The 57,671-nt window shown below is 31.2% G+C and carries 50 protein-coding genes and 1 pseudogene (2 of these 51 running past the window's edge); 8 read left to right on the top strand and 43 right to left on the bottom strand.

Annotation, left to right across the window (positions count from 1 at the left end; translation table 11 throughout):
- On the bottom strand, positions 1–1,044 hold the 5' portion of the coding sequence (gene purD / locus AC2D6V_RS03680; protein ID WP_484646696.1) for a phosphoribosylamine--glycine ligase. It extends 228 nt beyond the left edge of the window; only the first 1,044 of its 1,272 coding nucleotides appear in the window; it begins with the start codon at positions 1,042–1,044; the stop codon falls past the left edge of the window.
- 156 nt (positions 1,045–1,200) lie between these two features.
- Between purD and AC2D6V_RS03685 the strand changes: the two genes are divergently transcribed.
- From AC2D6V_RS03685 to AC2D6V_RS03695, 3 genes are read left to right on the top strand one after another with little or no spacing between them, the layout of a single operon-like run.
- Positions 1,201–2,520: a phenylacetate--CoA ligase family protein gene (locus tag AC2D6V_RS03685; RefSeq protein ID WP_484646697.1), complete on the top strand. Its 1,320-nt coding sequence runs from the start codon at positions 1,201–1,203 to the stop codon at positions 2,518–2,520.
- Positions 2,517–3,611 carry a non-hydrolyzing UDP-N-acetylglucosamine 2-epimerase gene (gene wecB / locus AC2D6V_RS03690; protein ID WP_484646698.1) on the top strand — a complete coding sequence of 365 codons (1,095 nt, stop codon included), beginning with the start codon at positions 2,517–2,519 and terminating at the stop codon, positions 3,609–3,611. Before AC2D6V_RS03685 ends, wecB begins: the two co-directional genes overlap by 4 nt.
- Positions 3,611–4,774: a glycosyltransferase family 4 protein gene (locus tag AC2D6V_RS03695; RefSeq protein WP_484646699.1), complete on the top strand. Its 1,164-nt coding sequence runs from the start codon at positions 3,611–3,613 to the stop codon at positions 4,772–4,774. The genes wecB and AC2D6V_RS03695 overlap by 1 nt, the downstream gene beginning before the upstream one ends.
- On the opposite strand, the gene AC2D6V_RS03700 is transcribed toward AC2D6V_RS03695, so the two are convergent.
- The 25 genes from AC2D6V_RS03700 to AC2D6V_RS03820 form a co-directional block, all read right to left on the bottom strand.
- The gene (locus tag AC2D6V_RS03700) at positions 4,771–6,180 is read right to left on the bottom strand and encodes an exopolysaccharide biosynthesis polyprenyl glycosylphosphotransferase (RefSeq protein WP_484646700.1); all 1,410 of its coding nucleotides are present in this window, start codon (positions 6,178–6,180) and stop codon (positions 4,771–4,773) included. The two genes, AC2D6V_RS03695 and AC2D6V_RS03700, sit on opposite strands and share 4 nt — an antisense overlap.
- A 5-nt stretch (positions 6,181–6,185) precedes the next feature.
- Positions 6,186–7,169, bottom strand: a complete 984-nt coding sequence (locus AC2D6V_RS03705) for a UDP-glucuronic acid decarboxylase family protein (protein ID WP_484646701.1) — start codon at positions 7,167–7,169, stop codon at positions 6,186–6,188.
- A 16-nt stretch (positions 7,170–7,185) separates the two neighbouring features.
- On the bottom strand, positions 7,186–8,487 hold the full coding sequence (locus AC2D6V_RS03710) for a UDP-glucose dehydrogenase family protein (protein ID WP_484646702.1): 1,302 nt from the start codon (positions 8,485–8,487) through the stop codon (positions 7,186–7,188).
- 48 nt (positions 8,488–8,535) lie between these two features.
- The gene (locus tag AC2D6V_RS03715) at positions 8,536–10,488 is read right to left on the bottom strand and encodes a polysaccharide biosynthesis protein (RefSeq protein ID WP_484646703.1); all 1,953 of its coding nucleotides are present in this window, start codon (positions 10,486–10,488) and stop codon (positions 8,536–8,538) included.
- Between the two features lie 45 nt (positions 10,489–10,533).
- Positions 10,534–11,673 (bottom strand): DegT/DnrJ/EryC1/StrS family aminotransferase, encoded by a 1,140-nt coding sequence (locus AC2D6V_RS03720; RefSeq protein ID WP_484646704.1) that lies wholly within the window; start codon positions 11,671–11,673, stop codon positions 10,534–10,536.
- A 6-nt stretch (positions 11,674–11,679) separates the two neighbouring features.
- Complete coding sequence (locus AC2D6V_RS03725) at positions 11,680–12,660, bottom strand: MraY family glycosyltransferase (protein WP_484646705.1); 981 nt, start codon at positions 12,658–12,660, stop codon at positions 11,680–11,682.
- A 3-nt stretch (positions 12,661–12,663) separates the two neighbouring features.
- Positions 12,664–13,602 (bottom strand): NAD-dependent epimerase/dehydratase family protein, encoded by a 939-nt coding sequence (locus AC2D6V_RS03730; RefSeq protein ID WP_484646707.1) that lies wholly within the window; start codon positions 13,600–13,602, stop codon positions 12,664–12,666.
- Positions 13,583–14,719: a glycosyltransferase family 4 protein gene (locus tag AC2D6V_RS03735; RefSeq protein WP_484646708.1), complete on the bottom strand. Its 1,137-nt coding sequence runs from the start codon at positions 14,717–14,719 to the stop codon at positions 13,583–13,585. The genes AC2D6V_RS03730 and AC2D6V_RS03735 overlap by 20 nt, the downstream gene beginning before the upstream one ends.
- A 13-nt stretch (positions 14,720–14,732) precedes the next feature.
- Complete coding sequence (locus AC2D6V_RS03740) at positions 14,733–15,179, bottom strand: hypothetical protein (protein ID WP_484646709.1); 447 nt, start codon at positions 15,177–15,179, stop codon at positions 14,733–14,735.
- Positions 15,180–15,858: 679 nt separating this feature from the next.
- Positions 15,859–16,620, bottom strand: a complete 762-nt coding sequence (locus AC2D6V_RS03745; RefSeq protein WP_484646710.1) for a formyl transferase — start codon at positions 16,618–16,620, stop codon at positions 15,859–15,861.
- A 5-nt stretch (positions 16,621–16,625) separates the two neighbouring features.
- Positions 16,626–17,588 carry a polysaccharide deacetylase family protein gene (locus AC2D6V_RS03750; protein WP_484646711.1) on the bottom strand — a complete coding sequence of 321 codons (963 nt, stop codon included), beginning with the start codon at positions 17,586–17,588 and terminating at the stop codon, positions 16,626–16,628.
- On the bottom strand, positions 17,585–18,643 hold the full coding sequence (locus tag AC2D6V_RS03755) for a glycosyltransferase family 4 protein (protein WP_484646712.1): 1,059 nt from the start codon (positions 18,641–18,643) through the stop codon (positions 17,585–17,587). Before AC2D6V_RS03755 ends, AC2D6V_RS03750 begins: the two co-directional genes overlap by 4 nt.
- Positions 18,640–19,836, bottom strand: coding sequence for a hypothetical protein (locus AC2D6V_RS03760; RefSeq protein ID WP_484646713.1), 1,197 nt, complete (start codon positions 19,834–19,836; stop codon positions 18,640–18,642). The genes AC2D6V_RS03755 and AC2D6V_RS03760 overlap by 4 nt, the downstream gene beginning before the upstream one ends.
- Positions 19,829–21,094 carry an O-antigen ligase family protein gene (locus tag AC2D6V_RS03765; protein WP_484646714.1) on the bottom strand — a complete coding sequence of 422 codons (1,266 nt, stop codon included), beginning with the start codon at positions 21,092–21,094 and terminating at the stop codon, positions 19,829–19,831. Before AC2D6V_RS03765 ends, AC2D6V_RS03760 begins: the two co-directional genes overlap by 8 nt.
- Positions 21,095–21,100: 6 nt before the next feature.
- Positions 21,101–22,405 (bottom strand): oligosaccharide flippase family protein, encoded by a 1,305-nt coding sequence (locus tag AC2D6V_RS03770; RefSeq protein WP_484646715.1) that lies wholly within the window; start codon positions 22,403–22,405, stop codon positions 21,101–21,103.
- A 69-nt stretch (positions 22,406–22,474) separates the two neighbouring features.
- Positions 22,475–23,476: an SDR family oxidoreductase gene (locus AC2D6V_RS03775; protein WP_484646716.1), complete on the bottom strand. Its 1,002-nt coding sequence runs from the start codon at positions 23,474–23,476 to the stop codon at positions 22,475–22,477.
- A 117-nt stretch (positions 23,477–23,593) separates the two neighbouring features.
- Positions 23,594–24,847, bottom strand: coding sequence for a nucleotide sugar dehydrogenase (locus AC2D6V_RS03780; RefSeq protein ID WP_484646717.1), 1,254 nt, complete (start codon positions 24,845–24,847; stop codon positions 23,594–23,596).
- 74 nt (positions 24,848–24,921) lie between these two features.
- Positions 24,922–25,782 carry a dTDP-4-dehydrorhamnose reductase gene (gene rfbD / locus AC2D6V_RS03785; RefSeq protein WP_484646718.1) on the bottom strand — a complete coding sequence of 287 codons (861 nt, stop codon included), beginning with the start codon at positions 25,780–25,782 and terminating at the stop codon, positions 24,922–24,924.
- Entirely contained in the window at positions 25,779–26,324 is a 546-nt protein-coding gene (gene rfbC, locus AC2D6V_RS03790) for a dTDP-4-dehydrorhamnose 3,5-epimerase (RefSeq protein WP_484646719.1), read from the bottom strand. Before rfbC ends, rfbD begins: the two co-directional genes overlap by 4 nt.
- Positions 26,324–27,190: a glucose-1-phosphate thymidylyltransferase RfbA gene (rfbA, locus tag AC2D6V_RS03795; protein ID WP_484646720.1), complete on the bottom strand. Its 867-nt coding sequence runs from the start codon at positions 27,188–27,190 to the stop codon at positions 26,324–26,326. The genes rfbC and rfbA overlap by 1 nt, the downstream gene beginning before the upstream one ends.
- Before the next feature lie 3 nt (positions 27,191–27,193).
- Positions 27,194–28,237, bottom strand: a complete 1,044-nt coding sequence (gene rfbB / locus AC2D6V_RS03800; RefSeq protein ID WP_484646722.1) for a dTDP-glucose 4,6-dehydratase — start codon at positions 28,235–28,237, stop codon at positions 27,194–27,196.
- Positions 28,238–28,246: 9 nt separating this feature from the next.
- On the bottom strand, positions 28,247–29,311 hold the full coding sequence (locus tag AC2D6V_RS03805; RefSeq protein ID WP_484646723.1) for a hypothetical protein: 1,065 nt from the start codon (positions 29,309–29,311) through the stop codon (positions 28,247–28,249).
- Between the two features lie 14 nt (positions 29,312–29,325).
- On the bottom strand, positions 29,326–31,014 hold the full coding sequence (locus AC2D6V_RS03810; protein ID WP_484646724.1) for a DUF6909 family protein: 1,689 nt from the start codon (positions 31,012–31,014) through the stop codon (positions 29,326–29,328).
- A 30-nt stretch (positions 31,015–31,044) separates the two neighbouring features.
- Entirely contained in the window at positions 31,045–32,547 is a 1,503-nt protein-coding gene (locus AC2D6V_RS03815; RefSeq protein ID WP_484646725.1) for a GH3 auxin-responsive promoter family protein, read from the bottom strand.
- Positions 32,548–33,417 carry a M23 family metallopeptidase gene (locus AC2D6V_RS03820; protein WP_484646726.1) on the bottom strand — a complete coding sequence of 290 codons (870 nt, stop codon included), beginning with the start codon at positions 33,415–33,417 and terminating at the stop codon, positions 32,548–32,550.
- Positions 33,418–33,532: 115 nt separating this feature from the next.
- Between AC2D6V_RS03820 and AC2D6V_RS03825 the strand changes: the two genes are divergently transcribed.
- Complete coding sequence (locus tag AC2D6V_RS03825) at positions 33,533–33,718, top strand: Sec-independent protein translocase subunit TatA/TatB (RefSeq protein ID WP_484646727.1); 186 nt, start codon at positions 33,533–33,535, stop codon at positions 33,716–33,718.
- A 55-nt stretch (positions 33,719–33,773) separates the two neighbouring features.
- Here the strand turns inward: AC2D6V_RS03825 and AC2D6V_RS03830 are convergent, their stop codons facing one another.
- From AC2D6V_RS03830 to AC2D6V_RS03845, 4 genes are all read right to left on the bottom strand, one after another.
- On the bottom strand, positions 33,774–34,748 hold the full coding sequence (locus tag AC2D6V_RS03830) for a DUF4837 family protein (RefSeq protein WP_484646728.1): 975 nt from the start codon (positions 34,746–34,748) through the stop codon (positions 33,774–33,776).
- A 22-nt stretch (positions 34,749–34,770) separates the two neighbouring features.
- Positions 34,771–36,324: a LysM peptidoglycan-binding domain-containing protein gene (locus AC2D6V_RS03835; RefSeq protein WP_484646730.1), complete on the bottom strand. Its 1,554-nt coding sequence runs from the start codon at positions 36,322–36,324 to the stop codon at positions 34,771–34,773.
- A gap of 78 nt (positions 36,325–36,402) precedes the next feature.
- Complete coding sequence (locus tag AC2D6V_RS03840; RefSeq protein WP_484646731.1) at positions 36,403–37,590, bottom strand: phosphoglycerate kinase; 1,188 nt, start codon at positions 37,588–37,590, stop codon at positions 36,403–36,405.
- A 214-nt stretch (positions 37,591–37,804) separates the two neighbouring features.
- The gene (locus AC2D6V_RS03845; protein WP_484646732.1) at positions 37,805–38,647 is read right to left on the bottom strand and encodes a T9SS type A sorting domain-containing protein; all 843 of its coding nucleotides are present in this window, start codon (positions 38,645–38,647) and stop codon (positions 37,805–37,807) included.
- Positions 38,648–38,794: 147 nt separating this feature from the next.
- On the opposite strand from AC2D6V_RS03845, the gene AC2D6V_RS03850 reads away from it, so the two are divergent.
- Entirely contained in the window at positions 38,795–39,949 is a 1,155-nt protein-coding gene (locus AC2D6V_RS03850) for a DNA polymerase III subunit (RefSeq protein ID WP_484646733.1), read from the top strand.
- Positions 39,950–39,966: 17 nt separating this feature from the next.
- On the opposite strand, the gene AC2D6V_RS03855 is transcribed toward AC2D6V_RS03850, so the two are convergent.
- From AC2D6V_RS03855 to AC2D6V_RS03870, 4 genes and pseudogenes are all read right to left on the bottom strand, one after another.
- A complete protein-coding gene (locus tag AC2D6V_RS03855) occupies positions 39,967–41,589 on the bottom strand; it encodes a TonB-dependent receptor plug domain-containing protein (protein WP_484647511.1) in 1,623 nt (540 codons plus the stop codon).
- A 75-nt stretch (positions 41,590–41,664) separates the two neighbouring features.
- Positions 41,665–42,234: pseudogene (locus AC2D6V_RS03860) on the bottom strand (TonB-dependent receptor plug domain-containing protein); the annotation flags it as partial.
- A 148-nt stretch (positions 42,235–42,382) separates the two neighbouring features.
- Complete coding sequence (locus AC2D6V_RS03865; protein ID WP_484646734.1) at positions 42,383–43,318, bottom strand: FecR family protein; 936 nt, start codon at positions 43,316–43,318, stop codon at positions 42,383–42,385.
- Positions 43,319–43,371: 53 nt separating this feature from the next.
- Positions 43,372–43,884 carry an RNA polymerase sigma factor gene (locus tag AC2D6V_RS03870; protein ID WP_484646735.1) on the bottom strand — a complete coding sequence of 171 codons (513 nt, stop codon included), beginning with the start codon at positions 43,882–43,884 and terminating at the stop codon, positions 43,372–43,374.
- A 352-nt stretch (positions 43,885–44,236) separates the two neighbouring features.
- Here AC2D6V_RS03870 and AC2D6V_RS03875 point away from each other — a divergent pair, with 352 nt between their 5' ends.
- Positions 44,237–44,680: a DUF6438 domain-containing protein gene (locus AC2D6V_RS03875; RefSeq protein WP_484646736.1), complete on the top strand. Its 444-nt coding sequence runs from the start codon at positions 44,237–44,239 to the stop codon at positions 44,678–44,680.
- A gap of 173 nt (positions 44,681–44,853) precedes the next feature.
- On the opposite strand, the gene AC2D6V_RS03880 is transcribed toward AC2D6V_RS03875, so the two are convergent.
- The 5 genes from AC2D6V_RS03880 to AC2D6V_RS03900 form a co-directional block, all read right to left on the bottom strand.
- Positions 44,854–45,372, bottom strand: coding sequence for an OmpH/Skp family outer membrane protein (locus AC2D6V_RS03880; protein ID WP_484646737.1), 519 nt, complete (start codon positions 45,370–45,372; stop codon positions 44,854–44,856).
- Positions 45,373–45,586: 214 nt separating this feature from the next.
- Positions 45,587–46,444, bottom strand: coding sequence for a class I SAM-dependent methyltransferase (locus AC2D6V_RS03885; protein ID WP_484646738.1), 858 nt, complete (start codon positions 46,442–46,444; stop codon positions 45,587–45,589).
- A 179-nt stretch (positions 46,445–46,623) separates the two neighbouring features.
- The gene (gene mnmG, locus AC2D6V_RS03890) at positions 46,624–48,495 is read right to left on the bottom strand and encodes a tRNA uridine-5-carboxymethylaminomethyl(34) synthesis enzyme MnmG (RefSeq protein WP_484646739.1); all 1,872 of its coding nucleotides are present in this window, start codon (positions 48,493–48,495) and stop codon (positions 46,624–46,626) included.
- Positions 48,496–48,572: 77 nt separating this feature from the next.
- The gene (gene ybeY, locus AC2D6V_RS03895) at positions 48,573–48,989 is read right to left on the bottom strand and encodes an rRNA maturation RNase YbeY (RefSeq protein WP_484646740.1); all 417 of its coding nucleotides are present in this window, start codon (positions 48,987–48,989) and stop codon (positions 48,573–48,575) included.
- On the bottom strand, positions 48,982–52,374 hold the full coding sequence (locus AC2D6V_RS03900) for a hypothetical protein (RefSeq protein WP_484646741.1): 3,393 nt from the start codon (positions 52,372–52,374) through the stop codon (positions 48,982–48,984). Before AC2D6V_RS03900 ends, ybeY begins: the two co-directional genes overlap by 8 nt.
- Positions 52,375–52,529: 155 nt before the next feature.
- On the opposite strand from AC2D6V_RS03900, the gene gltX reads away from it, so the two are divergent.
- Positions 52,530–54,050: a glutamate--tRNA ligase gene (gene gltX / locus AC2D6V_RS03905; RefSeq protein WP_484646742.1), complete on the top strand. Its 1,521-nt coding sequence runs from the start codon at positions 52,530–52,532 to the stop codon at positions 54,048–54,050.
- A 7-nt stretch (positions 54,051–54,057) separates the two neighbouring features.
- Here the strand turns inward: gltX and AC2D6V_RS03910 are convergent, their stop codons facing one another.
- On the bottom strand, positions 54,058–54,741 hold the full coding sequence (locus AC2D6V_RS03910; RefSeq protein ID WP_484646743.1) for a hypothetical protein: 684 nt from the start codon (positions 54,739–54,741) through the stop codon (positions 54,058–54,060).
- Positions 54,742–54,815: 74 nt separating this feature from the next.
- Between AC2D6V_RS03910 and AC2D6V_RS03915 the strand changes: the two genes are divergently transcribed.
- Entirely contained in the window at positions 54,816–55,736 is a 921-nt protein-coding gene (locus AC2D6V_RS03915) for an SPFH domain-containing protein (protein WP_484646744.1), read from the top strand.
- Between the two features lie 60 nt (positions 55,737–55,796).
- Here the strand turns inward: AC2D6V_RS03915 and AC2D6V_RS03920 are convergent, their stop codons facing one another.
- The 3 genes from AC2D6V_RS03920 to AC2D6V_RS03930 all read right to left on the bottom strand — a co-directional run.
- Entirely contained in the window at positions 55,797–56,297 is a 501-nt protein-coding gene (locus AC2D6V_RS03920) for a hypothetical protein (RefSeq protein ID WP_484646745.1), read from the bottom strand.
- Positions 56,298–56,360: 63 nt separating this feature from the next.
- Positions 56,361–57,518 (bottom strand): GNAT family N-acetyltransferase, encoded by a 1,158-nt coding sequence (locus AC2D6V_RS03925; protein ID WP_484646746.1) that lies wholly within the window; start codon positions 57,516–57,518, stop codon positions 56,361–56,363.
- Positions 57,519–57,584: 66 nt separating this feature from the next.
- Positions 57,585–57,671 carry the final stretch of a DUF1761 domain-containing protein gene (locus AC2D6V_RS03930; protein ID WP_484646747.1) on the bottom strand. The gene runs 399 nt beyond the window's last position, so only the last 87 of its 486 coding nucleotides appear in the window; its start codon lies off the right edge, out of view; its stop codon occupies positions 57,585–57,587.

Genomic DNA, 57,671 nt, shown 5'->3' on the forward strand with positions numbered 1-57,671 from the left:
GTACGCTTCAGGGTAGCCTCCAGATACTGTCATAATTGTAGTAGCTGCTCGGTCATCAATTTCAATATTAATTTTATCTAAAGTCCCTTTAGCCATAGCTTGCAGAATTTCAACAAAATCATTCTTTAATCTTGGCAGAACTACTTCTGTTTCAGGGTCTCCCATTCTTACATTATACTCAATAACTTTTGGATCGTCATCTACTTTAATAAGCCCAATAAACACAAAACCAACATACGGTAGATTATCTTTTTTGAACCCATTGATAGTAGGTTTTACTACGCGTTCTTCAATTTTACTTAAAAATTCGTCTGTTGCAAATGGTACTGGAGAAACGGCTCCCATTCCACCAGTATTCAATCCTGTGTCACCTTCACCAATCCGTTTATAATCTTTTGCTGTTGGTAGGATTTTATAGTTGCTCCCATCGGTTAAAACAAAACAACTTAATTCAATACCTTCTAAAAATTCTTCAATAACTACTTTGTTGCTTGCCTCTCCAAACTTAGCATCTACAAGCATACTTCTTAATTCTGCTTTGGCGTCTTCCAAATCATTTAAAATAACAACACCTTTTCCTGCAGCTAATCCATCTGCTTTTAAAACATAAGGAGCCTTTAACCTTTCTAGAAACGCATACCCTTTTTCAACAGTTTCTTTAGTAAAACTCTCATAAGCCGCCGTTGGAATATTATGTCTATATAAAAACTCTTTAGCAAATTCTTTGCTACCTTCTAATTCGGCAGTCACTTTTTGAGGACCAATAACCGAAATGTGTTTAATAGCATCATCATTTAAAAAATAATCATGAATTCCCTGTACCAATGGGTCTTCTGGCCCAACAACTAATAGGTCTATTTCCTTCTCTATAGCAAGTTTTTTTATGGAGTCAAAATCTGTGACACTAACATTCACATTAATCGCCACTTGAGCTGTGCCTGAATTACCAGGCGCCACAAATAAATTCTTACATAATGGACTTTGCGCAATTTTCCAAGCGAATGTATGCTCTCTTCCTCCAGAGCCAAGGACTAAAATATTCATTTTATAAGTTTTTAGTTTCCCGTTTTCACGGGAATGACAATGTATTGTTTTTTAATACTATATATTAAAAGCAATTTTGTAGTTCGCAAAAATAAAACTAATGCTACGAATACACGAATATTTTTTATTTACTTTACAAAATATATGTTTCATAACTTGAATTTATTTAATATTTCCTTACAACTTAAAGGGTTTCCTATTGCTAAGGCAAAAGGTCTATTAAAGGATGTTCAAAATAAAAATGCCGATGAGTTCAACTCATATATAGAATCGCAAAAACAAGCTATTGTTAATTACCATTTAAAAAACAATTCTTTTTATAAAAATTTTGCTAGAAATGTTAATCATAAAGATTGGTGTAATATTCCGGTCATGACAAAAAATGATTTACAGCAACCATTAGAAACCCTTTTATCTGATGGTTTTACAAAAAACAACACTTATATAGATAAAACATCGGGAGCTTCAGGGCATCCATTTATTTTTTCTAAAGACAAGTTTACTCATGCCTTGACATGGAGTGTTATTATGGATAGATTTTCTTGGTTTAATCTTAATTTTAACACTACCAAACAAGCTCGGTTTTACGGCATTCCATTGGATAAAAAAGGATATAATACCGAAAAACTAAAAGACTTCATAAGTAACCGTTTTCGATTCAATGTCTTTGACTTAAGTGATCTCGCTCTTAATAACTGGTTAATTACTTTTAAAAAAAAACCGTTTGTTTACATGAATGGCTATACAAGTCCAATTGTGCAGTTTGCAAAATTTCTCAAGCGAAAAAATATAATACTTAAAATTGTTTGTCCTACTTTAAAAGCTTGTGTTGTAACATCTGAAATGCTTTTTGAAGATGACAAACACCTTATGGAAACCCAATTTGGAGTACCAATAATTAATGAATATGGTGCCTCAGAATTAGATTTAATTGCCTTTGAAAACAGAAATAACGAATGGGTTGTTAATAGTGAAACGCTTTTTGTAGAAATCTTAGATTATAATAATAAAAAACTGCCATATGGAGAAGAGGGTCGTTTAGTAATTACATCTTTATACAATAAATCACAGCCATTTATTAGATATGATATTGGAGATATTGGGGTGCTATCAAAAAAAAGTACACCGAAAAAACCAATATTAGAAAAACTAATAGGTAGAACCAATGACATTGCTGTTTTGCCTAGCGGGAAAAAAGCTGCGGGATTAACCTTTTATTATGTTACCAAAAGTATTATTGAAAAAGATAATAAGGTTAAAGAATTTGTTATCGAACAATTAAAACTCGACACTTTCAAAATATATTACGTAAGTACTGAAGATCTTTCCTTAGAGAAAACAAACGTTATTATAACGGAAATGGAAAACTACCTAGAAAAAGGCTTGACAATTCTTTTTGAAAGAAAAGAAAAATTAGTTCGTTCAAAAAGTGGTAAATTGAAACAGTTTTCGTCCCTCTTAAATCAAAATACATGAATATTACCATAGTAGCTGGTGCTAGACCCAACTTCATGAAAATAGCTCCAATTATTGAAGCAATTAAAGAGAAAAAAAAAGAAGGTTTTGACATTACCTATCGACTCGTCCATACTGGTCAACACTACGACAAAAACTTGAGTGGTACTTTTTTTGAAGAATTAAATATTCCTTTACCAGATAGTAATTTAGAGGTAAAAAGTGGTTCGCAAGCAGAACAAACTGCTGCTATAATGATTGGTTTTGAATCAGAACTATCACAAAATCCATGTGATTTAGTTATGGTTGTAGGCGATGTCACCTCGACCATGGCGTGTACTATTGTTGCTAAAAAAGCTGGAATAAAAGTAACTCATGTTGAAGCCGGTATTCGTTCTGGTGACTTGCAAATGCCCGAAGAAATAAATCGAATTGTCACAGATAGTTTAACAGATTATTTCTTTACAACCTCAACTTATGCGAATCAAAATTTAAAGCAATTAGGCGTTTCTGAATCCAATATCTTTTTTGTAGGCAATGTGATGATTGACACATTACTTAAAAATGAAAATAGATTAAGAAAACCTAAATTATGGGATAAGTTAAAATTAACGAATAAAAAATATTTGGTCATGACGCTTCATAGACCAAGTAACGTAGATGAAGAAGAAAGTTTAAAAACACTTATTAATCAAATTGTAAGTTTAGGAAAAGATTACCCAATTATTTTTCCGGTACATCCAAGAACTCAAAAACTTTTAAGTGAACTTAATTTGAATTTTGATAACCTACATTATGTAGAGCCTTTAGGATATTTAGAATTTAATTATTTGGTTAAAAATGCTCTGGCAGTATTAACAGATTCTGGAGGTATTACTGAAGAAGCAACAGTAATGAATATTCCTTGTATTACTTTAAGAGATTCTACTGAAAGACCAGAAACGTGTATTATTGGCACTAACATTTTAGTAGGAAATGATGTTGATAAAATTCAAAATGCATTTGATATTCTACTTTCTGGACATTGGAAACAGGGGAGAATTCCAAAATTATGGGATGGACTTGCAGCAAAACGAATTGTTAATCATTTAATTGAAAGATATCAATTATAGTGAAAGATATTTTAATTATAACCAACTATTTCCCACCTGAAACCGGCGCAGCTTCAAACCGTATTTTTCATCTTGCTGAAGGCTTGCAGAAGCATAGCTTTAAAGTATCGGTGGTTACGCCGTTGCCAAACTATCCAACTGGAGCCATTTTTGAAAATTACAAAGGTCATTTCAAAATCGGTTCTATTGAAAACGATATAAAGATCCATCGTCTATGGATTTCCGCAAGTAATTCAAAAAATAAAATTTTACGCCTATTTGCTATGCTTTCCTATAGCTTTAGCTTAGTGTGGTTTTTCGTCACTAATAAAATTCCAAAAATAGTTATTGTGCAATCGCCACCTTTATTAGTGGCTTTTACTGCAATGTTTTTTTTACGATCAAAAAAACGAAAACTTATTTTAAACGTGAGTGATTTATGGCCTCTAGCAGGGTTAGAATTGGGAGCACTAAAAAAAGGTTGGAGTTACAAGTTACTTGAACGGATAGAATCTGTTAATTATAAAAATGCTAATCTAATTCTTGGTCAAAGTAAAGAAATATTAGCACATGTTAAGTCGCAATTTCCAAATAAAGAAACGTTCTTATATCGCAACTTTCCCAATTTTAAACCTCCCCAGCTTATCAAAAAAGATTTCTCACGAGGTAAACTTCAAATTGTTTATGCTGGTTTATTAGGTGTCGCACAAGGAGTTTATAAGTTATGTCTAGAATTAGATTACTCCAATGTACAATTACATATTTATGGTGCTGGTTCAGAACAAAAACAAATCGAAAATCTTATTAATAGTAATGCCGCATTAGATGTGGTTTATCATGGCGAAGTTTCAAGAAAAAAAGTACATAAAGAATTAGTTAAATATGACTTAACTATAATTCCTTTGCTCAATAGAATTTATGGATCGGTACCTTCAAAAATATTCGAATACGCCTATTTAGGTATTCCTATGCTTTATTTTGCTGGCGGTGAAGGCGAGGAAATTATTAAAAACCATCATTTAGGATGGGTAGCTAAAGCTGGGAGTTATGATGATTTGAATAAAGTTATTTCTGAGATTAACAGAGCAGAAATTGATTTTAAATATAGATGTGAAATTCACTCAACAGGTATTGAAAATTTTAATTTTATTCGTCAACTAAAACAATTAATGCATAAACTTTAATAGGCCTTTTCTTCTCCTTTAATTATATTTCCAAGTGTTTGAAAAATAATTTTTATATCTAATAGTGTTGACCAGTTTTCAATATAAAAGATATCGTATTTTATTCGGTTTATAATGTCTTTGTCTTCTTTAATTTCTCCTCTAAAACCACTTACTTGAGCTAAACCTGTAAGACCTGGTTTAACACTATGTCTATAAATAAAGTTGTATTTGTCTATAACTTTTGAATAAGCCTTTGTATAGGATAACATATGAGGTCTGGGTCCCACTACAGACATGTCTCCTAAAAAAATATTTATGAACTGTGGTAGTTCATCCAAACTTGTTCTTCTTAAAAACCTTCCAACTCTAGTAACTCTAACGTCTTCCTTTTTAACATATTCCCCTTTAATATTAGTGTCTATTTTTAAGGTTCTATATTTATAACACTCAAATTCCTTATAATTGATTCCATTACGTTTATGCTTATAAAACAACGCCCCTTTTGATTCAATCTTAATTAAGATATACAATATTATTGATAACCATGATAAAACACCAACTATAATGATTGTTGAAAAAACAATATCGAACCCTCTTTTTAGGAACCTATTTAAATTTTTATTTAGTGTAGCTTCTTCAATTGATAAAACAGGTAAGTACCCATAATAGTTTGTGTTTAGCCTTTTTGTAAATAGTTTTTTTGTTTTTGGGACAAATTTTATATTACAATGATTTATGTTTGCGTACTTAACTAACTCATTAACTTCAGATTCCTTTAATTCATCTATGGCACAGTAAATTTCATCTATATTATTCGAGTTCTTTAATAATGTTAGACCATCTTCTAGTTTTTCACTAGATTCAAATAGACTTTTATTGCTATATGTCCCCACAATATTATACCCAAGACTTTTGTCCTTTAAAAAAGTATCTATTAGCTCTTTAGTTATATCCCCGCCACCAATTACTACTACATTTCTTGTGTTACCTTTCAGCTTTGATCTGTAAAACCTAAGTGAGTAATAACTCAATATTTTGACAAAAGCAATTGCTGTAAAGCAATATACTAAATAGCTAAACGTTTGAAAGGCAATCAAATTCACACTTCTAAAAACCCCAATAAATGCATAAACTATTATTAAAAAAGCAATAAATTGTTTGAATAATAAAGTTAAAACATCTAAGAAAGAGGTATATCTATAAACACTATAAAACTTAAATATAGAAGTAGAAAATACCCAGAAAACCGTTGAATAAATAAAATAAAGTAGCTTTTGATTGTTAAGAAATTCTATTTTAAAAAAATAGAGTCTCTCACTATTTAATTCTAAGAAAAGATAGCCAAAAAGGTTTATAACAATAACATCGAAAACAATCAAAATTGGTCTTAAAAGCCATGAATACCTTCCACGTACATATTCCATAAAAATTATTTATTGTATGCAATAAAGTCTTTATGATCAATTTTATAAAGTTCTTCTTGAGTTAAACTTTTAAAATAATCAAAAGTAATTTTCATTCCTTGTTTTCTATCGATCTTGGGCTCCCAATCTAATAGTTTTTTCGCCAAAGAGATATCAGGTTGCCGTTGCAATGGGTCATTCACTGGCAAATCCCTGTAAACTATCTTTTGCGAGGTACCAGTTAATGAGATTATTTCTTCAGCAAAATCTTTTATAGATATTTCATTTGGATTTCCAATATTAACAGGCTCAACATAATCACTAAATAAAAGTCTAAAAATTCCTTCTATTTGATCATCTACATAACAAAAAGACCTAGTTTGAGAACCATCCCCAAAAATTGTTAAATCTTCTCCTCTTAAAGCTTGCCCCATGAAGGCGGGAATAACACGTCCGTCGTTTAGACGCATCCTAGGACCATAGGTGTTAAAAATTCTAACAATCCGCGTTTCTAACCCATGAAACCTATGATATGCCATCGTAATAGACTCTTGAAATCTTTTAGCCTCATCATAAACTCCTCGAGGACCAATTGTATTGACATTGCCATAATAACCTTCTGGCTGCGGGTGGACTAAAGGGTCTCCATATACTTCGGACGTTGATGCAATTAGCAGTCGAGCTTTTTTAACCTTTGCCAAACCCAGCAAGTTATGTGTTCCTAATGAGCCAACCTTTAGAGTTTGAATGGGAATTTTTAGATAGTCAATTGGACTGGCAGGCGAGGCAAAGTGCAAAACATAATCTAAATGACCTTCAATATTAACAAACTCAGTAACATCATGTTCAATAAATTTAAAATTCGGATTCTCATTAAGGTGCTTTAAATTCCGTATATCTCCGGTAATAAAATTGTCCATCCCAATAACATAAAACCCTTCATTTATAAAACGATCACAAAGATGTGATCCTAAAAATCCTGCGGCTCCAGTTATTAAAATTTTTTTCAATTTTTAATTGATTTTTTTATTGTCTCCCAATAGAAATATAATTTATTCCTTCTTTTTTCATATCATCAACATCATATAGATTTCTTCCATCAAAAATTACTGTCTCCTTCATGGTAGATTTTAATAGCTCAAAATTAGGGGTTCTAAATATACTCCATTCAGTACAAATCACTAATGCATCTGCTTCCTTAAGAGCTTCGTCTTTGTTCAATGTGAATTGAATTTTATCTCCAAGTTTTTTCTTGACATTAGCCATAGCCTCTGGGTCAAAAGCTTTTATTTTTGCGCCTCTTTTTAATAATTCTTCAATAATATAGAGCGATGGAGCTTCACGAATATCATCTGTTTCTGGTTTAAAAGCCAATCCCCAAATAGCAAATGTTTTACCTTTTAATTCAGATTTAAAGTATTTGTCTATTTTAGGAATAAGTGCTTTCTTTTGAGTATTATTTACTCTAATTACAGATTCTAATATTTTAAAGTTATAGTTAGAATCCTTCCCTGCTTTATGCAAAGCCTTAACGTCTTTAGGGAAACATGAGCCACCATAACCTATTCCTGGAAATAAAAACCGTTTACCAATTCTTGAATCAGTCCCCATTCCTATTCTAACTTTATCTATATCTGCCCCAACTTTCTCGCAAAAGTTAGCAATCTCATTCATAAATGTAATCTTCGTAGCCAAAAAAGCGTTGGCTGCATATTTAGTTAATTCCGCTGAACGTTCGTCCATAATAATAATGGGGTTACCGGAACGGACAAAAGGCTTATATAGCTTTCTCATTGTTTCTATAGCACGTTGCGAACTTGAACCTATTACTATTCGCTCGGGTTTTAAAAAATCATCTACAGCAAACCCTTCTCTTAAAAATTCAGGGTTAGAAACCACATCAAAATTCACTTTAGAGTTTGAAGCAATAGCCTCTTTAACCTTATCAGATGTGCCAACTGGCACAGTACTTTTGTCTACTATTATTTTATAGTCTTTGATTAATTTCCCTATGTCATTAGACACTCCTAAAACATACTTTAAGTCAGCAGAACCATCTTCGTTTTCTGGAGTTGGCAAAGCAAGAAAAATTATATCACCATGATCTAGCCCTTCATTTAAACTTGTAGAGAACTTAAGTCGATTGGCTTTTATGTTTCTTTCAAATAAAACATCCAAATGGGGTTCATAGATAGACACTTTGCCCCTTTTCATTTGAGCAACTTTTTTTTTATCTATGTCAATACAAAGGACGTCATTACCTGTTTCTGCTAAACAAGTTCCAGTCACTAATCCTACATATCCTGTTCCAATAACTGATATTTTCATTAAATTAATTTACATTATTTGGGGGTTGCATTATATCCTTTTATAATATCAGGAAACGTCTAATTTTTCAAATTGAGAGTTTAAACTTTTGTATTCAGGAACCAATAATTTTATTCCTTTAATAATATTTTCAATTTCATGAGCATTTGCAGAAGCTATTATTTTTTCAACTTCTTTATTGATGTAGTTGTATTGATTGTTATTCTCTTTAACAATCATAATCTTTTCATGATAAGTTGGTAATGTTATTGACTTATCGTTTAATAATTCTTCATAAAGTTTTTCTCCTGGTCTTAGTCCAATTGTTTTAATTTTAATGGTTTTCTCGGGAATATGACCTGCTAAACGAATCATTTTATGGGCTAAATCAATTATTTTTACAGCTTTGCCCATATCGAAAATAAAAATCTCGCCACCAGTACCCATACTACTTGCCTCCATAACTAATTGACAGGCTTCTGGAATTGTCATAAAGTACCTTATAATATCTGGGTGTGTTATAGTGACTGGGCCCCCGGAAGTAATCTGCTTTTTAAAAAGAGGGACAACAGACCCATTAGACCCTAAAACATTTCCAAAACGCGTGGTAATAAATTTAGTCTTAACTATATTGTCCTTGTCTTTATGGATTTGATTGTGAAGTGATTGCACATACATTTCTGCCACTCTTTTACAGGCGCCCATAACATTGCTTGGGTTAACAGCTTTATCTGTAGAAATCATAACAAACCTTTCACAGTCGTACTTTACTGCTAAATCTGCCATATTCACAGAGCCTAAAATATTAACTAAAACCGATTGGTCTGGGTTTTTTTCCATTAAAGGAACATGCTTATAAGCGGCACAATGATAAATTAAATCAGGTTTGTGTTTCTTAAATAAGTATTCTAAGTTTTCTTTATTTTTAACATCACAAATTACAGGAGTAAAATTTAACTTAGGGTGGTTTTTATTCACCTTTAGTGTTAAACTATGTAAAGGTGTTTCAGCTTGATCTATTACAATTAATTCCTTTGGATTATATTTACTTAATTGTTCAACAATTTCTGAACCAATAGAACCAGCTCCTCCCGTAATAAAAATTGTTTTATTCTGAATTAAGTTCAATACATTTAAATTACTTATTTTAATAGGTTCTCTTCCCAAAAGGTCTTCAATTTGAATATCTTGGATTGTGTCGTTAACGCCACTATTAATATCTAATTCTGAAATTGACGGAGCTCTATATACTTTAATACCATGTTCTATACAGTCTTCGACTCCTCTTAAATACTGATCGTTTTTTAATCCATCTTCTAAAATAATTATCCCATTTGCTTTATTGGCTCTAATTAGAACATGCAATTTCTTTTTTATATGTAGCACCGGAACTCCTAAAACTCTTTTATTGCTTTTCTGTATATCGTCATCTAAAAACCCCAGAACTTTAAAGCGCTTAGGTAACTCATTCTCTATAGCTACAGCAATTGAAACTGAGTTTTGTGAAACTCCAAGAATAAAAACTTTCTCGATGTCTGGATTATTGTTGAGTAAAAATTTGGCATACACCTGTTTTATTAAAAGTCTATAAAGGAGAAGTCCGCTAAAAAGTAACAGTGAATATACAATTATGAAAATAGGTGTAAAAAAAGATTTTTCAACCAATTTAAAAGAAGCAAAATCAATAACAACTAATGCAATTGCAGTAAGCAAAGCCGCTAAAAAAAGTTTAACAGCATCTACGTTTGTCGAATGCCTAATAACACCAACATAAGTTTTAAAAATTAAAAAGAATATAACTGTAACTACTTCTGCAAGTATAACTTGTTGTAAAAATAGAGTGTCTAGAAATTGTAATGAAAAATTATTTATGATAAAAGCAGCAGAAACCAATGCAAAAAAAGCGACCTGAATATCCCAGAACAAAATAATCCACCTTGGTAAATAGTCCATACTATTTACTCCAAGTTTAAATATGGTGTTTTTAAATACTAGTTTTATTATTTCTTTAATTTTATCCATCTACTTAATTATCACAATCTATGCAAATTTAATGATTTATAAAATCTATTTCTTAATATACTCTACAAAGTTGGTTATTACACTTTTAATTCTTCTTTTATCATCATCTGTTAAGTTAGAACCTGATGGTAAACATAACCCATTATTAAATAGGCCCTCACTAACGCTGGAACCATAAAAAGGGGACTCTTTAAATATAGGTTGCAGGTGCATTGGTTTCCATAATGGTCTAGCTTCAATATTATACTTCTGTAATTCTAATCTCAAGTCTTCTCTATTAAATCCGGTTTTACTTTCTTCTATTGTAATACAACTTAACCAATGGTTTGAAAAAAAATCTGTATTCGGTTCTTTAAATACTTTAATGCCATTTATGGCTTTAAAAATTTCTTTGTAAAATTTATTGTTTTCTCTTCGAAGTTTTATGTACTTGTCTAAAACCTCTAGTTGCTTTATTCCAATTCCTGCCGAAACATTATCCATTCTGTAATTATATCCGATTGCAGAGTGCTGATAATGAGGCGCATTATCCCTAGCTTGGGTGGACAAAAATATTGTTTTTTCTTTATCTTTTTCTGTTCTACAAATTAGCACTCCACCCCCTGAGGTCGTAATAATTTTATTTTCATTAAATGAGAACACTCCAAATTTTCCAAATATTCCACACTTCTTGCCTTTATAAGTAGACCCTAATGCTTCAGCGGCATCTTCTATTATTGGAATACTATATTTTTTAGAGATGAAAAGCAATTCATCTATTTTTGCGGGCATACCATAGAGATGAACTACTATAATTGCTTTAAGTTTTTTGCCTTTCGAAATCCTATCTTTTATTGCAATTTCTAGTTGATTTGGACACATATTCCAAGTCTCAGGTTCACTATCAACAAAAACTGGAGTTGCACCTTGATAAACAATGGGGTTAGCAGAAGCTGAAAAGGTAAAGCTTTGACAAATTACCTCGTTTCCAGCTTTTATTCCTAATTGTATTAAAGCTAAATGAATTGCAGCTGTTCCTGAATTTAGAGCAGCAAAATGTCCTTGTCCTATAAAATTATTTAATTTATTTTCAAATGAATTAATATTCTCACCATATAATGAAACTTCTCCTTTATTACTTGCACGGTTAAAGAATTTATCTTCATTATGCGTTAAATGAGGTGATGAGAGTGAAATTTTATTCATTAATTCCTATTTTACTTTCTTATATGTACCTTGTTTGAATATATAATATATGAAAGAAAGAAATACAAAAAGAAATACAAGAGTTAAAATACTACGATTATGATTCATTAAAAAGTAGACAACAATTATATTTAAGATTAATTGTATAATAAAATAAGCTGTCGAAACTATTAAATGAGAGATTTTAATTTCGTTCACCAAAAGTTGATATAAATGCCTACGATGAGCTTCAAAAATATTTTCTCTTCTAAAAAGTCTCTCTATAATAGTCCACCCTCCATCTATTAAATAAACTCCTAAAATTAAAAACACCCAATAGTTTTGACTAACCTGATATAGCTTTAAAGTAAAATAAATTATTGTGAATCCTATTGTTATACTACCAACATCCCCTGCAAAACATTTTGGTTTTTTTCTAAAGTTAAAATACCCAAAAACCACTGTAGCTAAGGCAAATACAATAATTAAGTTGCCATTGGTGAAATTAATAATATAAGTGTTAATTATATACAAAGTAATATAACTACATAAGGCATTTAAAAAAGTCATTCCATTTATTCCATCCATAAAATTATAAATGTTCAAAAAACCCAATGAAAGTAAATAAGCGATAAGAGATATCAAAATTGTTATTATTGAAAAATTGTCGAAAATTTCAATCCCTATAAAAGCAATTGTTAAAGCAATAAAATGGAAAACTATTCTAATTCTTGATGACAATGTTTTTAAATCATCCACAAAACTAATTATGGAAACAATAAAAACAGATGCGATAAAATAAATCAAACTATTATCCATTTGTTCATAAAAGAATACCAAAAAAAGTAAGGTAGCTGGAATGAAGATAATACCACCTCCTCTAGTTGTAGGAATTATGTGAGCACTTCGATGATTAGGGTTATCTTTTATCCCTTTATTATGCGCGTAGTGCAAATATAAAATTTCTATTATTAGTAATGTAAAAAAAATAGCGACAAATATGAGCATTTTCTAGTTGTTAAAAGAATTTATTGTCTTTATAAAACCCTCTTCCCCTGTTAAAGGTAATGAGATTTTAAGAGTACTGGTTATTTTATTGTTTGAGACGCAATAATGTTCTGTTAATTTATTTAAGCGATCACTATTTATTGGAATTGGGAAAACATCTCCAACCTTTGCAATATACTTTATCGCCAATTTAGGCATATTAAAAATTAAAGGTTTCTTACCAATTACTTCTCCAATTAATAAAATTAATTGATTTGTAGAAAATACCTCATTATCTGAAACATTATAAATGCCCGATTTTGGTTTTTTTTCTATAATTTCTTTAATTATAAAACATAAATTATCCACTGAAAGAAAAGATCTTTTATTATTAAATCGCCCAAGTGGTATAGGCAAACCCATTCTTACAAAATTATAAAGCAAGTTTAGGTTTCCTTTATTATTTGGTCCATGTATCATACACGGTCTGAGAATATAAACTTTCTTGTTTTTAGGCAAACCTTTCTCTAGAATGTAATGCTCCGCTTTAAGCTTTGATTTTCCATATATTGTTTTAGGGTTTGGTATGTGATTTTCGGTTAAAACGCCCTCAAACTGGTCTGAAGAAGCTTTAACAGAACTCAAAAAAATGAAGATTTCACAATTACTTTTAAGAAAATTGTTATATAGATTAATGGTTAATTCAGTATTTGCTTCAAAATATTCCTTTTCATTGTTAGTGTTTTTTAAATCATGTGCTTTGCCTGCTAAATGAACAAAAACATTAAAACTATTTAGGAAATCTACAGATAACTGATTATAAGACTTAATTTGGAGTGCCTTATTTGAATTTCTTGATAAACCTTGTATATTATAATTCCTCTTTAAATATTTTTCAAGGTTACCTCCCACAAAACCATTTATTCCAGATATTAAAATGCTATTATTTACAGAGCTCGTCATAAATTTCAAGATGTTTTCTAACTACTAATTCCTGTGAAAATTCTTTTTCAGCTTTTTGCCTGGAATATTTTCCCATTTTTATCCGATCTTCTTCTGATGTTACTAATTTTTCAATCGCTTTAGCAAGCTCTTTAACTGATTTTACTGGAACTTTATACCCGTTCTTGCCTTCTTCAACACATTCTTTACACCCAACAGCATTTGTGGTAATAATTGGTCTTCCAATTGCACAGGCTTCAATTAATGATTTAGGCATTCCTTCTCGATAAGAAGGCAACACAACTATATGAGAATTTTTATATACATCAACCATGTTTTTCTGATAACCAATCCATTCTACATAACCAACTTCTTCCCAATCCTTCAAATAATCTTCTGTAACACCTGCTTTATTTTCTACATCGGCCAAACCTGATAATATAAAATTTACTTTTCCATAAAATTTATCCTTGAGTAATTCTGTTGCCTGTCTAAGCTCTTTAACTCCTTTATCCCATAACATTCTAATTGGTAAAAGTACAATTACTTTATCTGAGACAGGAAAGGGGCTATGACTATATTCTACTAGATTAACTCCAGAACCTTTTATAAAATTGATTTTATTCTTATTGGCTAATATGCCTAAATTTTTAATTTCTTTATAATCATCTTGGTTTTGAAAAATTACAGCAAGATTATTTTGATTAAATCCATATTTCATTAATCTTATCATAAATTTCTGTACTATTCCCCGTCGCTCGCCAGTGAAATTATAACCCAAACCGCTTATAGCATTCAAGGTTCCTTTAACCCTTATTAACCTTGATATAACACTTCCATAGATGACTGGTTTTAACGTAATATGATGTACTACATCGGGTCTAATTTTTTTATAAAGTTTATAAAATACTAATAATGTTTTTAATTCCTTAATAGGGTTAGTCCCAGATCTTGAAAAAGGTGTATTTATAAACGAAATCCCATACTCTTTTATTTCTCCTGACCTTCCAGTTTCTTCTCCTGCTACAAAAACCTCCCAACCTTTCTGTACAGCCTCTTGAGCGATACAAAGTCTATGAGAAATAAAGAACCAGTCTACATTTACAACAAATAATAATTTCTTAGTAATCTTAGCCATTAAAACTTTATAGTTAAACAGTTTTTCCTTTATTATTTTCTTTTATGCACAATAAAATCGAATATAAAAAATACGGAATAATCATAGCTCTCATCCTGCTAGCAAGACCCAAATTATAAATATATATACTTATTAATAGTGTGATTAAAATAGCAGAAATAAAAGCAAACTTAATATCAATGGTTGATTTTAATATATTTTTAATTTTTTTATAATTATAAAACATAATTATCGTAAATAATAATACCAACGCATTTTCAATAGACACATAAAATTGGTACAAGCCTTCTGAATCTATAAAAAGAGGTCTAAACAATAATGCAAAAACTCTTTCAAAATAATTAGTAGTAAATAAATCTATATGACTATTCCCGCTTGCCAAACCATATTCATTAAATTGATATAATTTATGCCTGATATTATCAATTGTGAAATTAGGAATGTTAACAAATTTTAACATTATGTTATAATTTATAAAAATTAAAATTGTTGCAATAATAAAATGTAAAGGCTTTGCTCTTTTTTCAAATATAAGAACAATAATAAACGCTAATAGTAAGACAGCAAATACATGGGGTCGTATAATCCCAATCATTAAAAACGCTAGAATAAATTTATAAGAACTATGATCAGATTTTCTGATTTTAAGAAGTAGAAAAGACATTAAAAAAAACATTAACGCATCCTTTCCTAAAGAACCTGTCCAAAAATGTAATGATGGAAGAAGAAAAAACAACAAGCAAATTCTTTTTAAATTATTACTTATGTTTAATTCAATTAAATATTTATAATAAATTAAAAAGCCCAAAAAACTTATGTAAGAAAAAAGCATGAAGAGGGTTAAATAATTAACCCCTAATTTAACTAACGGGTAAATACTAAATTTAAGAAAATCACTTCCTATACCAAATAAATTAAACCAGCTATCGGATTTAAATGCGTCATTATAAAAAGCATAAGCATCTATTTGTTTATCCAAATTCCAATACCAATTAAAGAAAGTTAAAGAAAAATGTACAAAAACTAAAACAACTAAATATATTTTGGAATAATTAGTTATAGAATTAACATAATAGAATCTAGTAGTTCTGTATATTAAAAACATCAAGCTTAAAAATACTATTGTGTTTATCAAATTATTATTTTATTCTTTTTATTATTCTATAATACATATATTCCCATAAAGTAGGATGATACCATAATTTGCTTTCAAGATAATTATTATGTGCTTCAAGTTTATTATCTTTTAAGTCCTTGAGCGCATTCTTCATTAAATCAATTCCTTTGCTCACTTGTAGTAACGGGTAAGTAATAAAATTATCTTTTTTAGTAATCTTAATAGTGTCTTGGTAAATTATTTTTCCTGTATCAATACCTTCATCAATTAAATGTATGGTAACACCACAATTTTCGGGGTCGTTGTTTACCAACGCCCAATAGCCTCCATGAACGCCTCTATATTTAGGTGTTATTCCTACATGAGTGTTAATAAATTTAGCAGTAGTGGCATTTAAAATTTTTTTTGAAATAATTCCCGTACCATTCACAAGGATTACGTCTGGACAAACTTTTCTTATTTCTTCAATTACTATATCTTCATTAATAGATTTTACAAAAACAGGGGTAGGGATACCTATATTACTATTATCCAGTAAATTATCTTTTATAATTTCTTGTATTCTATTTTTACTTACAACTTTTAAAAATGATACTACAATAGTTTGAAATAATAACTGTCCTGCTACTTTAATAGGCCCTAATTTCTTAATTCTTCTTTTAATTAGTTTTTTTTTATGTGTATTTGCCTCAAAAACAACTGAATGAATATTAAACTCCTTACTAATGGCATTGTACATATACCTTGACGATTCTGAGTTCTTTGCAAGCATTAAAATGTTCATCTCTGTTATAATTTTGCTGCGCTTTTCATGGTGTAACTCTTAAAATTATATTTTGTATTAAGCTCTTTATAATGTTTCAAAATTTTTTCTAAAAAGGCAAAATTCTCTTTTTGATGAGCTCCAAAATTGTGTGGATGCCACCATAAATGGTATATCTGTCCAGACTTTGCGGCATAGGTCATGCTCTTTTTTATCCTTTGCAACCTCAATGCTTCAAAAGGTTTAAAAATTGAACTATATGGCCTTAAAAACCTGCTGGATGGTATATTTATTAATTCATCATGCGATCCGTCCATTATAGCATAGCTATTATGTCCCGAAATATTTATGTATGAATCTAATAACCTAAAAATTCTTCTTATATATGTATCATCTTCACCCTTTTTAGGATTGTAATACCATGCTTTCTCGTTACCTCTATATCCCTTTATGCCATTTTTTATTAATATATCATTGTATTCTACATTATGTTGGTTACGTGGAAAAACTATTGTTTTAAAATTAACCCCTTCCTTTTCTGCTATTTCTATAGCACTTTTTAAGTCGCTTGAAAAGGCCTCTTTATTCTGTCCTTCTTCCAAACAATAAAAATGCGAAAAAGTATGCGTGCTTATTTCGTGATTACTACACTCTTTAATTTTTATTAAACTATTATAAGCATAATTATAAACATCTGAAAAATCATCACCTATTCCTCCTATGTAATCGTTGTAGGGGCTTAAGTTTTTAATATTATATATTGGCTTAACTGGGGGCGAAAAACGATTTATTTCTACTTTATTATTCGCAAATAATACCCCTACAGTGGCAAATGTGGCATTAATTTCAAACTTTGAAAAAATTGCTAATAATAAATCTATTACAATCGGGACATTAGCAATATTTTGACCATAAGTATTTACTGTCTTTTTGTCTCTTACACCCCACATTAACTCATAATCCAATGAAATTATAAACTTTCCATTCATGTTTTGATAGATTTTATAATTTTAAGATACTTTTCAGAATTAGATTCTGTTGAATATTCCTCTTTAATAACATGTCTGTTTCTTAAACCAATTGCATTATACAAATGTCTGTTCTCAATTATTTTTTTAAAACACTGAACCCATTGTTTTGTCGAATCGGCAAATAAATTTTCATTATTTCTATCAACTTTTACATTGGCCTCAAAAGTACTAGATATTGTAGGTTTTCCCATAGCCATATATTGAATTAATTTGAAGGCGCACTTACCTCTTGCAAATGGAAAATCCTTTAACGGCATTATTCCTACATCAAATTTATTTAATTCATCTATCTCTGTGTACTTATCCCAATCAATATATGTAATTGGCAACCCGTTAAAATTAATGTTCTCGCCTTTATCATATCCTATTAGTCTAACTTCAAAATTAATATTCTTGTTTTTTAATTCAAAAAAAGCATCTACCACTTTTCTTAAATGCAAAGAAGTGGTTGATGAACCAATCCATCCAATAACAAATTTTTTTTGAATTTTTTGATTAATCACATACTTGTCCAAATCGATAGACGTTGGTATTTCAACAACATTTTTATTATACCTTAAAGCATACTTGGTTAGGTAAGGACTTCCAGTAATAACAGTTTGAGCATTTGATATAACCTTTGCTATTTTGTTTTTAAAAAAAAATCGCACAAATTTATTTGAATGTAGGTCATAATTATGAAAAACAGCATCATCATAATCCACAACATAATTAATTTTTAACAGTTTAAAAAAAAGTGTGTTAAAAAAAAGAAATTGAGTGAATTCATATTGTAAAAAAACCACATCTCCTTTCTTAATTTTAATCATATAATAAAGTCTTTTTATATATGCCTTCAGCACATATAAAAATCCTTTAATAGTTTTTAAATTTTGAGCAGGAACATATTTATTGTCGAAAAACGGATATACTACCACGGCATACTCTTTAAAATAAGGCAAGTATTGATGAATCCTATATCTACTGCTAGCTCCTTTTTCTGTGTATTTGGGGAAAAGCAAAAGTTTACTCATTGCTTCAAATTAATTTTATGACTCAACATTAAGTTAGCAAATAATCCATATGCAATACACCCCCACATTCTAGAAAATAAATTTTCAGTCAACAGCGATGCAAATATTATTATCAATATAATCAAAAACTCATTTGACCCAAGGAATGCTATTTTAAATATTTGATAATAACAAAACAAAAATATAATAAGACCTATAATTCCAGAACATGCAAATATGTATAAATAATAATTATGGGTGTTTAGAGATTTACACTCTATACAATTTTCTTCTTCATAACAAAGGTCCAAAGTTTTTTGAACATCTCCAATCCCAACTCCAAATATCGGATCAATAAAAACTGTTTTTTTTGTACAATGTGTAACATGAATTCTAAAAGAGAGGCTATTATTATAATCAAATATTTTTGTAATTCCACTCTTAGAATATATGAAAAAAGCAGTAATAAAAATAGTTGCAAACAAAATAATTACTTTCTTATTGAAGAGTTGATATGTTAAATAAATAAAAATCAATGACCCTAATAAGATCTGCGTCTTTCCTTTAAGCAAAATTAAAAAAACAAATAATAAACATTGTAAAATAAAGCGAAAATAACTCTTACGCCATAACTGTAACAGGACTACTGAAAAAAGTATAAAAACACCGATATAGGTTTTATGAGCAAACTGCGAAACAACCTCTACATCTGAACTTTCTAATAAGTAACTAAACCTATGATTATAAACAAAATTAATATATTCCAAAATATTTGGCTCCCCGTATTGCACAATATATGGTTGATACCAATATATGTTCAGCTTTATAAAAATAAACAGAACAAATAAAATAGTACTTATTGGAAAAATAATTGATGTCACTTTTAATAATTTTTCTAATACTGTTCTTTCTAAGGTTAAAAATATTATTGGAAAAACAATTAAAAACAAGCTTTTTTGAATAGCATTTAAACCTTCTTCAATATCTTGAGAATAAAACAAAGAAAGTATAAGTGGGACAAACCAAATAGTTGAATAGATTAATATTCGTTTATTCTTGCCAAGATTTTCAATAAACTTCCCATTATAAAGGGGGATTAATGTTAGTAACCAAATAGCAAACAATTGAAACACGTGATTAAATCTAAAAAATTGAAAATTTAGAAGTAAAGAGAAGATAAATAGATTTAAAAGCAATAAATATTTTCTAAACATTGCTCCTTTTTTTGTTTACAATCATTATAAATAAAATCGGATAATATATAACCCATTGAATGTCCAGTGCATTCAAATAAGGGTTTGTCCCATAAGCTATTAGGGTACAAACTAATGCATTAACCATACCCATTGAAGATGGTCTGTAATTCATACTAAACTTACCTATTCTCATTAATGAAATAAAAATCCAGATTGGCCCTATAGAATAAAGTATAAAGCCCACAAAACCAGTATGAAAAATAATATCTAAATAGGATACTTCGTATCTCCAAGGCTTATCCTTAGACCGAATAATCTCTTTCATATAAGCACCATGACCTCGTCCTAAAATTGGCTTTTCACCAATATATTTAAGAAATGATTTTATCTGTTTTACTCTTTCGCTATCTGATCCAGTTGATGAAGCATCATTTAAGTTAATAGCATAAATAATTGTTGAGGAAATTGATGTTGTTAATTTATCATAATTAATTTTAGCCAAAAAAGGTATTGACAAAATGAATAAAGCCGCAATAAAATTTAATGTCTTGCCTTTTATTTTAATTTTTTCAAAAAATTGTAATTTAATAAAAAATGCAACTATTATTGAAAATAGAAATAAAATGATTACTGCCCTTCTGCCAGTTAAAAACACGCCAACAAAAGCGATAATTATAACTAAGATATTCCAAACAATTTCTTTTCTTTTTTTATTCTTTTTAAGAATAAACCGAGTAAAGAAAAATGGGAATAAAAATAAAACAGATGAAATCCCGTGGTAGTTTATTTTTACTACATCCTTTGTTGTCCGTAAATCTACATTAATGCTTTCAAGAATGAAATTAAAATACGATGGCAATCCATATTTTTTATTAAAATAAGCTAAGATTAGAACAATAGAAACTCCTAAAAGCCCAAAAAATAATATTTGCTCGGTCTCCTGAATAATTTCGCTTTTTTTAGGAATTCCTGTTAGAAGAATTAAATAAATAATTGGGAAAGCTATATAAAGAGCAAAAATAAAAGGCAAGCTTTCAGGGTGCGATTGATTTAATAAAAGACCATAAACAATGAAAAAAAGACTTGAAAAGATATAAATAAAAAATATAACAAAAACTGTTGGAGTAATATCAATTTTTTGTCTCCTGAAAGTTTTAAAAAAGGCTTTAACCAAAAACCAAAAAAGAATTGGAATTTTTATTTCATAATATGAAAAAGGAAATATTATGACAGATAAAAATAATATGTACAATGCTCCTTTTTCTAAAATCCTCATGCTCTTTTATTTTCTTATCCAAGCTAATCCATAAATAGGATAACTTCCTAATATTTTTTTAGACAAATAGGCCGAGTATAAATCTTGTAAGCTCATTGAAATTGTTCTAACTATTGCAGCCCCAATTATACCATATTCAGGTACAACTATAAAAAAGAGCACTAGATGTATAAAAAGCGTGATTACTAAACTACCAGCCATATGTCTTTCTTTCCCACAAGACATCGCAATAAATCCTGAAGAAGCACACAAACACCTCACAAATTGTCCAATAGTTAATATTAGTAGTACATACCCCGCTGACACAAATTCCTCACCAAATAAAGCCATTATTCTATTATTAAAAAAAAGGACAAGAAGAATAAACGGAAGGCTAGTTAAAGCCATTATTTTTGAGCTTTTTATCGCTATTCTTAAGAGTTTTACAAAATCCTTTTTAACATAATAATTAGAAATTATTGGAACAAAAACACTATTTAATGATGGTAATATAAAACTTATTAGTAAAGAAACCTTAAGAGCCATTCCAAAGAGACCTATATTAGTCTCACTTGTAAATCTACCAAGAATAATTATATCAATATTCGCCAAGATTGTAGAAATAACTGAAATAATAAATAAATATTTGCTAAAATTTAAAATTTCCCCATAGGCGATTTTTTTATTTTCTTTAGGTTTTACATGAGATAATTTTTTTTTGAGAACAATTAACCCTAGTAAACATAATACCCAATAAATAAAAACATTGATTTGAATAAAGCTTTCTAAAGATTCGTTATTGTAAAAAAGAAAAAAAGCCGAAATGAATAATAAAAAGCTACCAATGAACCCTTGAAAAAAAGATGCCAATACTACTAATTTTATCGCTTTTAATGTTTCGGAAAGAATATTTAAAATTATAAATGGAAATAACCCTAATATTAAAACTTTTATAAGGTTTTTTGATTCTTTCGATACAAAACCATCAATTAAACCATCATAACAATATATTATTAATGTAAGAATAGCTGATAAAAAAAAAATTACCAACGATGCTTTTTTTAGTATACTTTTTATTCCATAATAATTAAATGTAGACGCCATTTGAGAAGATTTGATAAAAACAGTATTATTCAAACCAAAACTGCCTATCAAGGAGAAAATCATAAAAATAGAATAAGCCTGAAAATATAACCCTGCATAATGTGCGCCTAACATATTTCCAATTACGAAATTCAATCCAAAAGTTAATATTACCGCAAACATTCTCAATATAACGACATAGCTTATTGAAATATTCAACTTATTTGAAAGAAGTTCCTTAATATACATGTCCTTATATAATTTATTCGCTTTATATTAACCTGAACAATTGAAAAAATATTATAATTTTAACAAACACTAATGACAGTCATTTTCTAAGAACCATTCTATTGTTTTTTTAATTCCATCTTTAAACAAGACTTCTGGTACATATCCTAAATTAGCGGATGCTTTCTTTATACTTGCCAATGAATGCTTTACATCACCTGTTCTTTCCGGCCCATAATTAATTATTATATCCAAAAGTGATTTATCATTCAATGATTTTGATATATTCTTTTTAATTAATGTTACTAATTCATTTAAAGAACTACTTTCACCACAAGCAACGTTATATACAGTGTTAATAATTCTTGGATCACTATTTGAAATTGCAGCTAGCTCATTAACTTGAACAACATTATCAATAAATGTGAAATCTCTAGAGTGGGTTCCTTCACCATTAATTATTGGCGACTCTCTATTTAATAATAAATTAATAAACTTAGGAATTACGGCTGCATAAGCTCCATTGGGGTCTTGCTTAGGCCCAAAAACATTAAAATAACGCAACCCTATAGTCTCAATGCCATAAGTTTTAGAAAATACATTGGCATAAAGTTCATTAACATACTTTGTTACGGCGTAAGGCGATAATGGATTGCCAATAATATCTTCTTCCTTTGGTAATGTAGGATGGTCTCCGTATGTGGAAGAACTAGCTGCATAAACTAGTCTTTTAACCTTATTTTCTTTAGTAGCCCACAATATATTTAAAAAACCAGAAATATTAACATCATTAGTTGTAATAGGGTCGTTGATAGATCTAGGAACTGATCCTAAAGCCGCTTGGTGAAGTATATAATCAACATTTTTAGATGCTTCTAAACATACTTGTAGATCCCTAATGTCTCCTTCTATAAATGTAAAATTAGGTAATTCTAAAAAGGGTTCAATATTTTTAAAATGTCCGGTAGATAAATTGTCAAGACAAATTACTTGATTATCCTGCTTAACCAATTTATTTATTAGATTTGACCCAATAAACCCTGCGCCCCCAGTGATTAAAACTTTCTTGTCTTTTATTGTTTTTTGACTCATTTCCTTATAATTCCAAATTAAACTCGAAATTCTGCTTTAAATATTGCTCTTAATTTAACAACCACGAATATTATTTCTTTAGACTGAAATTAGAAAAATCATTAAAAGATTATTCTTTTATAAAGTGTCAGTAGCTAACCCTTTTTCAAGTAAATTTTTAACGTCGAATATTATTTTACCATTTATTATAGATTTCCAGTCGTAATCTAAAAATTCATCATGCCCAACAGCTATTATAATACCATTATAACTGTTAATATTATCTGACTTAACCTTTATACCGTACTCAATTTCAATTTCTTTACTATTTGCTATCGGATCATAAATATCAGCTTGAATCCCATACTCTTTTAACTCATTATAAATATCTATAACACGGGTATTTCTTATATCTGGGCAATTCTCTTTAAATGTAAATCCTAATATAAGTGTTTTAAAACTGTCTCCTTTTTTGTGGTTTGAAGACAATAATCTTTTTATATATTTCTTTACAACTTGTCCTCCCATACTATCATTAATGCGTCTTCCTGCTAAAATAACCTCTGGATTATAGCCTAAACTTTGTGCTTTATAAGTTAAATAATAGGGGTCTACACCTATACAGTGGCCACCAACTAGACCTGGTCTAAAAGGTAAAAAATTCCATTTAGTCCCAGCGGCTTCTAGAACTTCTAATGTGTCAATCTCCATTTTATCAAAAATTAATGACAATTCGTTAACAAATGCAATATTTAAATCTCTTTGTGTATTTTCAATAACTTTTGCTGCTTCAGCTACTTTAATAGATGATGCTTTATGAGTGCCAGCAGTAACAATAGTTTTATATAAATTATCTACTTTCTCAGCAACTTCTGGCGTACTTCCAGAGGTTACTTTCACAATATTGTGGACTCTCCGCTCTTTATCTCCTGGATTAATTCTTTCTGGTGAATATCCGCAGAAAAAATCTTTGTTAAACTTTAACCCACTTATCTCTTCTAATAACGGCACGCACACATCTTCTGTACATCCTGGAAAAACGGTAGATTCATAAATAATTATATCTCCTTTATCAATATAATTCGCAATTAATTTACTAGCAGAAATAATAGGTGTTAAATCTGGTTGCATAAATTTATCGATCGGTGTGGGAACCGTTACAATATAAATATTTGCCTGTTTTAATTCTGAAGGGTCTGAGATAAAATCTAAATTTCTGGTTTGTTTCAATTCTTGTTGAGAAACCTCAAGTGTATGGTCAAAACCCTTTTTTAATTCATCAATACGCTTCTCGTTAATATCAAATCCGATGACATTAAAATTATTTTTACCAAACTCAACTGCTAAAGGCAAACCAACATAGCCTAATCCAATTATTGCAATTTTTTCCATTTATATTTTTAACTGTATATTATTTTTCTTATAGTGTTTAATCTTAATCGAAGGCAAAACCAAAATCCTGATTTTTACAAATAATCTATTTTAAATATTGCCTTTTTTAAACTTTCTCTCCAATAAGGAATCTCTATTTGTAAGGCGTTTTTAATTTTCGATTTATCTAATACACTAAACTTAGGTCGTATTGCGTCTGTTTTATAAGCCTCTGTTTTAATAGGGTTAACTCTCACTTGCATTCCGCTTTCATAAAAAATTGCTTTGGCAAAATCGTACCAACCAGCAACCCCTTCATTACTAAAATGGTAAGTTCCATAAGCTTTGCTATCTTCCATAATTAATTTCATAATCACTTCCGCTAAGTCTCCTGCATAGGTTGGAGATCCTATTTGATCAAATATAATATTAAGCTCCTCACGTTCCTTTCCTAATCTTAACATTGTTTTTAAGAAATTATTTCCATGCTCGGAATACAACCACGATGTTCTAATAATAAAATAGTTGTCCAAAACGTTGGTCATAGCTAATTCACCATCTAATTTTGTGCTTCCATAAACACTTATCGGGTTTGTTTTGTCGTTTTCTTTATAAGGTGAAGATTGCTTACCATCAAAGACGAAATCGGTTGAAATTTGAATTAATATCGTGTTATTATTTTTACACGCCTCTGCCAAATATTTTACCCCCAATTGGTTTACAGATTTCGCAACCGCTTGTTCAGATTCCGCTTTATCTACTGCTGTATATGCTGCACAATTAATACAATAATCTATTTTTTGGTTCTTAAAAAACGTTTCTACCTCTTCTTTATTTGTAATATCTAACTCGTCGTAATCAACATAAAGAAAAGAACACTCGTCCATATTTCGGGCTAAATCCTTTATACATAGCCCTAATTGACCCTTATAACCTGTTACTAAAATTGTTTTCACAGTTTACAGGATTTAAAAGATGGTAACAAGCTGTCTTTTTCTGAAATTATTAATTCCTGCTCAGACATTTTCCAATGGATGTCTAATTCCGAGTCATTAAAAATAATACCGCCTTCTGATTCTTTATTGTAAAAATTATCACATTTATAAGAAAAAATGGCCGTATTACTTAATACAACAAATCCATGAGCAAAGCCTCTAGGAATAAAAAGTTGCTTTTTATTAAATTCATCTAATTCTATAGCTATATGCTCTCCAAAAGATGGTGAATTTTTCCTTAAATCTACAGCAACGTCTAAAACATTTCCTTTAATAACTCGAACTAATTTAGCCTGCGCATGGTCGCCTATTTGATAGTGTAACCCCCTTAAAACGCCTTTTGATGAAAAGGATTCGTTATCTTGAATAAAGCTAATATTTTTTCCTATAAGTTCGTTAAATCTAGTCTGGTTAAAACTTTCGAAAAAATAACCTCTTTCATCTTCAAATATATTTGGCTCTATTATATAACAGCCCTCTAATTTAGTTTCAATTGCTGTCATTAAGTTTTATTCAAAAGTCCTAATAAATTTATACCATAGCCGCTTTTTAATAGAGGCTCTGCTAAAGCTTTAAATTGATTTTTATTTATATACCCCATTTCATAGGCTGCTCCTTCAATAGCGCCAATTTTTAAACCCTGTCGTTCTTCTATTACTTCAACAAATTGTGATGCTTGCATCAAGGATTGAAAGGTGCCAGTATCTAACCAAGCAGTACCTCTATCTAAAATACTAACATTTAACTTTCCTTGTTTAAGATATTCTCTATTTACATCTGTAATTTCTAATTCTCCTCTATGACTAGGTTTTATATTTTTAGCAACATTCACAACAGTATTGTCATAAAAATAAATACCTGGAACAGCAAAATTAGATTTAGGTTGTTTTGGCTTTTCTTCTATCGAGATAGCCTGTCCTTCATTATTAAATTCCACAACACCATAACGTTCAGGATCATGTACTCTATAGGCATAAATAACACCCCCTTCAGGGTCGTTATTAGCTTGCAAAAGTTTGGCTAGCCCAGTTCCATAAAAAATATTGTCTCCTAAAATAAGTGCGACTTTGTCGTTTCCAATAAATTCTTCCCCAATTAAAAATGCCTCAGCAAGACCGTTTGGCGCTTCTTGAATCGCATATTTAAATGTGCAACCATACTTTTCTCCGTCTCCTAATAAATCTTTAAATAACGGCAAATCTTTAGGCGTAGAAATTATTAAAACTTCATTAATGCCAGCATACATAAGTGTGGACAACGGGTAATAAATCATGGGTTTATCATAAATAGGCATCAACTGCTTACTAACAGATAGTGTTAATGGATGCAGCCTTGTACCTGAGCCTCCTGCTAATATAATTCCTTTCATATATTAATTATATTGTTTTTCGTAATACATCTTATAATCACCACTAGTTACACTATGTAACCAGTCTTCGTTGTTTAAATACCAATCAATAGTCTTGTTTAAACCTTCCTCAAAAGTTACTGACGGTTTCCAACCTAATTCTTTACTTATTTTTGATGCATTAATAGCGTATCTTAAATCATGACCTGGCCTGTCTTTAACATAGGTAATTAATTTTTCGGATGCTCCAATAGGTCTATCTAACTTAGAGTCCATTTGACTACATAACAATTTCACTAAATCAATATTCTTCCACTCATTAAACCCTCCTATATTATAGGTTTCTTTATTCTTTCCTTTATGAAAAACCAACTCAATAGCAACAGCATGATCTTTAACATAAAGCCAATCTCTAGTATAATTCCCATCCCCGTAAACTGGCAACGGTTTATTATTTATAATGTTATTTATAAAAAGCGGAATTAGCTTTTCTGGAAATTGGTTTTGCCCATAATTATTTGAACAATTCGTAATAACATAAGGCATTCCATAAGTCTCACCATAGGCTCTCACAAAATGATCTGAACTTGCTTTTGAAGCAGAATATGGTGAATTCGGGTCATATGATGTTGTTTCTGTAAATAATCCTGTTTCTCCTAAAGAACCATAAACCTCATCGGTACTTATATGATAAAAGCGTTTGTTACTGAAATCATGTTTCCAATAATTCTTAAAGGCATTTAAAAGTATCATAGTTCCAATGACGTTTGTTTTTACAAACGCCAAGGGGTCTTTGATAGACCTGTCAACGTGCGATTCGGCAGCTAAATGAATAACGCTTTCGAATTTATATTCTATAAATAAATTATCAATAAAAGTCTGATCTGTTATATCCCCTTTTATAAAGGTATAATTAGGTTTATCTTCAATATCTTTTAAATTTTCCAGATTCCCTGCATAAGTTAGTGAGTCTAAATTAAAAATATGATATTCTTGGTGTTTTTCAACAAACAACCTCACAACATGAGACCCTATAAATCCCGCTCCGCCAGTAATTAATATATTCATTTACCCTGCTTAATCTTTAAACCTTTCTAAATACTTTATAAAAGATAATCCCAATAAAACAATCAAAGTTATTAACTCAAAAATAAAAGCATAATAAAATATTGGAGCCAGTGATATCCCGAAAATTTGCTTTCGATTGTATCTACTACCACTATCCTGTTTACTTGATACTATTTCTAAAATTTCCTTTTTATCTTCTATTTCTCGTTCTATACCTACAAGCTCTCGCTTAATTTCAATGTCATTTTGATAAAGCTCATATTCTCTGGTTTTATTAACATCGTCTGCATTTTTAATTGTCACACTTGTTTGACTTCCATCACCAGTAGGTAACATCTCTAAAACTCTCTTATAAGTGCTTTTTAATGAATCTGAAATCGTCAAAGCGCCCAATAAGGCTGCTTTTTTATTTATTAATTCCAGTGTGTCTTTTCTTTGTTCATTTCTAAAATATCCATTGGAATTAATTTGTCCAACAAGACTTTCAAACACAGATTTGAAGTTATTTCTTTCAGAAGATTTAATAGTAATCTGCTGCAAAACATGGTTATATTCTTCTAGGTTTTCTACATAGGTTTTATACTCAATAGTAGATGCTAAGGTAGAATCCAATTCTTTAGTATACCTATCGAAACTTTTAACCCGATCGTTCTCGCTAATAACAGATTCAATTTCAAAATTCAAAATTGAATTAGCACTGGCTGTATCAATCTCAATTACATTGGCCAATGTTTTTGTGTCTCCTTGACCTATTAAGTCGTTATAATAGGCAATGGAATTATACAAATCTTCTCCTGTTTTGTAATTCTGCTTAACCGTTATATAAGACTTGTAAACAGGATCTGAAGTTTTTTCCAATATAAAGCCCAGTACTATTCCCAAAACACCCGCAATTACAAATTTTAAAAGATGTTTTTTTACAAAAAATACAACCCAAACAAATGCCAAAAATAGTTTGTTTAAAATACTCCCAATGAATCGAAATAATCGGTCAAAAGCACTTCCTATTAATTTAAACAATTGCCCTAAATCTACTTCCTCAGATTGCTGTGGTTGCGGCAAATCTTTACTCATAATTCTTAATTTATTTAATTAAATATTTGTTCTAATATCTTTCTTGTTATCACATAAGTTGGTCTGACACCAGATGTTCCCAACCCTCCTGAGGCTAAAGTGCTTCCTGTTTCTAATGGGTTATCACTTGCATAATAAGCATATCTCACTTTTACATCAGAATTTATGCTCCCTCTAACTTTTGAAGCTGCTTGAATTGCTTTTTGATAATGCGCTCCCTCCATTTCCAATCCGATTACATTCCAAGTTGAATTATAAAAAAACTTCAAAATATCTTTATTTTGCAAGGATGTGCCAAGAACTGTAATCATAGTCCCTTCATAAATACTAACACCTTGACATTCTAAATCTTCCTTTGTCAATTCATTTTTAAAGGGGTAATTGTCTGCTGTTCCTTCAAAAATATGCGCTGATGGAATCATAATATCGCCTTTACCGCCTTCTAAAATTCCTGCTTTCCCCATGATGGATAAAGATTTCACGTCTAAATGAATCTTATTTCCTTTTATTTTATAAGGTTTTAGCAATTCATCTATCGTCTCGTAAGCCTGCTCTCCAAAAGCATAATCCATAACTAATATAAGCGGTTTTTTCGACTTTAAAACAGATTCATTTATATTAATATCCGTTTTTGAAACATCTAGTAATTGAGTATCAAAAACTTGAACATCTATATTTGCTCCAGAGGTGTCTTTAATATAAATCATTCCCTTTTGCAACGCTTCTTTTGTCACTTTATTTCGAAGATCATTGTTTTCTTTATTACTCAATGCTTCATACACCTCAAAAATATCTTTCTTCGAAAGCAATGTTTTTAACGCATTTGGCGCAAAAAGCGTATTCATAACACTATGCATATTCGCACTAATAACATGAATTTCCCTATCTAATAGTCCTTTTTTATTAAGAACGGCTTTAATATTATTTGCCCATATTTCTCCATGAATATGGTGACCAATACGTTCTCTTAAAACAGGGCTAAATGTTACGGTACGTTTATTGTTATTTACTTGTTCTTCAATTGCCAACTTTCCTAGCCAATACACTATGTGCAGTAAACGTTCAGGCTTTGAGGGTGTTGAAAACTCGCCGTAAATATTTCTTAACTCGTTAAAAGTTCTACCAAGAATATAAGCCGCATGCGTTATTGCAACTTCACGTTCTTCTTGAGTGAGTTTCTTTTTTGATAATACCGCTTTTTCTAATTTTATCCAATCTCTAGTAGTCGCACCATCTTCATTAATAACTACTCGATTACTAATTTTATGAGATTCTACAAAAAGAAAAGTAAGATGTGTTAAAATATCATAGATTTCAGATCGCCCTCTGGTGATCTCAATATTCATTTGCTCATCATCAATTCTATAGCAATTACGTCGCCTTTTTTCCGGAATAATGGGTTTAAAATGGGAATTGGCATAACCCTCATCGCTAGTTAGGTTAATAAAGCGACACTCTTCAATACCTATGGGTAGCCTATCCATAACATATAATAGGCCTTCTAGTTCCGCTTTTTCTTCACCTATAGACCCATAGATTTCTGGCTTTAAAAGCAATAAAGCTTGCCTTAGCGTTTCTCCAGAGATCCCCATAGGTTTATAAAACCCTCTATTGAACAAATGTCGCATAGTAATGTACATACGTTCAATCGCATTCGAACTCTCTTGAGCTCTCGTTCTACCATGGTTTTTTTTGTTACTCATCAATCATGTTTAACCTCGGCAAAGATAATACTATTTAACATAAATGACTTCTTTAAAAGCATCTACAATCTGTCTATCGTTAGCAAGTCTAGGAATTTTATTTTGTCCTCCCAATTTCCCAACAGATTTCATATAATCTTGAAAACCATTCTTAGGGATCTTAGTGATTTTTAGAGGTTGCAAGACTTTCCCCTTTATTAAGTCATAGTAATAACTATTCTGCTTTTGAAGAGATTCATCAATGTTTTGTGCAAGCTCAAGCATGTCTTCTGGCTCTTTTTCAAATTCTACAAACCACTCATGGTATGGAAGTTCGTTGTCTGTATTAATTTGAGGTGCAACTGTGAATTCTGAAACTTGAACCTCTGTATTTATAGTAGCTTCTTGCATTGCTTGCTCCACTTCTTTTCCAATAACATGTTCTCCGAATGCCGAAATAAAGTGCTTTATGCGTCCAGAAACTATAATACGATATGGTTTTATTGATGTAAATTGAATAGTATCGCCGATATTATATGCCCAAAGTCCTGCGTTGGTTGAAATAATCATCACATAATTAACATCAATTTCTACATCTTTTATAGTAATACGTCTTGGATTTTCATCAAAAAACGCATCTGCTTTTACAAACTCGTAAAATATTCCAGAATTTAATTGTAATAGCATGCCTTTTTCATCTTGTTTATCTTGAAAAGCAAAAAACCCTTCACTGGCAGGGTACAACTCAATACTATCGACTTTTCTTCCTATTAAGTTTTCAAATTTTGCGCGATACGGTTCATAGTTAACACCTCCAAAAATAAAGAGGTTGAAGTTTTTAAAAACATCGCCTACTTTTTTTCCTGTTCGCTGCTGAATCTTTTCAAAATACATTTGCACCCACGAAGGAATTCCAGAAATTATTGTCATATTTTCGGGTAGGGTTTCTTCAACTATTTTGTCAACTTTTGTTTCCCAATCTTCAATGCAATTTGTTTCCCAAGAAGGTAGCCTATTTTTTTGAAGATATTTAGGAACATAGTGCGCCACAATACCTGAAAGACGACCTAATTGAATACCGTTCTGCTCATTTAAAATTGGGCTTCCTTGAAGAAAAATCATCTTTCCGTCTACAAACCTACTCTTACCCGTCTCATTAATGTAAAGTAAAATAGCATTTCTAGCTGCTTCAACATGACTTGGCATGCTTTCTTTGGTAATAGGAATGTATTTAGAACCCGATGTTGTACCCGATGTTTTGGCAAAATAAGTGGGTTTGCCTTTCCAAAGTATATTTTCTTCTCCAGCAACTACTTTTTCAACATATGGTTTTAGTGCTTCATAGTCTCTAATAGGTACATTTTTCACAAAGTCACTATGAGATTTTATGTTTTTAAAATTGTGGTCAACTCCAAATTGGGTAAATGATGCCTTTTGAATTAAATCCTGAAACACTATTTCTTGGGTCTCAACGGGTTTGGTTGCCCATTTTTGAATTTTCTTATATATCTTCTTTGCAAATGGCTTTGCAAGTGCTGATTTTAATGATATCATCTATTTAAAATCTATGAAATTTGATGGGTTAATTGGGTATCCGTCGTTCCATAATTCGAAGTGCAAATGCGGCCCAGTAGAGAGCTCTCCCGAATTTCCTGCAATTGCAATTACTTCTCCAGCTTTTACCAAATCGCCTTGAGATTTAATTAGTGCTGCATTATGTTTATAGACAGAAATTAATCCGTAATTATGTTCTATAATTATTACATTTCCTGTGCTTGCCGTCCATTCGGCAAAAATCACCGTACCATCTGCAGCAGCTTTAATAGGCGTGTCTTTTGCTACTACAATATCAACGGCATAATGTTTTTCTTTTAAATTATATGGTTCACTTATGGTGCCATTAACGGGCGGGAATAACACAAAGTTGGTTGAAGATATTGCCGATTCAAATAAATTGTACTTATCTTCTTTATCAACTTTCTCTCTAAGCAATGAGTCTTCAATTATTGGTTTTAAATCCACCTCACTTGCTTCAAGTTTGGTAGCCTCAATAATGGAATCTTTATTAATGTTAGACGCACTTACATCCCCTTGTAGCACTTTTTTTATAGATGTATAATAACGTTCGTTAAGAGCTAATACTCGTTGGAGCGAATCTGTTTTATAACTTAAATCGGTAGCTTGTTTTTTTAAAGCTGTAGACGAATAACCTGGAATATACTCTCTAAGAGAAGTGAAAGCAATAATGAAATAGGTTATCATAATTAAAAATAGAATTCCAGCAAAACCAAAAACAAATACGTTTAATCTTGATAATTTAAAAGCTATACGCTCCTCAAACGTGTTTTCATTCAGTATCACTAAGCGATACTTATCGAGTAATTTACTTTTAATTTTACTTGATCCTTTTTTCTTTTCACTCATACTAAAACAAAAATAAACAAATTATTGTCAGGCTCTTTCTATTAATACTAAAGTTAGGCTATAAACGCTAATATTAAACTTTAATTATTAACTTTGTAATCAAATTAAATTAATTATGAGTTTATATATGTTACCGTTAGCAATTGGTCCTTGGCAAATAGCATTAATTGTTATTGTTGTATTGCTTTTATTTGGAGGAAAGAAGATTCCTGAATTAATGCGCGGCCTGGGTAGTGGAATAAAAGAATTTAAAGATGCTAGTAAAGAAGAAGACACTAGCAAAGAAGATAAAAAGGAATAAATGTTTTTTCTTAAGCTAAAAAAACCAGCACAATGTGCTGGTTTTTTTATTGAAATTATTCAAGTTTTATTGACTTAATAATAGATTCGAGCTCAAACATATAATTTCGCTTTTCTACTGAAGGTGCAAATGCAAACCCTTCAGCAATAACCCATCTATTATTAATTTTATCTTCTATAGCATAATTAATAAACGGACCAGCCATAAAAGCGTTTTTAACATCCCAGATACCTTTGGTTTCTAAAGTAGGTTTGTTGTCTAAAATTGTTTCAACATGAAAGGGTGTGTATGCCATTTCAGTTATCATATAAGATCCTTCTACTGGCCCTTCAATATGAGATTTCCCAATAGAATCTCTAATGGCAATAACTTGATTTATAATACTGTCATTTCTCTTAATAGCATCCAGAGGTAATTCGTAAATCAATAAGTTTAAAGTTCCTGTATTCACATCTTTTCTTAACCAAAAGAAATTATTATCGTCCTTTGCAACCCTGTATGCTGTTGGGAATCGAATATTAAGCCCAATTTTTTCTTTTAAAAAAGAGGCATTATATAATGACTTTTTTATTAAACGTTGCTTTTCATAAATTTCAATATTTCTAAATGTTTCTATTATTCTTGATGCATTCTCCTTAAGTTGATTTATCACATCTTGTTTTGTTTCTCCCGAAACCAAAACCACTTTTTGTGGCTTTGCATATATGTTGCTATGAAATTCCGTTGAGGCTTTTTTGCCTATTTCAACCTTTAAAATGGTACGGTTTTTAGTAATAAACCCCGAAAACACATTTGTTGGAATTTGGTTTATTGAAAACATGGGTTCGTCTTGAGGTAACCCATAAACTGGAGATGCTAAAACATCTCTTATGGCTTCTCCTAAACTTCCTTTCCAAGATTCATTATCGATTACTACAGATACTTCATTAATATTTCCGGTAGAATCTAAAAGTATTTTTTCATCTCCTTTTCCCTCGCCACAAGACATCACCAGTAATAACAAAACTAAAAGTGAAATTGATTTTCGCATAATTTATTGGGTTTTTAGAACTTTAGCCTTTAGATATTTTTAGCTTCATTCCGGGTTTTAATTTATTACTACTAATATCGTTCCAATCTTTAATATTCTGAACAGAAACTCCAGGGAATTTTTGAGATATGCTCCAAAGTGAATCACCACTTCTTACGGTATATGTTGAAATATTTCTAGCAACTGGTTTTGATGTTTGTTGTTTCATACTCGATTTTGAAGCTTGTGAATAAGGCTTTCTTGGGTAGATAGTTAACCTCTGTCCGATTTTTAAATTATTACTTCGTAAACCGTTCCATCGTTTTATATCACTCACTCTAACGGCATATTTTCTTGCAATTCTACCTAGATAATCGCCAGACCTAACTTTATATCGAATTCTATCGTTAGCATTAAAAAACTTAGGCAAAGGTTTTTCTCTTTTAGCAAACTCTTCTTTTGCAAAAGCATAAATAGCGTCTTCATTATTCACAAAACTACCTACAACATCTCTTGGTAGTCTTAACACATAATTCTCATCTTTTATAAATGGTATAATGTCTAATTTATATGAAGGATTTAAAAATTGAAGCTCTTCAACAGGCGTTCCTGTAACCTCTGAAACTTGATCCAGAGTAATCATACTTTTTACTCTTACGGTATCTGTTTCAACCAATGCAAATTCAGGCTTTAATTTTTTAAAACCATGTGCCTCTGCGTATTCAAAAATATACATGTTAGCTAAAAATGCTGGTAAATACCCAGCTGTTTCACGTGGTAAATTATGCCTAATATTCCAATAATTTTTATATCCACCTGAACGTCTAATAGCCTTAGAAACATTCCCTGGCCCAGAATTATAGGCCGCTAAAGCTAAATCCCAATCACCAAATATTTTATATAGTCTTGCTAAATATTTTGAAGCAGCTTCAGTAGACTTAATAGGGTCACTGCGCTCATCAACATAACTGCTCACATCTAACCCATACATTTTTCCAGTAGCAAACATAAACTGCCATAAACCTGTTGCGCCAACTCGTGACTTAGCTCTTGGTTTTAATGCAGATTCAACAATGGCTAAATACTTTATTTCGAGCGGGATATTATAGTTATCTAATTCGCGTTCAAACATTGGAAAATAAAACGCACTCAAGGTTATTAACTTTTGAATAGATCTTCGTCGATTTTTAAGGTATGATTTTATAACACTTTCAAGTGCTGGATTGTACTCAACATTAAAAGGTGTTCTTGCGTCTAATTCTTTTAATCTAGCCTTAAGTGTGTCCGTAGATAATTCTGGATAATCAACTTCTTCAAATGTTAACTCGGTAACCGATTTATAAATAGTATCAAATAAATTGTTGCTATACAATTCTTCATGCCATGCTTCATCAAATTGTACTGCTAATTTATTATCCTCTAATGGTTTTTTAGAAGTACTATCTTTTAATGCTTCAACAACTTTTATTGCTTGTGATACACCATCCACTATGGTGTCTTTAATAGGGCTATTTTGAAAGGAAATAGTATCTTGAACCTGTGAAAAACAAATTCCTATATTGAAAAATAATAGTATTTTAAAAAAACGAATAGCCATAAAATCGGTTCGGTAGTTATTGAACGATAGTATGGCTAAAATCGTATTTTTTAAGCTAATTTGAAAACTTAATTATATTTATTCTAAAATTGCCGCAATTCCTGGCAGCGTTTTTCCTTCCAAACTTTCTAGCATTGCGCCACCACCTGTACTTACATAGCTCACTTTGTGTTCGAAACCAAACTGTTTTACTGCAGCAACAGAATCGCCGCCTCCAACTAAAGAAAAAGCGCCGTTTTTTGTTGCTTCTGCAATAGAATTACCAAGTTCTATAGTTCCTTTGGCGAAGCTTTCCATTTCAAAAACGCCAAGAGGTCCATTCCAAAGAATTGTTCTAGATGCCTTTACAACTTTATCGAATATCTCAATAGATTTTGGACCTGCATCAACTCCTTCCCAACCATCAGGGATTTCGTTTATATCAACTATTTGTGTATTAGCATCATTACTAAAAGCATCAGCAGCAACAACGTCTACTGGAATATGCACTTGAACATTTTTAGCTTCAGCTTCTTTTAAAATTTCTAACGCTAATTCCATTTTATCGTCTTCACAAATTGAATTTCCTATTTTCCCTCCTTGAGCTTTAACAAATGTGAATGACATGCCTCCTCCTACTATTAAGTGATCTACTTTGTCTAAAATATTTTCGATAATGGTGATTTTTGAAGATACTTTCGCACCTCCTAGAACTGCTAAAACAGGTTTTTCTCCTGTTTCCATAACTTTTTTAATACTCTCTATTTCTTGTGCTAAAAGATTACCAAAACATTTACTTTCTGGGAAAAATTGAGCCACGATGGTTGTTGAAGCATGTGCCCTATGAGCCGTTCCAAAAGCATCATTAACATATATGTCTCCTAACTTAGATAACTGTTCTGCAAAGTCTTGATCGCCAGCAGTTTCTTCTTTGTGAAAACGAAGATTCTCTAACAATAGAATTTGACCAGGTTCTAAATTAGATGCAGCTTCTATTGCTTTTTCTCCAACAGATTGATTTACAAATTTCACGCCTACACCTAAAACATCTTCTACTTTTGCAGCAATATGTTTTAGTGAAAACTCCTCTTGCACTCCCTTTGGTCGTCCTAAATGAGACATTAAAATACAGCTTCCACCATCTTCTAAAATTTTAATAATTGTTGGTTTGGCGGAAACAATTCTTGTTGCATCAGTAACCTCAAAATTCTCATTTAAAGGCACATTAAAGTCTACACGAATAAGTGCTTTTTTGTTATCGAAATTAAAATCGTTTATGGTTTTCATCAATCTATGTTTTTATATTTTAAGCATTTGACACACAAATGTAACTAATAAAGAAGAGCTAAAAAATGTGTTTTTTAACGAAAACGTTTGAAGTGATAAAGATTTTTCAAAAATCTAAGAATTTGTTACTTAGTTTGGGTAAAAAATAAAAAAATAAAATCCGAGTAACTTATTAAAAGTTACTCGGATTAACAAATCATTATATGTGTTTGGATTATTTCTTTATTACTTTTAATGTTTGTGTAACATCGCCAGACTGTACTTTGGCTAAATAAATACCGCTCGCAAGGTTTGAAAGATTCATAGACACTTCTTTAGCATTTACTCTTTTTATCAGAACTTCCTTTCCTAACACGTTGTAAAAAGAAATCTTGTCTAGTAAAACATTCGCTTTAAAATTAATATTATCTCTTGTAGGGTTTGGTCCAAATGAAAATCCTTCGATTATGTTATTTTTATTTGATAACGTTGCTGTTTGAAGCTCAAAATTATCAAAGCCTAAATATTCGTTTCCATTTTGATAAACAACCAAACGCATTCTTACAAAGTTATGCCCTGATGGAATGTTATATGCAACTTCATCCCAGCCAACTGAATTAAAATTACCGTTTTGAGATGTTTTAAATACATCATAATTGTAATCAACAGTATTCCAGTCTGTAGCGTTATCGTAGCGTAATTGAAATTTAATATAATCGCCTTTATCTAAACCAATATATTGTACTCTAAACGATAAATCTGCCTGTAAACCACTAATGCTAAGTGTTTCAAAAGTAAGAATATGCTCAGGAGAATCAGTTTGTAAGACTTGCTCAGAATAGGCGTTATCTAAATCTCGTCCAGCTAAATAGTCAGATCCCGAAAAAGCTCCTGCGATACGACCATTAGCCTTGGATTGATTATTCCAAACATCATTACTTTGGTCGTAAAATGGTATATTAGACGTATACGTCCAATTATCTTCGGCTTTATTATCGAATCCTTGCTTTGCAGATTGTGCGCCTAAATAAAACACACTTAAAAGCAGTGGTATTAGAATTAAAGTAGTTTTATTCATAATTTTAATTTTAAAGAATTAAAAGCTAATAGATTATAGAGGGACTCAAATTTATAATAAAAAATAGCAGATGCTATAAATACTCGATAAGCAACCTTTTATTTAGCCTTATTGCAATTACATTGCCATTTCTGCTATATTTGCTGCATGTTATTTGCCGATATTTTAGGTCAGAATCATATAAAAACTCATTTAGCAAAGAGCGTAGATAACGGTAGAATACCTCATGCGCAGCTATTTGTAGGAAAAGAAGGGTGTGGCACGCTACCAACTGCCATTGCTTATGCACGGTATGTGTTATGCAAAAATATTGGTGCTGAAAACAATGACGGTAATGAGGCTTGTAATATAAAATTCAAAAATTTTTCTCATCCAGATTTACATTTTGCCTTTCCTGTTATAACGAGTAGCAAAGCTAAGAGCCATCCTGTTTCGAAGCATTATCTAGAAGAATGGCGCCAACTTTTAAAAGAACAACCTTATGGGAATTTATTCGATTGGTACAAACTGCTAGGAGTGGACAACAAACAAGGTCAAATAGGTGTTGATGAAGCCCTAGATATTGTAAAGTCATTAAGTTTAAAATCGTATGAAGGTGGTTATAAAGTGATGATTATTTGGATGGCTGAGAAAATGAACACCGCCTGTGCGAACAAATTGCTTAAGCTCATTGAAGAACCTCCTAATAAAACTATTTTTATTCTTATTGCCGAAGATGAAGAACAGATAATCAACACCATACGATCGCGGTGTCAAATACTTCATTTTCCTCCTTTAGCAGAAGAAGTAATAAAGGAGGCTCTAATTAAAGATTATAGTTTAGATGCGACTGTAGCAGCAAAAATTGCACATCAGGCAAATGGCAACTATAACAAAGCTTGTGACTTAGTATACCAAGATTCTGAAGATTTACAATTTGAAGAATGGTTCGTTTTCTGGATAAGAAGTGCTTTTAAAGCAAAAGGTAATAAAAAAGCAATTCACGATTTAATTTCTTGGAGTGAAGATATTGCGAAAACGGGAAGGGAAACTCAAAAACAGTTTTTACATTTCTGTATTAACTTTATTAGGCAAGCCTTGTTATTAAACTATGGAGCCAGCAATCTTGTATATTTAGAACCTAAATCTAAAAACTTCAAGCTTGAAAACTTTGCTCCTTTTATACATAATAATAACATTTTAGAAATTAGCGAAGAGCTTCAAAATGCCATTTATCATATTGAGCGTAATGGGAATTCGAAAATTATATTAACGGACTTATCTATAAAGCTTACTAGATTACTTCATAAAAAATCTGCTTAACCAAAATAGTCTTTATACTAAAATTCTAGTCTGAAAACAACGTTTGGTGTTATTCCTAAAGAGGTTCTATTTACTTCTCGTAATACTTCCCCCGTTTCAATAGTGCTTTGTCTTTTTTCATAAGTTCTACTCAATAAATTCTCTTTATTGTATACATTCAAAAGAGAGATCCCAAATTTTCCCTTCCACTTTTCATTAGAAGAAATATTAAACTTATAGGTGGCAGAAATGTCCAATCTATCATAATTAGGCAATCTGGCTCCATTTGTCTCCTCAAAATCAATAACCTCCCCGTCTGAAGTATCTATTAAACCGGAAGCCTTAGTGTAAGGGATGCCAGTTCTTATATTCCATCCTAAGGAAACATTAAAATCATTCCATTCATAGGTATGGGACCAAGTTAAATGATGTGTTATATCTGTATTTCCCGAAAAACTTTGACCGTTGTTTATATTGCTAAATGTAAAATCGTTATTCATAACAGAATAACTTATCCAAGTTCGGTAATTCTGTATTTTCTTTTTTACGAGTACATCTAGGCCAAATACATTACTCTTTCCTCTTGAGAAAAAATCCTCAATATTATCAAACCCGAGCGTGAAGGATGTTAAGCCTTGAATATTTCTATAATACCCTTCTACATCAATATTCCAACCGCTTTGATCCAATATAAACCCAGCAGTTAATTGAGTACTTTCCAAAACCGGAATATCGCCACCATCTGAAAGTGCCCAAATTTGGTTTTCTAATCCAAATTCTCGTGTATTAAATTCCACAATTTGACTAACAGCTTGATGCAAACTTTCTCCCGATATTTTAAACCTTAAGTTTGAACTTATTGATCTTTCTATTTGTAGCCGCGGTTCAACAAAAAGTTGGTCAGATACCGAAAAATAATTAGTCCTTATTCCGGCATTTATAAACCATTTGTTTTTTATTTTATATCGATAATCTAAATAAAGAGCATGCGTGTTATTTGTATTAATATTAGATTCGTCAAAGCTTTCTTCTGGCGCTTCGCTATCAATAAAACTCAAGCCGTAAGCAACTTTATTTGATGAAAACTGATAGCCTAAACCTAAAGATTTTTTAGAATTAAGTTTCCAATCTGTATCAAATGAAAAACCCAAATCTTGAATTTTGTTTTGTTTGCTTAGTACATCACTAAATTCATCTGTAATACTATTACTCCCATTATATTCTAATTCAAAATCAGAAATATAACCGTTAAGTTGATGCGAAAATGACTCGCTAGATTTATGATTCCAATTAAAACTTGCACCTTGATTAATTATTTCTAACTGATCTTGAGAAGCCTCATCAAATTCCTCTATTAAGAAACCGTAATCAAGTTTGTTTTTGGTGTAAAGGCTACTTATGGTAAACTCATTATTTTCATTAGGCTTTAACATTGCCTTTACGGTAAAGTCGGTAAAATAAAATAAATCTTTGGTGGTTAAAAATTCATCATCCTCGAACACTTTATTTCCATCAGAAATTTTAGTTTCTTGAAAAACTCTTTGAGATAAATTACGAAAGGTCTCGGTGTCAAAAGCATCTGTAATAGATCTTCTAGCAGAAACCATTATAGCCAAATTATCGTCTAGCGGAGCCTTCAAATACGCATCTGCATGGGTCATATTAAAACCAAAACCACCATTAATTTTTTCAGGTATTCCGCTATCTGACGTAATATCTATAACTCCAGATATTCTATTGCCATAACGCGCTTGAGTTCCGTTTTTATATACTTTTATTTCGTCTGTTATATATGGGTTAAACGCGGAAATAGTTCCAAAAAAATGCCCAGAATGATACATTTTAATGCCATCCCAAAGGATTAGGTTTTGATCTGGAGTGCCTCCTCTAATATATAAACCTGCAGCCGTTTCGGTTGGACTTTGTACTCCAGGAATCAATTGAATACTTTGTAAAACATCAGGTTCGGTTAATCCAGGAAGAATTCCTAATTTTTTTGGAGAAAGGGAAATAGAAGCATCGTCATTTTTTTTACTAATACCGGTAGTTAAATATTCCTCTATTAAAACTTCATCTAACTCTTGGGTATCTGTTAAACGGAGTCGACGACTCTTAACTGTGTAATAGCGATCGGATTCTTTTTTAATTCTAATAGCAGCTTTTTCTTCTAGAAAAAACAAAATATCTTCTAGAAGGGCTTCTTTTAATTGAAGTGTTATAAACCTGTCGTTTACTAATTCAGAATTAAAAGAAAACTTAATATTAAATTTTTCTTCCAATTCTGAAAAAACAACACTTATAGGTTCGTTTAAATAGTTTAAAGATGCTCTGTTTTGAGCTGTTACATATAACGAAAAAAAAAAAAGAAAATCGCTATGTTAAATTTCATTTACTATTCTTAATTAATTCAAGTAGTACCCAAATTTAGGGTAATATAACTAAATAAAATAAAATTTAGTTATTGTTGTTTGAATTAAGAAGAATAACACCTGTTTCCTTATTAACAGAGTACGATAATCCCATTGGTACTGAAACGGTTTTTAGGGCTAGTTTTAAATCTTTGTGTGTGAAAGCTCCAGTAAAACGTTTGTTGCTATCTATATTAGATTTATCTAGCGTAATATCGAATTGATTTTCTAAAGACATTAACACTTGGTTTATTGGTGTGTTTTTAAACGTGCTTTCTCCTAAAGTCCAGTTTGATTCGGTTAAGGCAAAATCCCATTCTTCCAAACTATTATTAACCACACGAACAGCGTCTCCAGGTAAAAGAATAACATTTTTATTTAAAACGGCGCTTGTAACTCTTACTTTACCTTCCATACATTGCACTTCAAAATAAGAATCTCTTGAAATTACATTAAACTCTGTTCCTAGCACTTCTACCATTCCAACATCTGTAAGAACCTTAAAAGACTCTCCTTTTTCAACATCGAAAAAAGCTTCTCCATTTAATTGTAAAGCACGATTAGATTTCCATCCAATTGTTTTATAATCTAAATGACTATTGGCATTAAGTTTTACTTCAGAATTGTCTGGAAGCACAACAGCTAATTGCTCGCTAAATCCTGTATCAAAATGCGATTTCATTGTCATTACATAAAATACTCCAAATGCAATAACTACCGCAGCTGCAGCATAAGCCCAATTAGGTATAAGTTTAACAACTTTCCCTTTAGGTCTTGTCGATTGAGAATTATTTAGTTCTTGTAATTTACTTAATAGTGCTTGATCGTTAAAAGTAGGTGCTTTTAGATTTTGGGACGCATCATTAATTCTTTTAAGAACGGGATAATCATCAGATTTTTGAAACTTTTCTAGCTCTTGCGGAGATAAATCTCCCGCAATCCAACGCGCTAAAAAAGCATTATCTTTAATATATTTCTCCATTTATTTGTATGTTCTTATAATATATAAACAGCCAAGATTCATTTTACCCTACTTTAAATGTTACCTAATTTTTCTCTTAATGTAATTAAAGCCAAACTCATACGTTTTTCTACTGCTTTAACCGAGACACCTACTATTTCAGAAATTTCAGAATATTTCTTCTTATCGATTCTACTCAATAAGAATACTTCGCGTTGCTTTTCTGGCAAATCGGCAATTACTTTTTTCAGCTTTATCATAAACTCTTGTTCCTCCATTAAAAATTCTGGAGACTCATTTGTTCTATCACTAAAAGATAAAGATTGATGTTGAAGCACAATTTTTTTATGAGCTACTTCATTTAAAAAAAGATTTCTAGCTACAGTATATAAATAAGACCTTGCTTTTTCAAATATTACTTTAGAGCAATTATTCCAAAGTTTAACAAATGCATCTTGGACAATATCTTCCGCCTGTTGCCTATCACCACATTTGTAATACACAAAATTAAAAAGTGATTTAGAATGTGTTTTAAATAGCTGCTGGTAGTTTATTTGCTCACAGACAGATTTGGTTTCTTCATTCATATATACATAAAAGTATGTAGGCCTTATTCTTCAAAATTAAAAAAATTAAATAAATAAGTAGGGTGTTTTCTTTTTTAACTGTTATACATATAAACAAAGTTGTTTAGCCCCAAATAACAATCGAGTTTTTTTTAGCCCCAAGCTAAGCCCCCTATTTACTTTTAACTTACCTACATTTTTATGGATTACGCAATTCTGTGTCTTAAAATAATATTTAAGATTTGGTTTAAATAGTAATGAAAAATTACATGGTATTGCATTCAGGTTTAATTACCTGAAAAGGTTGAGTTAGCTAATTTGCGCCAAAGCATGTCCCCAATCAATAAGACTTTGTCGCAAATTTGCAACTTAAATGAAAAAGAATGTTGAACCGATAGACAAAGTTGCTATGACTTTATTAACGTCTTATTTTGTGAGTAAGCAAGAAAAATTAAAAGATACTAATGACGCCTTTTTAAGTTTGTCTAAAGGTAAATGTCAAAATAATTGTCCCGTTTATGATCTATGGATTTTTGAAAACGGCCAAGTTATTTATAAAGGCATAGAGAATGTTATAAAAACAGGTGTTCATACAACCACTATATCAACAGATGTTGTTAGGCAAATGAACGATTTCATTTTAAACTCTAATTCAAGAGATATTGGTGATGCTAAGGGCAGAGACAACCCTTTAACTATAATAAAATTTAATAATAAAAAGATTGTGTTTCAATCGCAAAGAGCAAAAGGAAATTTATTAGAATTAAACAATCTGCTTGAGCATATTGCAAATGTGATAAACGAAAACAACGATTAAAATATAAAAAAACAAATAAAAGAGAATGAGGGTTCAAGCTTTTATTGTGTGCCTCCGCTAAACCTAACTAGCGGAGGTTTTTTTTATTTAAAACCTTATTTACTTAAAAATTAGAAAGTCACTCAATTATTTGAGAAAATCTTTTAACCCTTTGTTTATCAAATTATTACGTGTTATTTGGCTTCGTAATTGGCATTCAAAGCATCTAATATGGTTTGTGTTAAATCGTTCTCTTCAGAACCGTAAAGCACTGAAGCAGCTGCATCACTAGTCCCCAAGATGTACGTGTAGTTATTTGTTTTGCCGTAATCTTTTACAAAATCCTTCACTTTTACAATTAATGAATCGATTTCTGTTTGAAATGCCTGTCCAAGTTGTTGCTGTTCAAATTGCATTTGTTGTTGCAATACTTGTTGCTTTTGTTGTAAACCCGACATTAATTCCTGAGCCTTTTTTTGACTAGATTTTCTAGCAGTAATTTGTGTTTGCTGAACTTCTAATTGAAATGCTTGACCAATACTATCTGCTTTTTTCTTCCAAACGTCTTCTTTTGTTTGAAACTTTGCTTCTACATCTTTCTTTTCTTGATACTCATTAATAACTGTTCCATTATCTAAATAACCAATCTTTTTTTCTTTTTGGCAAGAAGTTATTATAACAGCAACTAATAGTAAGTAAATTATATTCTTCATTTTTAAATATTTAATATTCCGACAAAAGTAACAAAGTAGGTCTTATTTTAAAATGGATTTGCTTTGATTTTAACTTATAATAATTTTTTATGCTAAAAAAAATTCTAATAAATAATATTTATAAAAATCAAATCGATTTAAAGCGTTTTAAGAGACTTATAAAAAGAGCCTATGATTTTGCTTGTGCATTTAAACAAATGCAAAATAAATGCTGTTAAATTAAGTTTTGACTATTTCTAACAACATAAATTAAAGAAGATGCTTCTTTATTTCTAAGTGCTTTTATATTTGAAAGCAGTCCAATCCAAAAACCTTTAATAGGATTCATTTTACCAGATTTATATTTTTCTGAAAGCATGCTCACATAAAAAGCATCAAACCACATGGGTTTTATTTTTATCACTTTCATAAATTCCTTCGAAACTAATTTCGAAATAGATTCTTTATTAAAATGCCAAAGATGTCTTGGTGCATCGTAAGCTGCCCAAAACTCTTTGTAATGTTTTGCATCGTAACTTTTATAATTTGGTACAGCAATAATTATAGTTCCATTTGGTTTCAATAAGTTATTAAAAACTGAAATGTGTTCTTCTAAATTCGGTAAATGTTCTAATACATGCCAAAGAGTAATAACATCAAAGCTATTGGCTTCAAATTTTAAAAGTTGCTCTATTTCAAAAACTGAATTGTTTGTTTTCTTATTGGCAATTTTACGAGCTTGATCATTCGGTTCTATGCCAGAAACATTCCAATTGTTATCTAAAGCTAATTGTATAAAATCACCTGTGCCACATCCTACATCTAATAGGTTTTTTTCCTCCGAAGAAAAAGAATTAATTAAATTCAGTTTCTTTTTTAGTGAAATTGTTCGAACTAGATGATATACTTTTTCGAATAGATTTCTTTTAGAATCTGTATGCGAAATGTAATCTTCACTTTTATAGTATTCTGGTAACTTATCTGAAGAAGGTTGCGGTGTGGTTTCTAAAAAACCGAATTCTGTGTTTTTGATTAATTCAAATCCTTCTCCTGAAACGGAATGGTCTTTTACTTTTAAATTTTCTTTAGCCACGAATACACAAATGTTTATTTAATGGAAATTAGCTTTAAATATGTTTCAAATTTACTAAACATGGTTGTATTCTATGATTTAAAATGGATTACTGCCTGCACAGAAATGACAAAAATTTCATGTTACAAACAAAACGTTCCACGTGGAACATGCTAAATTAACACGTATCGATTGTCGATTTAGCGGCCCATATAAACCAACAAAACCGAAATGTCATTTGGTGAAACCCCACTAATTCTAGATGCTTGTGAAACCGTTCTGGGTTGAATTTTTTTAAGTTTTTCCCTAGCCTCAAAACTCATAGATTTGATTTTTGAAAAGTCAAAATTATCTGGAATTTTCACATACTCTAGCCTTGTTAACTTGTCGGCATTGTTTTTTTCCTTAGCAATATATCCCGCATATTTCACTTGGATTTCGGTTTGCTCTATCACTTCTCTATCAAGATTATTATCTTGAATATAAGCCTCAACACTTCCTACCTTTCTAATATCATCCATCTCAATATTTGGTCTAGAAAATACTTTAAAAAGCTTCCCTGACTGTTTTACCTCAGCAGAATTTTTAGATCCTAAAATAGGGTTTATCTCTTCTGGTTTTACGCTTTGTGTTTCGAAAAAGTTAACAAACTTTTCTGCTGCTTCATGCTTTTCTTCCATGCGTTTTAACCGCTTTTCAGAAGCCAAACCTAGATCAAAACCTTTTGGTGTTAATCTTAAATCTGCATTATCTTGCCGCAATAGCGTTCTATATTCTGCTCTCGATGTAAACATGCGATAAGGTTCTTCAGTTCCTTTGGTTATCAAATCGTCAACTAAAACGCCAATATAAGCCTCATCTCTTTTTAAAGTAAAAGCTTCTTTTTTCTCAACTTTTAAACTAGCATTTATTCCTGCCATTAATCCTTGAGATGCGGCCTCCTCGTAACCAGTTGTACCATTAATTTGACCTGCGAAATACAAACCTTCCACAAGCTTAGTTTCTAAAGTGTGCTTTAATTGTGTTGGCGGGAAATAGTCATATTCTATAGCATAACCCGGTCTAAAGAATTTCACATTTTCAAAACCAACTACAGATCGTAAAGCTTTAAACTGAACATCTTCTGGCAAGGAAGTAGAAAAGCCATTGACGTAAACCTCACAAGTATTCCAGCCTTCAGGCTCTATAAATAGTTGATGCCTATCTTTATCTGCAAATCTATTGATCTTGTCTTCTATAGAGGGGCAGTAACGAGGCCCCAAACTTTTAATTCTACCATTAAACATTGGCGACCTTTCAAAGCCTTCGCGAAGTAAATTATGTACTTCTGGACTTGTATAAGTCATGTGGCAAGAACGTTGATTTTTCAATGGTTTTGTAATATCTAAATAAGAGAACTTTTCTGGATTATCATCTCCCGGTTGTTCAATCATTTTTGAAAAATCTAACGACCGCCCATCAACTCTTGGGGGTGTTCCGGTTTTCATTCTACCAGAATCAAAACCCAAACCGACAAGCTGTTCTGTAATTCCCGTTGCTGCTCTTTCTCCGGCTCTACCTCCTCCAAAATTTTTATCGCCAATATGTATTAAGCCATTTAAAAAAGTTCCATTTGTTAAAACAACTGACTTTGCCTTTATCTTAATCCCTAAAGACGTTTTTACGCCAACCACTTTATGATTCTCGACTATTAAACCAGAAACCATTTCTTGGTAAAAGTCAAGATTCGGAGTTGCTTCTAAAAGCAATCTCCAATCTTCAGCAAAACGCATTCTGTCACTTTGAACTCTTGGGCTCCACATTGCAGGTCCTTTGGATTTATTCAGCATTTTAAACTGAATGGCAGAAGTATCAGACACGATGCCACTATAACCTCCTAGCGCATCAATTTCTCGAACAATCTGTCCTTTTGCAATACCGCCCATAGCAGGATTACACGACATTTGCGCAATGTTTTGCAAGTTCATAGTAACAAGCAATGTTTTGCTTCCCATATTTGCAGCAGCAGCAGCAGCTTCACTACCAGCATGACCTGCTCCAACTACTATAACATCATAAACTTCGTTAAACATAATTGTACCTTTTTTAATCAAGGATGTTCCACGTGGAACATTTCAATAATTAAGTTTGCAAATATACGCTGAAATCTTTAATTCTTCTGAAGTATTGACAAGTAGTGATTTTCTTTTGTACGCATGGTCTGAGCATCCGAACTAGTTTTGTCTTTATAGCCACAATAATGCAGCACGCCATGAATGATAACACGGTTTAATTCCTCTGAAACCGAAACAGCAAAATCTTTAGCATTGTCTTTTACCCTATCAACAGAAATAAATATGTCTCCTTGTATTAATTTTCCTATGGAATAATCGAAACTAATAATATCCGTAAGCGTGTCATGATTTAAGAACTCCAAATTCAATTTATGCAAATATTCATCATCACAAAACACATAATTAATTTCTTCCAATTTAAATCCTTCAGACAAAATAGTATTAGAAATCCACTTAGAAATCTTATCCTCATTTTCTAACTTAAATGCTGTTTCGTAATTGAACTTAATCATTCGTGTTTTTGAAATACTCTTGTACTTTCTTTTTATAAATCTGCTGCAAAGGTAATGCTTGCTTGTTCAATATTTCAGTAGTTTTAAAATATTGTTTTGCCGTTGGAATTTGATTATTAGAATTATTTTGGAACTGGTTTTTATTCGTTTCAGACTCACGTTTATTATCCTCTCCTTGCTGGAATGTTGCATTTTCTAGTTTTAGTAATTGATGTTGTAGTTCCATCATTTTTTGTAATGTTTGATTAGTAAAACCTTTGTTCAGTAAATCCAACTCTACGTCTTCCATTTTCTTAAGCAATTTTTCTCCTTCTCCTCCAACTCCATTTTTACCACGTTTATCCAAAGCATCTTTTAAAGCTTGACGTAATTGTTGTTGTTTCTGGTAAATCTCATACAGTTCTCCATTTAATCCTTCGCCATTGGAATTACCATTCTCGCCTTCTCCACCATTTTCACCCTCCTTCGCTTGTTTTCCCTCTTTACCTTTCTCACCTTCTTTTTCTCCTTTTCCTTCTTTCTCACCTTCTCCCTCTTTAGGCTCTCCTTTCTCCCCTTTTTTCATCCCTTTCTCCATCATTTTATTTAATTCTTCCTGACTCATAATAATATCAGGCAATTGCATATCTCCTTGACCTTTTCCAGGCATCATGCTCATACTTTCTTGCATATTATCAAGAACGTTACTCAAAATATCGGCTAGATTATTTGCTGCTGTAATAGCAAATTGTTGGTTTGAAACCCCTTGGTATAATTGATTTTCGGCAAGTAAATCCAGAGCTTTTTCTATATTAAAATACACTTCTGTTATTTCCTTATTAACCCTTTCGGAGAGTTTGGGTTGCCTTAGAGATAAAGCAAACAGGCTATCATCAATGTGCTCAAAATGTTCTCTTAAATTATTCTGGTTTCTGAGATAATTTGCGTACTTATTATTATTAATACCTATAGATTTAAACTTTTTCATTAACGCCTCTTCATCAAATGAAAAAAGCACTAAGTTGTCTAATATCTGCCTAAGCATCTCCATGTCTTCTTGCATTTGCTCCCCGCCGCCGCCTTGCATAGCACTTTGCATTTTCTGACTCATTTGTTTCATTTTCTGAGCCGCTTTTTTCTGATTCTTTTGGGCGTTCTTCTGACTGTCTTGCTTCTCACCTCCGTCATCTGAAGTTTCTTTTTGATCCAAGTTTTCTGAAGCTTCTTTCTGCTCATTTTCCACTTCCTTTTCATCCAACTTATCTCTTGGAAAATCCATAGGTTTCCTTAGAGATTTGTTGTCTTTCTCAAGATTCTCTATAGCTTTCTTGAAATCTTCAAATTTTTTATTCAATTCATCTTGTTTGTCTTTCGTGTTATTTTCTTCAGACTCATTTGACAATTTCTCTTGCTCTTTAGCCAATTCCTCTAAATCGCTTTTTAGCTTTTCTAATTTCTTCTCAACATAATAGCGCTTTGTTAGTTCCAATAACTGCTGGAGACTTCGTTTTTTGTTTTTATTCTGTTTAGCTAACTCTTCTAGTTTTTGAACAAGCTCTTCTTTATTTATTTTTTCTTGTAGCTTTTTTAATTCTTCAAGCAGCTTTTCGTCTCTTTCTAGCTGCTCTTCATTCTCCTTCAGTCGTTCTTTTAAGTCCTCTTTAAAAACATCTTCTTCTGGATTTTCTTTTTGAAAATCTTCTAAATTATCTTTTAATTTCTTATTGAAGTTTTTCATCATTTCGTCTTGATGTATTTGACGTTTCAAAAATGATTCTAGCTTCTTTTTATCATTAAACTTAAGATCTGATTTTTCCTTTTGGGTTCTAGTTAATTCTTCTAATTGCTTTTCTTGTTCATCATACTTCTTTAAAGACTTATTTAAATCTTTAATTGTTTCACCTTGCTCCTGCAACTTCTTTTGAGTTTCTTCTTCTTGTGTTCGTTTTCTATAAACAAACACATTACTCTTTACGCTTTTATATTTGTTAACTATATCATTGTCAAATACTTGAAAATACATTTCATAAGAAACTCCTTCTTTAATATCTAAATCATTCGGGAAGGCAGTCACAAAATCTGCAACATTTGATTTCGAAATAGGAATGACTTTATAAGCTTTAGAATCATTACCTTCAACTGGATAATAAACCAATTGCAGCTTTGTTAAACCATAATCATCACTTAATTGTCCATAAAAATATAGAGACTGTAAATCCAAACTATCTGTTTGAACTTTAATATTTATTTCTGGATATTCATCCTTTACAACATCAATCTTAAAAGATAAATTCTCATAATCTTTTAAATTGGCATTACTCGTGCTTAAGCTGTAATCTAAATCGTTATAAAGTAGTTTTAACGCACTAAAACTATTTGCCTCACCTGAAGAAAAAAGAAGTGTGTCCTTTGAAAAAATGCTCACATTCTCTGTAGCTTTTGTTTTAAGTAACCATGTAATATTTGTTCCTTCTGGCACTAAGGCGTTTCCAGTTCCCTTTAGCGTTTCATCCTTTTTTCTCGTATGACTTGGATAATCTAAAACCATATCGAAACTAACAAGTGATGGTACTTGTAAAGTACTTAATGTATAAGGCTTAGAAGTAACATTATTTGCTGATAATCGAAATTCCACATCCGTTTTTAACTGCGAAAAAACAAATTCAAATTCTCCTGAAGCAGTCTTCTGTAAAAAATAGGTCTCGTTGTTATATTGAATTTCAGCATTTTCCGGCACAACATCTCCTACTGTCTTAACAATGAGCTTGTAATCTTCATTTTCAATGGCATTTAAGGTGTTATTTACAACAAAAAACTGAAATGGTGCTGGCGGCTCATAAGCTGTTTTATAGTTAACTACCCGTATGTAACTATCACTAAACCAATTGGAATTTCCTGATATAAAAGTTAATAAAAGAATGGCAACAGGAATAGCCGCATATTTTAGATACTTAATGTTTTTACTGAAGTTAATAGCAAGTTTAAAAGGAATGGGGTTTAACTCGGTAGATTTTTGTTCAATACTTGCCAAAAGCAATTCAGATTGTTTTTCGCTTTGATGAAGCTGTAAAACATTAAGCAATTTGTCGTTTACCTCCGAAAAGTGTTGCCCAATAATTTTAGAAGCTTTTACATAATCAATACCCTTTTGAAGTTTAAATAGCTTCAATAAAGGCAGAGCGATAAATTTGCCGAATAAAACAAGTTCTACAGCAATAAAAACCCAAAACAATAGGGTTCTAGCAAATGAAGAAAGCCATAGAATATACTCAACAAACAACGTAAACAATAAATACAAGAGCCCTATTGCAAAAAATAAGATTGCACCTCTTATGAGTTCATTAGTGTAGTATTTTCTAATGAATTGCTCTAGTTTACCTAAAACATTATTAAAATTTTCTTGCATTTCTTAATAGAATCTCTTCAATATATATTTGCCGTTCTTAAATACCCAAGCTATATTCAATTATAGCTATGTAATATAACTCACTAATCTACAATTTTATTTTTTACAAGGTTTATAATTAAGTGTTAATTGTATCTTTGCCACAAATTACTAACATGACCAAAAAAGTTAGGGTGCGATTTGCACCTAGCCCAACAGGACCATTGCATATTGGAGGCGTACGTACTGCCCTATTTAATTATTTGTATGCTAAAAAGCATCATGGAACATTTATTTTAAGAATTGAAGACACCGATCAAAATAGGTATGTTAATGGTGCAGAAAAATACATTATTGATGCTTTAAATTGGTGCGGAATGTCTTATGATGAAGGCCCAGGAAAGAATGAAAAGTTTGGTCCTTATAAGCAAAGTGAGCGTAAGCATCTTTATAAACAATATGCGGATCAATTGATTGCTTCTGGTCATGCTTACTATGCTTTTGACACCTCTGAACAACTAGACTTTCACAGAAAAGATCATGAATCTAAAAGTAAAACATTTATATACAATTGGCACAATAGAGAAAAGGGACGTTTAGTAAATTCTTTAGTGCTTTCTGATAACGAAACGCAAGCAAAAATTAATGCTGGTGAAGACTTTGTAATTCGTTTTAAGTCACCACAAGACGAGGTTCTTAATCTAAAAGATATCATCCGTGGCGATATAAAAATTGACACAAATGTTTTAGATGATAAAGTGCTTTTTAAAAGCGATGGTATGCCGACCTATCATTTAGCTAATATTGTAGATGACCATTTAATGGAAATTTCTCATGTAATCCGTGGCGAAGAGTGGCTCCCTTCATTAGCATTACACTATCAGCTATATAGTGCTTTTGGTTGGGAAGCGCCTGAATTTGCACATTTACCACTAATTTTAAAACCTACAGGCAAAGGGAAACTAAGTAAGCGAGATGGTGATAAATTAGGTTTTCCGGTTTTTCCTTTGGAATGGGAAGACCCAAAAACTCATGACGTTTCAAGGGGTTATAAGGAAGATGGTTATTTCCCAGAAGCCATGGTCAATTTTCTTGCATTTCTCGGTTGGAACCCAGGAACCGAACAAGAAATTTTCTCATTAGGCGGGTTAATTGACGCTTTTGATTTAAAGAAAGTAAATAAATCTGGCGCCCGATTCGATCCAGATAAAACCAAATGGTTTAACCATCATTACATGCAAGAACAAAGTAACGACGTGCTTGCAGAAATGTTTAAGTCGTCACATAAAGCATTAGCAGATATTGATGTGAATTACCTAGCATTAGTTATTGGTTTAGTGAAGGAGCGCGCTACTTTTATAAGCGATTTTTGGGACCTGACTTACTACTTTTTTCAGGCGCCTAAAATGTATGATGAAAAGGCCTCCAAAAAAGCCTTTAAAGAAGAAACTCCTGAGATAATGAATCAAGTAATTGATTTAATTAATGATATTGAGGACTTTTCTGCAGAAACCCTTCAGAAGGAAATTAAAGGTTGGATCACAAGTAACAACATAGGTTTTGGAAAAGTTATGATGCCGCTCCGCCTATCTCTTGTGGGTGCTTTACAGGGTCCAGATGTTTTTGATATTATATATATGATTGGGCAAACTGAAAGCGTCAAACGCATTCAAACTATGGTGAATAAGTTGCAGTAGTTAGTGTTTAGAAAGAAATCATAGCTCCAAATACTAACATGGATTGATTTCCTTCAAATCGTTCGTCTCCACCCGTAGTATCTAATGTTTGGCTCTCTAATTTTCTCAAAATATTGGTGAAACCATAAATATATTGTGCCTTCAATCGGATGAACTTATAACCAACCGACGCCCCTATTAAGCCATTAAAATTAAACCTAGAAATCTCTAAAATATCATTGGCTTGTAAATTGTCGTAATTATTTATGTAATACCCCTCTTGGTTGTCGTTTTCTAATTCAAACTTCCCGTTATATTGCAACATGGGACCAACATCAATAGTTAAATAGCTGCCTATAAGCTTTACATGGCCTAATAAAGCCAATTGTGCAGCGAACATTTTATATTCTATAAATTCTTCTTGTGTACTAACAATATCTGGTCTTCCAGAAATATTAATATAATTCTCCGATAATTGCATACCGTAACTCATGTTGTACCATCTATGAGGTAAATCTACTGTGGCCGACATTCCGAATAAAAAACCATCACCTTGCTCGGTTATAAAATTATCAGTTTCAATATCCAATTTGGTAATTCCACCAAAAATCCCAATGCCATTTGTGATGTCATAATTTCTGGGTTGTGCAAAACTTGTTGTAACAAAACATGTAGTAATTGCTACTAATAAAAAGAGGCTATTAATTTTCATAGTTAAGGTTATATGCCGCCAAATATAATATAAATTTTGTATCTTAATTTTTCTAACATTTTTAAACAAATACCATGAACTACTTATTTTTTCCCTTTATTTTCATTGGATTAATTATTTTAATCTCCTCTTTCTTTATCGTAAAACAACAGAGTGCTGCTATTATTGAGCGATTTGGTAAGTTTCAAAGCATCCGCCACTCAGGTTTGCAATTAAAGATTCCTTTAGTTGATAAAGTTTCAGGCAGATTAAGTTTAAAAATCCAGCAATTAGATGTTATTATAGAAACAAAGACTTTAGATGACGTATTTGTTCGTCTTAAAGTGTCTGTACAGTATAAAGTAATTCGCGACAAAGTGTATGATGCTTTTTATAAACTAGATTATCCGCATGATCAAATTACTTCTTATGTTTTTGACGTTGTAAGAGCTGAAGTGCCAAAAATGAAGCTAGATGATGTCTTTGTTAAAAAAGATGATATTGCCTTAGCAGTAAAAGCCGAACTTAATGACGCGATGTCTGACTATGGATTTGATATTATTAAAACGCTTGTAACTGATATCGACCCAGACGCGCAAGTAAAAGAAGCGATGAACCGCATTAATGCTTCTGAACGTGAAAAAATTGCAGCGCAATTTGAAGGTGATGCAGCAAGGATTTTAATAGTTGAAAAAGCTAAAGCTGAAGCCGAAAGTAAGCGTTTACAAGGTCAGGGTATTGCAGATCAACGTCGCGAAATTGCTCGTGGATTAGAAGAATCTGTTGAGGTTTTAAACAAAGTTGGTATCAACTCTCAAGAAGCTTCTGCTCTTATTGTTGTAACGCAACATTACGACACTTTACAGTCAATTGGACAAGAAACTAATAGCAATCTTATTTTATTACCTAATTCGCCACAAGCAGGTAGCCAAATGCTAAACGATATGGTGGCTAGTTTTACTGCTAGTAACCAAATAGGTGAAGCCATGAAAAATTCGAAAAAGAATAAAGAGTAAAGCCCCTTATCTTAAAATAATAAACCTCAATATAACCATATTGGGGTTTCTTTTTTAGTTCTATAACTTCTTGAAATTGGGTTTCTTTTTTTTTGGTTCCTCCTCTACTTCGCTGTTTATACTTCCTGGAAAAGATATAGATGTACTAGCAAAAGTAGACCCAAAATTAATATTTGCATAGTACACTTGACTCACCGCCTCTTTTACTTGATCTTCAGACAATTCCTTTAAAGGATGTATAAAAACAGACCATAATACGCCATCGGAAACAGCGTATTTAACATCTAATGCCGTATGAAAGTTAGCAACTAGAGCAGCTTTAAGTAATTCGTCGTTTACGCTATTAGAATCTGTAATGGGAGAAATTATACGCATTCTATTGTGATTAGCATCAGTTATAGACATCATAGGAATTTCTTGTATATAAAATTGCCATGCACCAAGATTTCCTTGTATAGAATCACTAATCGTTGCGTATATGGCTTCTAATTTTTCATTAGTCATTTCCTGCGAAAAGTAGACTTGAGGTAGAATCAACAAAAGGAATAATAACTTCTTCATAGTGTTTGGTTTCTAATATTAAGTCGATAAAAACTAATAATCTAACAACACACTAAGCCAAAATCAACTAAAAGGATGTCTCTCCTCCCACTTTTGAATGGGGTTCATGTACTTGACTATGCATCTTAAAATAGTGTTTGCTATAAAATTATTAGTGTGTTTCAGATAAACATGCATTGTTTTTGGTTTGGCACCAATAGAGCTTTTAATCTCCATAGCAGTTCTGGCAAAAACAATAGATTCAAACTTGTTCTCAATTCCAAAAAACGCCATATCAAATATCATGTTTAAATACATTTGATGCTGGCTTTGCAATTCTTTATTATAGCCCAAAAAATAAGTTTCTAAAATATCATTATTAAGGATTAACGTATAAAACCCCACAAGTTGTTCATTTAAAAAGTATCCAAAAACCCTAAAATCCTCTTTTAATTGGCTTTTAAGGCACCTAAAATGATGTTTTTGAAGTTTAAAAGAATTCACCTTTGCATTGTCTGAAACAGTCTCATATAACTCAAAAATACCTTTAGAATGTGTTTCTATATATTCCGCATCTAATTCTCTTCTTTCAAGGTTAGCAAACTTCTTTCTAGCCGTTTTATAACGTCTCTTATATTTTTTATTGAAGGCCATAATATAATCCTCTGGACGCTTCCACTCCTTGTTAATTGATAATAACATATTGGGCTGGACCTGAGCTTTATAAAGACCGTTGTCCTTGAAAAACTGGTAGCTTTTGTGAATATTATCATCTACAAAATAGTCCTTAAAAGCTACAATCCTTATTTTCTTCTTAAACCTAGTTCTAATTTGCAAGGTTAACTCTTGAATGGCCTTTTCAAGTGTATTTAAAAACTCGTCTTGACTTAATTTTTCTAATTCGAAATAAAAACCATGCTGTCCAGTATGCATTAAATTCCCAATTACTAAGGCGTTTCCTTTTACGATTTTTGAAACCAACTGCTTAGCTAATTGTTTTAACTTATTATTTGAGCTTTTTCTAAATATATCGTCGGCATACATTTCAACTCGTTGAATAATTGCTACACCAACTAGTTCATTCCACTTAAAAACACCAATGTAGTATGACGAAATGTTCTTAGGAGCCGATTCTTCTAAGCCTCCTAAAAAGTTGGTTTTTAAAAAAATGTCCTTAGTGGAAAGTCCATCCCATGAAACTGGAAGGTTCTTAACCGTGCTATATATTTTATAATCTATCAATAGAAAAAGAAAAGACTGAAAATTACATTTCTCAGTCTCTGAATAAGTTAAAAGTTTACAAAAAGTTTATTTCCATCCACAAATTATAGCACCCATTACTCCAAGAGTCACTATCCAATAACCTGCATTTATAAATATATACTTAGCGCCTTT

The organism is Algibacter sp. YIN40 (assembly GCF_057219435.1).

Bases quoted from the DNA above. Each gene is read 5' to 3' on its own strand.
- wecB (WP_484646698.1), top strand. From the start codon at position 2,517: ATGAATATTACCATAGTAGCTGGTGCTAGACCCAACTTCATGAAAATA.
- AC2D6V_RS03700 (WP_484646700.1), bottom strand. From the start codon at position 6,180: ATGGAATATGTACGTGGAAGGTATTCATGGCTTTTAAGACCAATTTTG.
- AC2D6V_RS03710 (WP_484646702.1), bottom strand. From the start codon at position 8,487: ATGAAAATATCAGTTATTGGAACAGGATATGTAGGATTAGTGACTGGA.
- AC2D6V_RS03715 (WP_484646703.1), bottom strand. From the start codon at position 10,488: ATGGATAAAATTAAAGAAATAATAAAACTAGTATTTAAAAACACCATA.
- AC2D6V_RS03720 (WP_484646704.1), bottom strand. From the start codon at position 11,673: ATGAATAAAATTTCACTCTCATCACCTCATTTAACGCATAATGAAGAT.
- AC2D6V_RS03725 (WP_484646705.1), bottom strand. From the start codon at position 12,660: ATGCTCATATTTGTCGCTATTTTTTTTACATTACTAATAATAGAAATT.
- AC2D6V_RS03730 (WP_484646707.1), bottom strand. From the start codon at position 13,602: ATGACGAGCTCTGTAAATAATAGCATTTTAATATCTGGAATAAATGGT.
- AC2D6V_RS03735 (WP_484646708.1), bottom strand. From the start codon at position 14,719: ATGGCTAAGATTACTAAGAAATTATTATTTGTTGTAAATGTAGACTGG.
- AC2D6V_RS03740 (WP_484646709.1), bottom strand. From the start codon at position 15,179: ATGTTAAAATTTGTTAACATTCCTAATTTCACAATTGATAATATCAGG.
- AC2D6V_RS03745 (WP_484646710.1), bottom strand. From the start codon at position 16,620: ATGAACATTTTAATGCTTGCAAAGAACTCAGAATCGTCAAGGTATATG.
- AC2D6V_RS03750 (WP_484646711.1), bottom strand. From the start codon at position 17,588: ATGAATGGAAAGTTTATAATTTCATTGGATTATGAGTTAATGTGGGGT.
- AC2D6V_RS03755 (WP_484646712.1), bottom strand. From the start codon at position 18,643: ATGAGTAAACTTTTGCTTTTCCCCAAATACACAGAAAAAGGAGCTAGC.
- AC2D6V_RS03760 (WP_484646713.1), bottom strand. From the start codon at position 19,836: ATGTTTAGAAAATATTTATTGCTTTTAAATCTATTTATCTTCTCTTTA.
- AC2D6V_RS03765 (WP_484646714.1), bottom strand. From the start codon at position 21,094: ATGAGGATTTTAGAAAAAGGAGCATTGTACATATTATTTTTATCTGTC.
- AC2D6V_RS03770 (WP_484646715.1), bottom strand. From the start codon at position 22,405: ATGTATATTAAGGAACTTCTTTCAAATAAGTTGAATATTTCAATAAGC.
- AC2D6V_RS03775 (WP_484646716.1), bottom strand. From the start codon at position 23,476: ATGAGTCAAAAAACAATAAAAGACAAGAAAGTTTTAATCACTGGGGGC.
- AC2D6V_RS03780 (WP_484646717.1), bottom strand. From the start codon at position 24,847: ATGGAAAAAATTGCAATAATTGGATTAGGCTATGTTGGTTTGCCTTTA.
- rfbC (WP_484646719.1), bottom strand. From the start codon at position 26,324: ATGACAGCAATTGAAACTAAATTAGAGGGCTGTTATATAATAGAGCCA.
- rfbA (WP_484646720.1), bottom strand. From the start codon at position 27,190: ATGAAAGGAATTATATTAGCAGGAGGCTCAGGTACAAGGCTGCATCCA.
- rfbB (WP_484646722.1), bottom strand. From the start codon at position 28,237: ATGAATATATTAATTACTGGCGGAGCGGGATTTATAGGGTCTCATGTT.
- AC2D6V_RS03805 (WP_484646723.1), bottom strand. From the start codon at position 29,311: ATGAGTAAAGATTTGCCGCAACCACAGCAATCTGAGGAAGTAGATTTA.
- AC2D6V_RS03810 (WP_484646724.1), bottom strand. From the start codon at position 31,014: ATGAGTAACAAAAAAAACCATGGTAGAACGAGAGCTCAAGAGAGTTCG.
- AC2D6V_RS03815 (WP_484646725.1), bottom strand. From the start codon at position 32,547: ATGATATCATTAAAATCAGCACTTGCAAAGCCATTTGCAAAGAAGATA.
- AC2D6V_RS03820 (WP_484646726.1), bottom strand. From the start codon at position 33,417: ATGAGTGAAAAGAAAAAAGGATCAAGTAAAATTAAAAGTAAATTACTC.
- AC2D6V_RS03825 (WP_484646727.1), top strand. From the start codon at position 33,533: ATGAGTTTATATATGTTACCGTTAGCAATTGGTCCTTGGCAAATAGCA.
- AC2D6V_RS03830 (WP_484646728.1), bottom strand. From the start codon at position 34,748: ATGCGAAAATCAATTTCACTTTTAGTTTTGTTATTACTGGTGATGTCT.
- AC2D6V_RS03835 (WP_484646730.1), bottom strand. From the start codon at position 36,324: ATGGCTATTCGTTTTTTTAAAATACTATTATTTTTCAATATAGGAATT.
- AC2D6V_RS03840 (WP_484646731.1), bottom strand. From the start codon at position 37,590: ATGAAAACCATAAACGATTTTAATTTCGATAACAAAAAAGCACTTATT.
- AC2D6V_RS03845 (WP_484646732.1), bottom strand. From the start codon at position 38,647: ATGAATAAAACTACTTTAATTCTAATACCACTGCTTTTAAGTGTGTTT.
- AC2D6V_RS03850 (WP_484646733.1), top strand. From the start codon at position 38,795: ATGTTATTTGCCGATATTTTAGGTCAGAATCATATAAAAACTCATTTA.
- AC2D6V_RS03855 (WP_484647511.1), bottom strand. From the start codon at position 41,589: ATGACCCATGCAGATGCGTATTTGAAGGCTCCGCTAGACGATAATTTG.
- AC2D6V_RS03865 (WP_484646734.1), bottom strand. From the start codon at position 43,318: ATGGAGAAATATATTAAAGATAATGCTTTTTTAGCGCGTTGGATTGCG.
- AC2D6V_RS03870 (WP_484646735.1), bottom strand. From the start codon at position 43,884: ATGAATGAAGAAACCAAATCTGTCTGTGAGCAAATAAACTACCAGCAG.
- AC2D6V_RS03875 (WP_484646736.1), top strand. From the start codon at position 44,237: ATGAAAAAGAATGTTGAACCGATAGACAAAGTTGCTATGACTTTATTA.
- AC2D6V_RS03880 (WP_484646737.1), bottom strand. From the start codon at position 45,372: ATGAAGAATATAATTTACTTACTATTAGTTGCTGTTATAATAACTTCT.
- mnmG (WP_484646739.1), bottom strand. From the start codon at position 48,495: ATGTTTAACGAAGTTTATGATGTTATAGTAGTTGGAGCAGGTCATGCT.
- ybeY (WP_484646740.1), bottom strand. From the start codon at position 48,989: ATGATTAAGTTCAATTACGAAACAGCATTTAAGTTAGAAAATGAGGAT.
- AC2D6V_RS03900 (WP_484646741.1), bottom strand. From the start codon at position 52,374: ATGCAAGAAAATTTTAATAATGTTTTAGGTAAACTAGAGCAATTCATT.
- gltX (WP_484646742.1), top strand. From the start codon at position 52,530: ATGACCAAAAAAGTTAGGGTGCGATTTGCACCTAGCCCAACAGGACCA.
- AC2D6V_RS03910 (WP_484646743.1), bottom strand. From the start codon at position 54,741: ATGAAAATTAATAGCCTCTTTTTATTAGTAGCAATTACTACATGTTTT.
- AC2D6V_RS03915 (WP_484646744.1), top strand. From the start codon at position 54,816: ATGAACTACTTATTTTTTCCCTTTATTTTCATTGGATTAATTATTTTA.
- AC2D6V_RS03920 (WP_484646745.1), bottom strand. From the start codon at position 56,297: ATGAAGAAGTTATTATTCCTTTTGTTGATTCTACCTCAAGTCTACTTT.